Source organism: Cryobacterium sp. PH29-G1, assembly GCF_030063365.1.
Taxonomy (GTDB): Bacteria; Actinomycetota; Actinomycetes; order Actinomycetales; family Microbacteriaceae; genus Cryobacterium.
On the sequence record NZ_JASISY010000002.1, the window covers coordinates 402318 to 459988 of the forward strand.

Annotated in this window: 53 protein-coding genes (1 of these 53 only partly in view); 26 read left to right on the forward strand and 27 right to left on the reverse strand. The window is 65.4% G+C overall.

The window, feature by feature from the left end:
- Nucleotides 1–515 precede the first annotated feature (515 nt).
- Entirely contained in the window at nucleotides 516–1067 is a 552-nt protein-coding gene (locus QMK22_RS04275) for a MerR family transcriptional regulator (RefSeq protein WP_283496383.1), read from the reverse strand.
- A gap of 30 nt (nucleotides 1068–1097) precedes the next feature.
- On the opposite strand from QMK22_RS04275, the gene QMK22_RS04280 reads away from it, so the two are divergent.
- The gene (locus QMK22_RS04280; protein WP_283496384.1) at nucleotides 1098–1250 is read left to right on the forward strand and encodes a hypothetical protein; all 153 of its coding nucleotides are present in this window, start codon (nucleotides 1098–1100) and stop codon (nucleotides 1248–1250) included.
- A gap of 124 nt (nucleotides 1251–1374) precedes the next feature.
- Here QMK22_RS04280 and ftsR read toward each other — a convergent pair whose 3' ends face one another.
- From ftsR to QMK22_RS04310, 6 genes are all read right to left on the reverse strand, one after another.
- Nucleotides 1375–2073, reverse strand: a complete 699-nt coding sequence (ftsR, locus tag QMK22_RS04285; protein ID WP_283496385.1) for a transcriptional regulator FtsR — start codon at nucleotides 2071–2073, stop codon at nucleotides 1375–1377.
- Nucleotides 2074–2108: 35 nt separating this feature from the next.
- Nucleotides 2109–2543 carry an FHA domain-containing protein gene (locus tag QMK22_RS04290; protein ID WP_502857054.1) on the reverse strand — a complete coding sequence of 145 codons (435 nt, stop codon included), beginning with the start codon at nucleotides 2541–2543 and terminating at the stop codon, nucleotides 2109–2111.
- 235 nt (nucleotides 2544–2778) lie between these two features.
- On the reverse strand, nucleotides 2779–3396 hold the full coding sequence (locus QMK22_RS04295) for a CDP-alcohol phosphatidyltransferase family protein (protein ID WP_283496386.1): 618 nt from the start codon (nucleotides 3394–3396) through the stop codon (nucleotides 2779–2781).
- 70 nt (nucleotides 3397–3466) lie between these two features.
- Nucleotides 3467–3979 carry an NUDIX domain-containing protein gene (locus tag QMK22_RS04300; RefSeq protein WP_349360567.1) on the reverse strand — a complete coding sequence of 171 codons (513 nt, stop codon included), beginning with the start codon at nucleotides 3977–3979 and terminating at the stop codon, nucleotides 3467–3469.
- A gap of 150 nt (nucleotides 3980–4129) precedes the next feature.
- A complete protein-coding gene (locus QMK22_RS04305) occupies nucleotides 4130–4696 on the reverse strand; it encodes an adenine phosphoribosyltransferase (protein ID WP_283496387.1) in 567 nt (188 codons plus the stop codon).
- 51 nt (nucleotides 4697–4747) lie between these two features.
- A complete protein-coding gene (locus QMK22_RS04310; protein WP_283496388.1) occupies nucleotides 4748–5260 on the reverse strand; it encodes a MarR family winged helix-turn-helix transcriptional regulator in 513 nt (170 codons plus the stop codon).
- Nucleotides 5261–5426: 166 nt separating this feature from the next.
- Between QMK22_RS04310 and idi the strand changes: the two genes are divergently transcribed.
- The 8 genes from idi to QMK22_RS04350 all read left to right on the forward strand — a co-directional run bounded on the left by idi (nucleotide 5427) and on the right by QMK22_RS04350 (nucleotide 11614).
- Nucleotides 5427–5966 (forward strand): isopentenyl-diphosphate Delta-isomerase, encoded by a 540-nt coding sequence (gene idi / locus QMK22_RS04315; protein ID WP_283496389.1) that lies wholly within the window; start codon nucleotides 5427–5429, stop codon nucleotides 5964–5966.
- A complete protein-coding gene (locus tag QMK22_RS04320; RefSeq protein ID WP_283496390.1) occupies nucleotides 5959–7005 on the forward strand; it encodes a polyprenyl synthetase family protein in 1047 nt (348 codons plus the stop codon). Before idi ends, QMK22_RS04320 begins: the two co-directional genes overlap by 8 nt.
- Nucleotides 7006–7109: 104 nt before the next feature.
- Nucleotides 7110–8012 carry a phytoene/squalene synthase family protein gene (locus tag QMK22_RS04325; RefSeq protein ID WP_283496391.1) on the forward strand — a complete coding sequence of 301 codons (903 nt, stop codon included), beginning with the start codon at nucleotides 7110–7112 and terminating at the stop codon, nucleotides 8010–8012.
- Nucleotides 8009–9676: a phytoene desaturase family protein gene (gene crtI, locus QMK22_RS04330; protein ID WP_283496392.1), complete on the forward strand. Its 1668-nt coding sequence runs from the start codon at nucleotides 8009–8011 to the stop codon at nucleotides 9674–9676. The genes QMK22_RS04325 and crtI overlap by 4 nt, the downstream gene beginning before the upstream one ends.
- Nucleotides 9673–9990 carry a lycopene cyclase domain-containing protein gene (locus QMK22_RS04335; protein WP_283496393.1) on the forward strand — a complete coding sequence of 106 codons (318 nt, stop codon included), beginning with the start codon at nucleotides 9673–9675 and terminating at the stop codon, nucleotides 9988–9990. Before crtI ends, QMK22_RS04335 begins: the two co-directional genes overlap by 4 nt.
- A gap of 1 nt (nucleotide 9991) precedes the next feature.
- Nucleotides 9992–10312: a lycopene cyclase domain-containing protein gene (locus QMK22_RS04340; RefSeq protein WP_283496394.1), complete on the forward strand. Its 321-nt coding sequence runs from the start codon at nucleotides 9992–9994 to the stop codon at nucleotides 10310–10312.
- On the forward strand, nucleotides 10305–11204 hold the full coding sequence (locus QMK22_RS04345; RefSeq protein WP_283496395.1) for a prenyltransferase: 900 nt from the start codon (nucleotides 10305–10307) through the stop codon (nucleotides 11202–11204). The genes QMK22_RS04340 and QMK22_RS04345 overlap by 8 nt, the downstream gene beginning before the upstream one ends.
- A gap of 32 nt (nucleotides 11205–11236) precedes the next feature.
- Nucleotides 11237–11614: an RNA-binding S4 domain-containing protein gene (locus tag QMK22_RS04350; protein WP_134463030.1), complete on the forward strand. Its 378-nt coding sequence runs from the start codon at nucleotides 11237–11239 to the stop codon at nucleotides 11612–11614.
- An 8-nt stretch (nucleotides 11615–11622) separates the two neighbouring features.
- On the opposite strand, the gene QMK22_RS04355 is transcribed toward QMK22_RS04350, so the two are convergent.
- Nucleotides 11623–11958 (reverse strand): carbon storage regulator, encoded by a 336-nt coding sequence (locus QMK22_RS04355; RefSeq protein WP_283496396.1) that lies wholly within the window; start codon nucleotides 11956–11958, stop codon nucleotides 11623–11625.
- Here QMK22_RS04355 and QMK22_RS04360 point away from each other — a divergent pair.
- Both QMK22_RS04360 and fliW read left to right on the forward strand, forming a co-directional pair.
- Nucleotides 11943–12461, forward strand: coding sequence for a flagellin (locus QMK22_RS04360; protein ID WP_283496397.1), 519 nt, complete (start codon nucleotides 11943–11945; stop codon nucleotides 12459–12461). The two genes, QMK22_RS04355 and QMK22_RS04360, sit on opposite strands and share 16 nt — an antisense overlap.
- A complete protein-coding gene (gene fliW / locus QMK22_RS04365; protein WP_283496398.1) occupies nucleotides 12458–12853 on the forward strand; it encodes a flagellar assembly protein FliW in 396 nt (131 codons plus the stop codon). Before QMK22_RS04360 ends, fliW begins: the two co-directional genes overlap by 4 nt.
- 134 nt (nucleotides 12854–12987) lie before the next feature.
- On the opposite strand, the gene sufU is transcribed toward fliW, so the two are convergent.
- Both sufU and QMK22_RS04375 read right to left on the reverse strand, forming a co-directional pair.
- Entirely contained in the window at nucleotides 12988–13536 is a 549-nt protein-coding gene (sufU, locus tag QMK22_RS04370) for a Fe-S cluster assembly sulfur transfer protein SufU (protein ID WP_283496399.1), read from the reverse strand.
- Nucleotides 13533–14900, reverse strand: a complete 1368-nt coding sequence (locus tag QMK22_RS04375) for a cysteine desulfurase (RefSeq protein WP_283496400.1) — start codon at nucleotides 14898–14900, stop codon at nucleotides 13533–13535. Before QMK22_RS04375 ends, sufU begins: the two co-directional genes overlap by 4 nt.
- A gap of 94 nt (nucleotides 14901–14994) precedes the next feature.
- Between QMK22_RS04375 and clpS the strand changes: the two genes are divergently transcribed.
- From clpS to QMK22_RS04400, 5 genes are all read left to right on the forward strand, one after another.
- Nucleotides 14995–15279, forward strand: a complete 285-nt coding sequence (gene clpS / locus QMK22_RS04380; RefSeq protein WP_283496401.1) for an ATP-dependent Clp protease adapter ClpS — start codon at nucleotides 14995–14997, stop codon at nucleotides 15277–15279.
- On the forward strand, nucleotides 15276–15827 hold the full coding sequence (locus QMK22_RS04385) for a DUF2017 family protein (RefSeq protein ID WP_283496402.1): 552 nt from the start codon (nucleotides 15276–15278) through the stop codon (nucleotides 15825–15827). Before clpS ends, QMK22_RS04385 begins: the two co-directional genes overlap by 4 nt.
- A 129-nt stretch (nucleotides 15828–15956) precedes the next feature.
- Nucleotides 15957–16817, forward strand: a complete 861-nt coding sequence (locus QMK22_RS04390) for an FAD binding domain-containing protein (protein ID WP_283496403.1) — start codon at nucleotides 15957–15959, stop codon at nucleotides 16815–16817.
- The gene (locus QMK22_RS04395; RefSeq protein WP_283496404.1) at nucleotides 16814–19735 is read left to right on the forward strand and encodes a molybdopterin-dependent oxidoreductase; all 2922 of its coding nucleotides are present in this window, start codon (nucleotides 16814–16816) and stop codon (nucleotides 19733–19735) included. Before QMK22_RS04390 ends, QMK22_RS04395 begins: the two co-directional genes overlap by 4 nt.
- A 78-nt stretch (nucleotides 19736–19813) precedes the next feature.
- Complete coding sequence (locus tag QMK22_RS04400) at nucleotides 19814–21226, forward strand: amidohydrolase family protein (protein WP_283496405.1); 1413 nt, start codon at nucleotides 19814–19816, stop codon at nucleotides 21224–21226.
- On the opposite strand, the gene QMK22_RS17525 is transcribed toward QMK22_RS04400, so the two are convergent.
- The 7 genes from QMK22_RS17525 to QMK22_RS04430 form a co-directional block, all read right to left on the reverse strand.
- Nucleotides 21193–21930, reverse strand: coding sequence for a 2-oxo-4-hydroxy-4-carboxy-5-ureidoimidazoline decarboxylase (locus tag QMK22_RS17525; protein ID WP_502857026.1), 738 nt, complete (start codon nucleotides 21928–21930; stop codon nucleotides 21193–21195). The two genes, QMK22_RS04400 and QMK22_RS17525, sit on opposite strands and share 34 nt — an antisense overlap.
- Complete coding sequence (locus QMK22_RS04405; RefSeq protein WP_283496406.1) at nucleotides 21896–22747, reverse strand: MurR/RpiR family transcriptional regulator; 852 nt, start codon at nucleotides 22745–22747, stop codon at nucleotides 21896–21898. Before QMK22_RS04405 ends, QMK22_RS17525 begins: the two co-directional genes overlap by 35 nt.
- Entirely contained in the window at nucleotides 22744–23346 is a 603-nt protein-coding gene (locus tag QMK22_RS04410; RefSeq protein ID WP_283496407.1) for a pyridoxal-phosphate-dependent aminotransferase family protein, read from the reverse strand. The genes QMK22_RS04405 and QMK22_RS04410 overlap by 4 nt, the downstream gene beginning before the upstream one ends.
- A 267-nt stretch (nucleotides 23347–23613) precedes the next feature.
- The gene (locus tag QMK22_RS04415; protein ID WP_283496408.1) at nucleotides 23614–23784 is read right to left on the reverse strand and encodes a hypothetical protein; all 171 of its coding nucleotides are present in this window, start codon (nucleotides 23782–23784) and stop codon (nucleotides 23614–23616) included.
- Between the two features lie 708 nt (nucleotides 23785–24492).
- Nucleotides 24493–24960 carry an SRPBCC family protein gene (locus tag QMK22_RS04420; protein WP_283496409.1) on the reverse strand — a complete coding sequence of 156 codons (468 nt, stop codon included), beginning with the start codon at nucleotides 24958–24960 and terminating at the stop codon, nucleotides 24493–24495.
- A gap of 100 nt (nucleotides 24961–25060) precedes the next feature.
- Nucleotides 25061–25513, reverse strand: coding sequence for a hypothetical protein (locus QMK22_RS04425; RefSeq protein WP_283496410.1), 453 nt, complete (start codon nucleotides 25511–25513; stop codon nucleotides 25061–25063).
- 219 nt (nucleotides 25514–25732) lie between these two features.
- Nucleotides 25733–25990, reverse strand: a complete 258-nt coding sequence (locus QMK22_RS04430) for a hypothetical protein (RefSeq protein WP_283496411.1) — start codon at nucleotides 25988–25990, stop codon at nucleotides 25733–25735.
- 371 nt (nucleotides 25991–26361) lie between these two features.
- On the opposite strand from QMK22_RS04430, the gene QMK22_RS04435 reads away from it, so the two are divergent.
- Complete coding sequence (locus QMK22_RS04435; RefSeq protein ID WP_283496412.1) at nucleotides 26362–26988, forward strand: nucleotidyltransferase family protein; 627 nt, start codon at nucleotides 26362–26364, stop codon at nucleotides 26986–26988.
- On the opposite strand, the gene QMK22_RS04440 is transcribed toward QMK22_RS04435, so the two are convergent.
- Together QMK22_RS04440 and QMK22_RS04445 are read right to left on the reverse strand one after the other, a co-directional pair.
- Complete coding sequence (locus QMK22_RS04440; protein ID WP_283496413.1) at nucleotides 26985–28298, reverse strand: nucleotide disphospho-sugar-binding domain-containing protein; 1314 nt, start codon at nucleotides 28296–28298, stop codon at nucleotides 26985–26987. The two genes, QMK22_RS04435 and QMK22_RS04440, sit on opposite strands and share 4 nt — an antisense overlap.
- Nucleotides 28295–30616 (reverse strand): glycosyltransferase, encoded by a 2322-nt coding sequence (locus QMK22_RS04445; protein ID WP_283496414.1) that lies wholly within the window; start codon nucleotides 30614–30616, stop codon nucleotides 28295–28297. The genes QMK22_RS04440 and QMK22_RS04445 overlap by 4 nt, the downstream gene beginning before the upstream one ends.
- A 336-nt stretch (nucleotides 30617–30952) precedes the next feature.
- Here QMK22_RS04445 and QMK22_RS04450 point away from each other — a divergent pair, with 336 nt between their 5' ends.
- Nucleotides 30953–33268, forward strand: a complete 2316-nt coding sequence (locus QMK22_RS04450) for an FdhF/YdeP family oxidoreductase (protein WP_283496415.1) — start codon at nucleotides 30953–30955, stop codon at nucleotides 33266–33268.
- Entirely contained in the window at nucleotides 33265–33798 is a 534-nt protein-coding gene (locus QMK22_RS04455; RefSeq protein WP_283496416.1) for a dihydrofolate reductase family protein, read from the forward strand. Before QMK22_RS04450 ends, QMK22_RS04455 begins: the two co-directional genes overlap by 4 nt.
- Here QMK22_RS04455 and fdhD read toward each other — a convergent pair.
- The 3 genes from fdhD to fdhA form a co-directional block, all read right to left on the reverse strand.
- Nucleotides 33795–34661, reverse strand: a complete 867-nt coding sequence (fdhD, locus tag QMK22_RS04460; RefSeq protein WP_283496417.1) for a formate dehydrogenase accessory sulfurtransferase FdhD — start codon at nucleotides 34659–34661, stop codon at nucleotides 33795–33797. The genes QMK22_RS04455 and fdhD overlap by 4 nt on opposite strands.
- A 265-nt stretch (nucleotides 34662–34926) precedes the next feature.
- Entirely contained in the window at nucleotides 34927–36045 is a 1119-nt protein-coding gene (gene moaA / locus QMK22_RS04465; protein WP_283496418.1) for a GTP 3',8-cyclase MoaA, read from the reverse strand.
- 176 nt (nucleotides 36046–36221) lie between these two features.
- Nucleotides 36222–37439, reverse strand: a complete 1218-nt coding sequence (fdhA, locus tag QMK22_RS04470; protein WP_283496419.1) for a formaldehyde dehydrogenase, glutathione-independent — start codon at nucleotides 37437–37439, stop codon at nucleotides 36222–36224.
- Nucleotides 37440–37938: 499 nt separating this feature from the next.
- Between fdhA and QMK22_RS04475 the strand changes: the two genes are divergently transcribed.
- Both QMK22_RS04475 and QMK22_RS04480 read left to right on the forward strand, forming a co-directional pair.
- Nucleotides 37939–38211 carry a hypothetical protein gene (locus tag QMK22_RS04475; RefSeq protein WP_283496420.1) on the forward strand — a complete coding sequence of 91 codons (273 nt, stop codon included), beginning with the start codon at nucleotides 37939–37941 and terminating at the stop codon, nucleotides 38209–38211.
- Nucleotides 38208–41654, forward strand: coding sequence for a DNA polymerase III subunit alpha (locus QMK22_RS04480; RefSeq protein WP_283496421.1), 3447 nt, complete (start codon nucleotides 38208–38210; stop codon nucleotides 41652–41654). Before QMK22_RS04475 ends, QMK22_RS04480 begins: the two co-directional genes overlap by 4 nt.
- 54 nt (nucleotides 41655–41708) lie before the next feature.
- On the opposite strand, the gene QMK22_RS04485 is transcribed toward QMK22_RS04480, so the two are convergent.
- A complete protein-coding gene (locus QMK22_RS04485) occupies nucleotides 41709–44015 on the reverse strand; it encodes a transglycosylase domain-containing protein (RefSeq protein ID WP_283496422.1) in 2307 nt (768 codons plus the stop codon).
- Between the two features lie 181 nt (nucleotides 44016–44196).
- Between QMK22_RS04485 and QMK22_RS04490 the strand changes: the two genes are divergently transcribed.
- Nucleotides 44197–45291, forward strand: a complete 1095-nt coding sequence (locus QMK22_RS04490) for a carboxylate-amine ligase (RefSeq protein WP_283496423.1) — start codon at nucleotides 44197–44199, stop codon at nucleotides 45289–45291.
- Here QMK22_RS04490 and QMK22_RS04495 read toward each other — a convergent pair whose 3' ends face one another.
- Together QMK22_RS04495 and QMK22_RS04500 are read right to left on the reverse strand one after the other, a co-directional pair.
- The gene (locus tag QMK22_RS04495) at nucleotides 45292–47409 is read right to left on the reverse strand and encodes a YhgE/Pip domain-containing protein (protein ID WP_283496424.1); all 2118 of its coding nucleotides are present in this window, start codon (nucleotides 47407–47409) and stop codon (nucleotides 45292–45294) included.
- Nucleotides 47410–47412: 3 nt separating this feature from the next.
- Entirely contained in the window at nucleotides 47413–48363 is a 951-nt protein-coding gene (locus QMK22_RS04500; protein ID WP_283496425.1) for a hypothetical protein, read from the reverse strand.
- Nucleotides 48364–48487: 124 nt separating this feature from the next.
- Between QMK22_RS04500 and QMK22_RS04505 the strand changes: the two genes are divergently transcribed.
- From QMK22_RS04505 to QMK22_RS04515, 3 genes are all read left to right on the forward strand, one after another.
- Nucleotides 48488–49207, forward strand: coding sequence for a TetR/AcrR family transcriptional regulator (locus tag QMK22_RS04505; RefSeq protein ID WP_283496426.1), 720 nt, complete (start codon nucleotides 48488–48490; stop codon nucleotides 49205–49207).
- An 84-nt stretch (nucleotides 49208–49291) separates the two neighbouring features.
- Nucleotides 49292–49915: a hypothetical protein gene (locus QMK22_RS04510; RefSeq protein ID WP_283496427.1), complete on the forward strand. Its 624-nt coding sequence runs from the start codon at nucleotides 49292–49294 to the stop codon at nucleotides 49913–49915.
- 242 nt (nucleotides 49916–50157) lie between these two features.
- Nucleotides 50158–50766: a hypothetical protein gene (locus QMK22_RS04515; protein WP_283496428.1), complete on the forward strand. Its 609-nt coding sequence runs from the start codon at nucleotides 50158–50160 to the stop codon at nucleotides 50764–50766.
- Between the two features lie 17 nt (nucleotides 50767–50783).
- On the opposite strand, the gene QMK22_RS04520 is transcribed toward QMK22_RS04515, so the two are convergent.
- Nucleotides 50784–52439: a flotillin family protein gene (locus QMK22_RS04520; RefSeq protein WP_283496429.1), complete on the reverse strand. Its 1656-nt coding sequence runs from the start codon at nucleotides 52437–52439 to the stop codon at nucleotides 50784–50786.
- A gap of 483 nt (nucleotides 52440–52922) precedes the next feature.
- Between QMK22_RS04520 and QMK22_RS04525 the strand changes: the two genes are divergently transcribed.
- Nucleotides 52923–55121, forward strand: a complete 2199-nt coding sequence (locus tag QMK22_RS04525; protein WP_283496430.1) for an HNH endonuclease signature motif containing protein — start codon at nucleotides 52923–52925, stop codon at nucleotides 55119–55121.
- 381 nt (nucleotides 55122–55502) lie between these two features.
- Here QMK22_RS04525 and QMK22_RS04530 read toward each other — a convergent pair whose 3' ends face one another.
- Nucleotides 55503–57671, reverse strand: partial view of a caspase family protein gene (locus tag QMK22_RS04530; RefSeq protein ID WP_283496431.1) — the 3' portion only. 168 nt of this gene lie beyond the right edge of the window; 2169 of the gene's 2337 nt are visible here — the last part of the coding sequence; its start codon lies off the right edge, out of view — the gene reads right to left on this strand; its stop codon occupies nucleotides 55503–55505.

The window sequence follows — 57671 nt, forward strand, 5'->3', positions numbered from 1 at the left end:
GCGCGGGATGGTCCAATGCCCGTGTGGACGCGGTCAGTGTTGTAGTAGCTGAGCCACAGGTCAAGAGCGTGGGTGCGTTCAGCACTGCCGGTGAGTACCTGCCGGTAGGCGCACCCGGCTTGGAGGTGCGGTTGAAGCGTTCGACCTTCCGGTAGGTCTACGGGCCGTGCCGCTGCTCGCGCCGGCGAGATGCCGCATTCGGCCCCATGATCTTCGCGAGATGCCGCATTCGGCCCCATGAACCCGTCCCAAGGGGCCGAAGCTGTCCCCTCGCGTGCGGGCGGGCTGCCCCAAGGGGCCGAAGCTGTCCCCTCGCGTTATCCCCGATCCATGAAGACCCCGCCTCGGCCTCGATAGCTTGCCCAGATCCAGCGCGAGCCGCGCCTGCGAGCCGCCGAGGGCCGGGCTATCCGCGGGATTGCGAGTTTTGCAATGTTTCGGGAGCTCTGCGCACACCGGTTGTTGAGCCTGTCGATTCCGATGGTGCGGCCGGGCTCGGGGCCTCGGGGCTCGGGCTAGGAGATTTTGCGAGCGGGGCGCCGGGCGGCGAGTTCGTCGGCCGGGTCGATCGCCTGCATGTCGAGTTCGACCAGGCTGGTTTCAACCTCACGCAAGACCTTGCCGACGGCAATGCCGAAGACGCCCTGGCCGCGGCTGACTAGATCGATGACCTCATCGTTCGAGGTGCACAGGTACACGCTTGCGCCGTCGCTCATGAGTGTGGTCTGGGCGAGGTCGCTGATGCCCGATTCGCGCAGTTGATTGACCGCCGTGCGAATCTGCTGCAGGGAGATGCCGGTGTCGAGAAGACGTTTCACGAGCTTGAGTACGAGGATGTCGCGAAAGCCGTAGAGGCGCTGGGAGCCGGAACCGGCCGCACCGCGCACTGTCGGTTCGACCAGGCCGGTACGAGCCCAGTAGTCGAGCTGGCGGTAGCTGATCCCGGCCGCACGCGCGGCGACAGCGCCGCGGTAGCCGGAGTTTTCGTCAAGCTCGGGCATGCCATCGGTGAACAGCAGTCCTAACGAGTAACGCGAAGCGTCAGCGTCAGGCTTTAGCTCACTCATATGGTTGCCTCTCGGGGGTTACATCCTGCGATGACGGATTACGCGATTAAGCGAGCCTGCGTCACGGTTGTGCAGAAAACAGTTGTGCAGAAAACAGTTGTGCAGAAAACAGTTGTGCAGAAAACAGTTGTGCAGAACAACGGTTGTGAAGAAACAGTGCTGGAACGGGATTACCGCGGTTGAACGGATGCTGCGAGCCGCCCTGCTGCGGACCGCTGTATCTACGGTACCGAGGTGGAACGCTTGCATCCTTGACATTCGTCTGACTGGTTTGGCGTGTCGTTTTGCGCCTGAGCCAGTCTACGACCTATTGGGTGAGTCGGCCCAGTGCAGATCGAATGAGGCTGCCGCGAATGACCTCGAGCTGCCCGGCAATCTCGACGGCCATTTCGGCGGCCTTGGCTCGACTGGAGGCATCTTTGCGACGCGCGAGCGGCACGAGTGCACTCTCAATCAGCCCGAGTTCGCGTTCGGCGGCCCCGCGAAAACCGCGCAGGTGCCGCGGCTCGATGCCGCTGCGCTGCAGTTCCACCAGGGCGCGCAGTACGTGCAGTACGCCCTCACCGTAGTAATCTGCCGGTAAAATGATCGACGCCGAGACGGCATCGTGCAGCAGGGTCGCAGACGCTCCGGCTTCTCGCAGCAGTTCCTCGCGGCTGAGACGTCGCATCGTGCCGAGCATCGACGGCCCAGGAGCGGCACCGCCGGGCAATACCGGCGACAGTCCGGCATCGAGATCATCGAGGTAGGAGCGGATGACTTTCAACGGCAGGTAGTGATCGCGCTGCATTGACAGAATGAGTCGCAGTCGGTCGACATCACCCGCGCAGAACTTGCGATAGCCGGACTCCGTGCGCGCCGGGGAGACCAGGCCCTGTTCTTCGAGAAAACGCAGCTTCGACGGAGTGAGGTCGGTGAATTCCGGGGTGAGGCGCGCCAGAACCTGGCCGATGCTCAGCAGCGGGGCTGATCCCGCGGTCTGCCCCTTCGCCGCCGACACGGGCACAGGGGAAGACCGAGCCTGAGCGGAATTCGCCGCCACTACTCGCTCGCTGCGCGGGCGAGGTCGAGGCGGGAGGCGTAGAAGGTGAGGCGGAACTTGCCGACCTGCACCTCGGCGCCATCGGACAGCGCGGCGGTTTCGATCCGCTCACCGTCGAAATAGGTGCCGTTGAGTGAGCCGAGGTCTTTGACCGAAAATGACGTGCCATTGCGCAAGAACTCGGCATGGCGCCGCGACACGGTGACATCGTCAAGAAAAATATCGGCGTTGGGATGACGACCGACACTGGTCAGGTCGGCATCGAGCAAAAACCGGGCGCCGGCGTTGGGCCCGCGGCGAACGACCAGGAGGGCCGAACCGGAGGGCAAAGCCGCAATGGACTCTTGCTCCTCGGCCGTGACGTTGGAGTCGATGGACGCGATCTGAGCTGCGAACTCCTGACTGAAGTTCATCGTTGTGTCGGTGCTGAGCATGTCGTGCACCGTCGTCGATTCGCCGGTCGTGTCGTCAGCGGCTGGTGTGGCGCCAACCGGTTGGGAGCTAACCGAATCGGGGTTCACTGGTTCAGGGCTGGACGATGCTGGAGTGGACTGCGCCTTGCTGGGCATTGCTTCGCCTGTCGTCGGGTTTTGGGGCTGATCTGGGGGCACGGGCTCGTTTCGCTTCGCGGATTCGTTCATTCCGGATAGTTCGACCATCACGCACCTCCTATCGCTCCAGCGTATCGGAAGATACACCCTCCGAGACCCTCGGAAGTCGAATCACTCGCATCGTTTCGATCGCGTAGATGATGCCCGCCCACCAGTACAGGAAAGCACCCCAGATCGCGAAGGCCCACCCCACCGGCTGTGACCACCAATCGAGCTGGGGAAAGGCTTGACCCAGCATGAGCAGGGGCAGGGCGTAGAACAGGTAGAAGGTGGCCACCTTGCCCAGTTGATGCACCGGCAGCGGGCCGAATCCGAAGTTCGCGAGGATCACTCCGAGGACCAACATGAAGACGTCGCGTCCCACCACGATCAGCACAATCCACCACGGCACGAGGTCACGCCAGGCGAGGCCGATCAGCGCGGCGAAGATGTAGAGACGATCAGCAGCGGGGTCGAGCAACTGGCCCAACCGGGTGATCTGATTCCAGCGGCGGGCCAAAACCCCGTCGAGCCAGTCGGTGAAGCTGGAGACGCTGAGCACGACGAGCGCCCAGCCATCCGATCCCTGGGCGAGCAACACGAGAAAAACCGGTACCAGAACAAGGCGCAAAAAGCTCAATATATTGGGCAGGGTCAGTACCCGATCACTCACCGCCCCGTTCGCTGCCCCAGTCACAGATCTGAGTCTATCGAGTGCCAGCGGATCACCCACAAAGTCACCCGTGACACGGCGACGTCCGCCGGGATCAGCCGAGCCGCTCGCGCAGCGCCGGCCAGCTGGCCGCGAAACCCGGATGGAGTGCCAGCGTCGACACCGTATCGGCCTGCACCCAACGCAGGGCAATGCTCTCCTCGTCACCAATGACGGGTTCAAATTCCTGGGTCGCTTCCACGACGACGGTGGTGTACGACCAGAATCCGAGGTCAAACAGGGAGGTGAATTTGAGCTGCACCAGGTGCGCCGGCACGCCGGCCTCTTCCTTGGCTTCGCGCAGGGCGGCCTCGACCGCCGTTTCATGCTCGTGGCGAGCGCCGCCGGGGAGGCCCCAGGTATCGCCGAAATGGCTCCACACGGCGCGGTGCTGCAGCAGCACCCCCCGCCGCGGGTGGTGCACGAGGAGTCCTGCCGCACCGAATCGGCCCCAATATTTGCGGCCGTCGGGGGCATGGATCCAGGCGTCTCCGCTGTCACGGTTCGGTCCGGGCGGTGGAACCGCGGATCCGCGTGCGAGGTTTACGTCACCCAAACTCTCAGTCATCCTTCTAGCATGCCTCACGCACACCCGGGGCGATGCGAAAACGTCGCGGAGCAGGTGAACTCGGAACCTGTATCGTCCCAGAACCTGCATCGTCCCAGAACCTGATCAGATCCAGACCCCGAAAAAGTCTGAAGCTACTTGAACGCAGAACTACATCGAAATGATCGCGTGTACCGGAGCGGCCGCGAGCCGATCCCGACCGTGCAGGTCGCCGAGTTCGAGCACGACGCCGACACCGGTGAGGGTGTAACCGGCCCGTTCGATCAGGCGAGTCGTAGCGGCAATGGTGCCCCCGGTCGCCAGAACATCGTCGAGGATAAGCACGCGGGTGCCGGCCGGCAGCTGGCCGACTTCGAGTTCGAGTCGCGCCGATCCGTACTCCAGGTCGTATTCTTCGGTCAATACGGTGCCCGGTAGTTTGCCGCCCTTGCGCACGGCGAGGACAGCGGCGTTGGCTGCGTATCCGACGGCGGCGGCCAGCAGAAAGCCGCGGGCCTCGATGCCGGCCACGGCGTCGAACTGGCCGCGATAGCGCTCGGCGAGGTCATCGATGATCGCGCGAAAGGCAATGGCGTCGGCGAAGACCGGATTGAGATCGCGGAACACAATGCCCGGCTGCGGAAAATCCGGGTAGGACGCCAGTAGGGCCTCGACGTGGGCGACGGCCGATGACGGCGCAGCAGAGGGCGCAGAAGGAGGAGTAGAGAGTTGAGTCACTGATCCATCGTAGGCGGCTCTCCGGTCGGGCGCCCACGTCAGGCACCCGCGTCAGGCACCCGCGTCCAGCCCAGCCCCTCCCTCACCGGGCGCCACTTCGACGGGCGCTTCGTGCCCGCGCGCCGCTTCGTGCACATCGTCTTCGCGCGGCGTGATCGCGATCGCGCTCATCGCGTCCAGAAAATGCACCACGGCTGCCTGCTGATCGACGGTGAGGTCCAGGGCGACCTGAAGCATTTGATCGTGCGCGTCGTCCAAAGCGCGATGAAGTTCATCGTGCGACGACTGCGTGGCAAAGAGTCGTTGCGCCCGGCCGTCGTCGGGGTTCACCTCGCGCCGGATATGACCGGAAACCGACAGCCTCGCGAGGAGCTTGGCTGTGGCCGCCGACGAGATATTCAGGACTTCGCTGAGATCCTTGGGGCTGGCTACCGTGTGCCGGCGTTCACAGGCGATGAGATGACGAATCGCCATCAGGTCGGTTTCATTGATCTGCATCTCTGCCTGAGCGCGGTGCCGCATCGTGGTATCGGCCACCCGAAAACGGCGCACGGCCTGCAGCACGTGCAGGGCTGAAGAAATACCCTCATTTTCTGGTTCGTACCAGTACGTCCCGTGCGTTGGGGGGTTACTCTCATCGTGAGACATATGTCCCATGGTAACGTCAGTAGTCGCTAACTAGGTTAGTTATTCCTAGCAGTATCCGGTTGTACCGAGAATGAGAGCCCACGTGCAGACCGTCAACACTCTTGCTGAACACGTCATCCTGCTCGACGAAGAAGGTCGTCACATCGGCACCGCACCGAAATACAGCATGCACGGATCGGACACCATGCTGCATCTGGCCTTCTCGTGTTACGTTTTCAATCCGCTCGGCGAAGTTCTCGTCACGCGCCGAGCGCTGACCAAGAAGGCGTGGCCGGGCGTCTGGACCAACTCCTTCTGCGGGCATCCGCTGCCGGCTGAACCCCTCCCTCAGGCGGTCGACCGCCGCGCGCGCCATGAACTCGGGTTGGAGATCACCGAACTCAACCTGGCACTCCCCCTGTTTCGGTACCGAGCCACCGACAGCAACGGCATTGTCGAAAATGAAATATGCCCGGTGTACCTGGCCTCCACCGACCAGGAGCCGATGCCCAACCCCGACGAAGTTGCCGAATACGCCTGGACCCGGCCGACCGAACTTTTTCGTGCGGTCACCGATGCTCCGTGGGCGTTCAGCCCCTGGATGGCCCTGCAGGTGCAGCAGCTGGACAGTTTTCATGCTTGACACGGTTGCGGTCGGCGTGGAAACCGAACTGGCCCGCTTTTTCGCGGCAGCACGGTTGCGCGCGACCGACTACGGAGAGCACTACGTGGAGCTCTGGGACGCTCTGGAGCAGGCCAGCAGCGGAGGCAAGCGCGTGCGCCCGGCCCTGGTCGTGGCGGCCTTCGCCGGTTTCGGCGGTCGAGACCACGCTCTGGTCGCACCCGTGGCCGTGAGTTTTGAACTGCTGCACACGGCGTTTTTGATTCACGACGATGTCATTGACCGCGACCTCACCCGGCGCGGCGTGGCCAACATCGCCGGCCGGTTCAACGACCGCGCCCTCGCGCACGGTGCCGCACCCGACCAGGCCGTGGTATGGGCCGCCGCCGCCGCAATTCTCGCCGGTGATCTCGCCCTGAGTGAAGCGCATCGCGCGCTGGCCAAGCTCCCCGTTGACGTGCACACCCGGCTGCGGCTGCTCGATCTGCTCGACCGAGCGGTGTTCGTCTCGGCGGCCGGGGAACTGGCCGACGTCACGAACAGCTCGGCGCGGCATCCGCTCACGGTCGAGGAGGTCATCGCCACCCTCCTGAACAAGACGGCCGTATATTCCTTCGAAGCGCCGCTGCAGGCTGGGGCCGTGCTCGCGGGGGCATCGGCCGAGGCGATCCGCCTGCTCGGGCAATATGGACGCCTCGTCGGTGTGGCGTTTCAGCTCACCGACGACGTACTCGGTGTGTTTGGTGACCCCCTGCAAACTGGCAAGAGCGTGACGGCCGACCTGCGAGAAGGCAAGCAGACCGCGCTGATCGCGCACGCCGGACACACCGCGAGCTGGTCACTGATTGAGCCCTATCTGGGCAAGGTCGACCTGAGCGAAGCAGAAGCCGACCGGGCCAGGGAGCATCTGCGCGCCTGCGGTGCCAAAGCGGCCGCCGAGGGGCTGGCCTATGACCATTCACGACAGGCCGTTGACACGCTCGACCCCGCAATCATTCCCGCCGAACTGCGCGCGAATTTGATCGAACTGGCCGATGCCGCCGTGAATCGTTCACGCTGATGCGCCCGCTCATCGGTGCACGACTGGGCCCGCTCCGAGCCTCGCCTCGAACGGGTGGCGCCAGCCCGAAACCGGCCCCCAGCACGCCGGCCAACACCAATTCTGTGCACACCACCCCGGCGGACACCGCTCCGGCCCACAGCAATCTGCTCAAGTACGCCGCGACGGCCAGGGCCAGCTCGACGACGGTTATCGGCCACTATTCGACCTCGTTCGGACTCGCCACTCGCCTGCTCGAGGCTCGGGTGCGCACCCCCGTGCGCACGATTTACGCCCTCGTGCGCATCGCCGACGAGATCGTGGACGGAGCCGCCACCGAGGCCGGAGTCTCGATCGAAGAACAACGGCAGCTGCTCGACGAGCTCGAACTCGAGACCGAGCGGGCAATTATTCGCGGCTACAGTACCAATCTCGTGGTGCACGCTTTCGCCGCTACGGCCAGACAGTGCGGCATCGACTCCGGCTTGATCGCCCCCTTCTTCGCCTCGATGCGTCGGGACCTCGACCCGGCACCGTTCACAGCGCAGGGCGTCACCGAATACATTTACGGCTCCGCTGAGGTCATCGGGCTGATGTGTCTGCGCTGTTTCGTGCAGACCACCCCGCGCAGCGCCGCCGAGCTCGGCGTGCTCGAAGACGGCGCCTGCCACCTCGGTGCCGCTTTTCAGAAGATCAATTTTCTGCGCGACTTGTCGTCGGACCAGGAAGTGCTCGGCCGCAACTATTTTCCGGGAATCGACCCGCTGCACCTGACCGAAGCACAGAAGAACACGATCCTCGATGACATCGATGTCGACCTCGCCATCGCCATCGCCGTGCTGCCGTTGCTGCCCCTCGGCTGCCGCCGAGCCGTGGCCGCCGCTCAGGGTCTGTTCACGCGGTTGTCCCAGCGCTTGCGGTCGACCCCGGCCGACCAAATACTGGGCTCCCGCATTCGGGTTCCGGATGGAGAGAAACTCATGATCGCCCTGACTAAATGCCTCGGCCCCGGTGCGTGGAAACGATGACACGCGACACCAAGACGGGTCCCGGGTCAGCGACGCCGCACGACAATCGTTCCACGCGTACTACCGTGATCGGCGGCGGCATCGCCGGCCTGGCCAGCGCCGCGCTGCTCGCCCGGGAGGGCCACGAGGTCACCCTCCTGGAATCCCGCTCGGAACTCGGCGGACGGGCCGGACTGTGGAACAGCAACGGGTTTCGCTTCGACACCGGTCCATCCTGGTACCTCATGCCGGAAGTTTTCGAGCACTTCTACCGGTTGTTCGGAACCACCGCGGCCGAGCAGCTTGAGCTCGTGAAGTTGGATCCCGGCTACCGGGTGCTCTTTGAGGGCGATCCCGTTCCGGTGGACATTCGCTCGGACCGGGCAGCGAACATCCGCTTATTCGACAGTGTGCAACCCGGAGCCGGACGCGCGCTCGGGCGCTACCTCGACTCGGCGACCGAGACCTACGACATGGCTGTGAAGCGGTTTCTGTACTCCAGCTTTGAATCGTTCCGACCGTTTCTGGTTCCCGACGTGCTGCGACGTCTCGGTCGACTGGCCCGGCTGCTGCTGCAACCGCTCGATAAATTCGTCGCCGGGTATGTGCGCGACCCCCGATTGCGGCAGATCCTTGGCTACCCGGCGGTTTTTCTGGGTTCCGCGCCCAACCTGACGCCGTCGATGTACCACCTGATGAGCCATCTCGACCTGACCGACGGGGTGCTCTACCCGCAAGGCGGGTTCGGCACGCTGATCGACAGCGTTACCGCCATCGCCCGCGCCGAGGGTGTGCGCATCGTGACGAATGCCACGGTCACCGCCATTCGCGTCAACGACCAAAAAACAGTGTGCGGCGTGCGCTACACCGACGGGCACGGCACGTCGAAAGAACTCGACGCCGACGTCGTGGTGTCCGCCGCCGACTTGCACCACACCGAAACCGAGCTGATCCCGGCCGATCTGCAGACCTACCCCGAACGCTGGTGGGATAAGCGCCGGTCGGGACCCGGTGCCGTTCTGGTCATGCTGGGAGTGAGCGGCGACCTCCCGCAACTGCAGCACCACTCCCTGTTCTTCACGACGGACTGGGGTAAGAATTTCAGCCAGATCTTTGGCAAGAAAACGTCGGTGCCGTCCCCGGCATCGCTCTACGTCTGTATGCCCAGCGCGACCGACGCTTCGGTGGCACCGGCCGGCGATAGCAACCTGTTTGTGCTCGTGCCCGTTCCGGCTGATGTAGCGATCGGTGGCGGTGGCATCAACGGGGCCGGATCGACCACGGTCGAATCCATTGCGGATGCCGCTATTGAGCAAGTCTCCCAATGGGCCGGAATTCCCGACCTGGCCGCCCGGGTCACGGTCCGGCGCACGGTCGGCCCGGCCGATTTCGCCGACGAGCTGAACAGTTGGAAGGGCGGCGCCCTCGGCCCCGCCCACACCCTGCGACAAAGTGCTTTCATGCGGGGATCCAACATGTCCAAGAAGATTTCAGGCCTGTATTACGCCGGCGGCACCAGCATTCCCGGTATCGGCCTGCCGATGTGTCTGATCAGCGCCGAAATTCTGCTCAAACGCATCCGTCATGACACCACCACCGGGCCGTTGGCCGAACCGCTGCCCGCTCGCCCCGCACCGCCCCGCGCAACCGTAGCCCCGCTGGAGTCTGCGCCACAGCGATCGTGACTTTTCTGTACCTGCTCACCCTGCTGCTCTCGCTCGGCGGTATGACGGTGTTGGACTGGCGCTTTCGCCTGTTCTTCTGGCAGTCCCCCGTTCGCGCAGCCCTCGTGCTCGGAGTCGGCGTGCTGTTCTTTCTCGGTTGGGACCTGGTCGGCATTGGCCTGGGCATCTTCTACCGCGGCGAAACCGCGCTGATGACGGGTCTTCAGCTCGCACCGGAATTACCGCTCGAGGAGTTCTTCTTTCTCACTTTTCTGTGTTATCTCACCATGAACCTCGTGCAAGGTGCCCGGCTCGTATTCGAGCGGCGGCGCTGAGATGACCTACCTGATATTGAACGCGGTCTTTCTCGTCGTCGCCGCGCTCGTGGCCGCCGTAGCCCTTCTGCGCCGTGCAATTTCTGTTCGTTTCGTGCTGTCAGTGAGCGTTGCCCTCCTACTGACCCTTCTGCTGACGGCCGTGTTCGATAACCTGATGATCGGGGCTGGACTGTTCAGCTATGACCCGGAGCACATCTCGGGTCTGTTCATCGGTCTCGCCCCGATCGAAGATTTTGCTTACCCGCTCGCCGCTGCCATTCTGCTGCCAGCGTTGTGGGTGCTGTCGGGCGGTACCAGGTTAGGAAGCACGGATGACTGAACAGCTCGGCACTGCATCATGGAAGATGCGGCAGGTTGTGCTGTCGTCGCGCCCGCTCAGCTGGATCAATACGGCGTTTCCGTTCGCCGCGGCGTACGTGCTGACCATCGGACGCGTGGATGCACTGCTGATCTGGGGCACCCTGTTCTTTCTGATTCCGTACAACCTGCTCATGTACGGCATCAACGATGTCTTCGACTACGAATCCGATCTGCGCAATCCACGCAAGGGCGGTGCTGAGGGGGCGCTGCTGCACCCCGCGCTGCACCGTACGGTGATAACCGCCGGAGTGGTGAGCGTGACAGTTGTGGGCGGGGCGATGCTGGTACTGGCTGGGGCCGGGCATCCGCTCTCGTGGTTGGTGCTCTTCGTGAGCCTGTTCGCGGTTGTCGCCTACTCGGTGCGTGGCCTGCGGTTCAAGGAACGCCCCATTCTGGACTCGATCACCTCAAGCAGCCACTTTGTCACGCCGGCCGTTTACGGCCTCGTGGTAGCGGGAGCCACGTTCGACTTCGGGCTGTTGGCCCTGCTCGCGGCATTCTTTCTGTGGGGCATGGCCAGCCATGCCTTCGGCGCCGTGCAGGATGTTGAGCCGGACCGCCAGGCCGGAATCGCGTCGATCGCGACCGCCCTCGGCGCCTGGCCGACCGTGCGGCTCGCGATCACGTTCTGGGCTCTGGCCGGCCTGCTCATGCTGGCGACGCCGTGGCCCGGGCCGCTCGCCGCCGTGCTGGCCGTTCCGTACATGCTTGCGGCAGCACCGTTCTGGTCGATCAGTGATCAACGCTCCGACAGCGCCAACCGGGGCTGGAAACTCTTTCTTTGGCTCAATTTCTTCACCGGATTTCTCGTGACCATGCTGCTGATTTACTCGGTGCGGCAGGGCGGCTGAGACTTCGGGCTTGCGCCCGATAGAGTCAACTCATGGAGCTTACTTCCGCCCGGGTCGATAGTTGGAGCTGGGGCGTGCGTCTGTTCAAGACCCGCTCGATGGCTACGACCGCCTGCCGCGCCGGGCACGTGAAGGTGAACGGTGACAAGGCCAAGGCCGCGCAGGCCCTGCACATCGGGGACGAGGTGCGCGTGCGCTCGGACGGCTTCGACCGGGTTCTGATCGTGTCGCGTCTCGTGGTCAAACGGGTGGGAGCGGTCGTCGCCGCCGAATGCTACGTCGACAAGACTCCCCCGCCTCCGCCGCGCGAAGAAGTCGCCCTGGTTCCCATGCGTGACCGTGGCGCCGGGCGGCCGACCAAGCGCGAGCGGCGCGAGATTGACGAACTGCGCGGACACGTCAACGAATAACGGGCCGCCTACGACTGTGCGGGCGGCTGCGGCAGGTCCGGTTCGATACCCGTTGCGGTGTCGGCAGCCGGGTGCGACGCGGTCTCGTGAAGCGACGGGGCGGATTGCAGCGCAGCCAGAACGCCGAGCGACCGTTTGATGCGGTCTTCCGCCGTCGTGTCGGTGCGGCTTGCCGCGAGATTCGCGTCGCTGACAGCGCGTACCACCTCGTCGCGCTGTATCTTCACGCCGCGGGGGGCGTCGATTCCAATGCGAACGCTGTCTCCGCGAGAGTCGAGCACGGTGATGACAATATCGTCACCGATGAGGATCTTTTCCCCCGGTTTGCGTGTCAGAACGAGCATCGTTCCAGCTTACCGTTCGCCGTCGCGGCGTCGGCGATTCGTACGCTCCGGCGGCCTTCACCGCGGCCTACGCCTTCACCGGTGACTCCAGCAGCGTCGATCGGCGCATCAGCGCCACGAGCACGGTGCGGGTCGACGCTGACGGCGGCGCAATCTTTGGAACGGCAGACCAGTCGGTTTTTGCGCTGCTCGACACCATCGTCACCGATCTGCGATCGACCACGAACGTCAATGTGGCCACGCACCTCGACGCTCTCGACAAACGGATGGCGATTATGACCGGACAGCGCAGTGAAATCGGTGCCCGCCAAGTGCAGCTGGAACGCGCCCAATCTACTCTGCTCGAAAAATCCGCCACGCTGGATGCCCAACGGTCCGGCATCGAAGACGCCGACCTTGGCCAGGTCATCCTGGATTTGAAATTGCAGGAAGTGACCTATCAGGCCGCCCTCGCTGTGACCGCCCGTGTTCTTCAACCAACCCTGATGGATTTTCTCTCATGAGCACTACCCTCACCAGCCCGCTCCTCAGCTTCGTCGCGCCCCCGCCCGGGTTGGCACCGCTCACCGACTTCTCCCTCAACGAGATCGAAGGAGCCGCGGGCCTGTACTCGCTGCAGGCATCCGCTCAGCCGGCCACACGATTGTTCGTACTCGACGCGGCCATCTTTCTGCCGAACTACACCCCGGCGATCTCCAGCGAGCAGTCGAACGCGCTGTCGCTGACCACGCCCGACGATGCCCTCGTGCTCGTGGTCGTCAACCCGGGCGATAGCACCACCGTGAACCTGATGGCTCCGATCGTGGTCAACGCCCGCACCGGTTCCTGCGCGCAGCTGATTCTCGACGACCAGGACTGGCCCCTGCACGCCGAACTCGGTACCGGCGAACACTGACGCTGCCCCCACTGTGCGGGCCCGGGCCCGGAAAGTGGGCCCACGTTAGATCATGGGCCCGGTTTCCGGGCCCGGGCCCGGTCGATCTGAGCACGAGCACGAGCACGAGCACGAGCACGAGCACGAGCAGCAAACTAGTGCGACTCGGCCTCGACCAGCGCCGCCTCGAACGCGACCCAGGGCAGCATGGCGCACTTCACCCGGGCGGGGTAGCGCGAGACTCCCCCGAAGGCGGCGGCATCGCCGAGAATCTCTTCGTCGGGCTCGATCTTGCCGCGAGAACGCAGCATCTCCCGAAAATTGTCGAGCAGAGCGCGCGCCTCGGTCGTGCCCAAACCCAGCAGGGTGTCGGTGAGAATCGAAGCGGATGCCTGCGAAATCGAGCAGCCCTCACCGGCCCAGACCAGTTCGGTCACCGCGGTATCCGCTGTGTCGTCGGCACCGTTGGCGTCGTTGGCGCCGGTGTCGGCGACCGCGCCGGTGCCGGCGTCGGCACCCAGCGAGACGCGCAGCGTGATCTCGTCGCCGCAGGTCGTGTTGATCTGGTGCGATTCGGCCACCCGCAGGCCGCTCGCGGCCCCGGCAGCGACGGCCTCGGCCAGCGGCGTAAGTTCGACCGCTCCGTGCCGGCCCTTGGAGTGTTCCAGAATGATCGTCTGGTACAGCTGCTGCAGTTCACTCATCGCTTGACTCCAAAGAAAGGACCGACCTCAGCGAGGGTGGCTAGAAACAGGTCGACCTCGTCGGTCGTGTTGTACAGGTATGTGCTCGCCCGGGTAGACGCGGTCACGCCAAGTCGACGGTGCAGCGGCTGGGCGCAGTGATGGCCGACCCGCACGGCGATGCCGGCATCGTCGAGAAGCTGACCAACGTCGTGGGCGTGCACACCGGCCACATCCACGGCGGCGAGGCCGAGACGTTCAACGCCGAGTCCGGGGCCGAGCAGGCGCACACCGCCGATTTCGGCGAGGCCGGCGACCAGGCGCTGGCCCAGCTGGGCCTCCCACTCGGCGACCCGGTGCATGCCGGTCTCGCGCAGGTAATCGACGGCCGCGGCCAGCGCGATCGCCTGCGAGATGCGCTGGGTGCCGGCTTCAAAACGCTGCGGCGGCGCCAGAAACTCGGCTTTCTCCATATCCACCGTGGTGATCATCGACCCGCCGGTGAGAAAGGGCGGCATGTCGGCGAGCAGTTCGGCCTTGCCGTAGAGCGCGCCGATTCCGGTGGGGCCGAGCATTTTATGACCGGAGAAGACGGCGAAGTCCACGTCGAGCACCTTCAGGTCGACCGGCAGGTGCGGCACGGTCTGGCAGGCATCGAGCACAACCAGTGCGCCGACCGTGCGTGCCAAAGCCACCAGTTCGGCTACCGGGTTGATGACACCGGTGACATTGGAGGCGTGCGTGAAGGCGAGGAGTCTCGTTTTGGTGCCGACGACATCCGCTGCAGCCTGCAGGTCGAGGGTGCCGTCGTCGAGCACCGGAATGAAGCGCAAGGTGGCGCCGGTGCGCAGCGCAAGCTGCTGCCAGGGAATGAGGTTGGCGTGGTGTTCCATCTCGGTCACCACGATTTCGTCGCCGGCGCCGAGGCTGAATCGGCGGGCCGCCGGGCCACCGAGGCCGAGCGAGGCGTTGGAGAAGCTGTAGGACAGAAGATTGATGCCCTCGGTCGCATTGGAGGTCCAGACAATTTCATCGGTCTGGGCGCCGACGAACGCGGCGACGGTCTCCCGAGCGGCTTCGAACGCCTCGGTCGCCTCCACAGCGAGCGTGTGGGCGCCGCGGTGCACGGCAGCATTGCGCTGCTCGTAGTACTCCTGCTCGGCTTCCAACACGCTGATCGGGTTCTGCGAGGTCGCGCCCGAGTCGAGGTAGGTAAGCGGATGCCCGTTCACCTGCTGGTGCAGCACCGGAAAGTCATTGCGAATACGTTCAATGTCGATGTTGGTCAGCGGGGCTGACTCGGCGTGCGGGGAACCGGGCTCGGTGGTTGCAGGCGCAGTGGTTTCAGATGGCGTAGCGGCGGACGATGGTGCAAAAGACATCATGCCTCAAGGATATTCCCTCACCCTGAACTCGGGCACCGTTCGGTTCCCCGACCGGGCGGTGGAAAACCCGCGGCCAGCGTGGGAGGCTTAAGGCGTGACCAAGACTGCCGAACACACGGAGCTACGCCAGGACGTGCAACTCGACCGACCGTGGGTGACACTGGTGTGGGACGACCCGGTGAATCTCATGTCTTATGTCGCCTATGTTTTTCGCAGCTACTTCGGGATCACCCCAAAGCAAGCCGAACGGCTGATGCTGCAGGTACACAACAATGGCCGGGCCATCGTGGCCAAAGGCAACCGCGAATCGATGGAACGCCACGTCGAAGCCATGCACGGTTATGGACTCTGGGCGACGCTGGCCAAGGTCGACGAATGAGCGAGCCCCGACGCTTCACCCCGCACGAGTCCGGCGTGCTGCTCGCGCAGTTCGAGCCGATCGAGGTGGATCTGCTCCGCCTGGTCACGAGCCAGCTCGTGGACCTGCTCGAGGACGGCGCCGCCGATCTCGCCCTCGCCCACAGCGACGGCGTCTTCGGCCGTCTGCTGCCGGACGCCTACCATGACGATGACGAGGCGGCAGCCGAATTTCGCCGCTTCACCGCTCCGGATCTACTCGAACGTAAAACGCACAACGCACAGGTCGTGCTGAGCACGCTGGCAGCCGAGCTGCACGAACCAGACCCGACCAGCACAGCGGATGCCGCCGACGAGGAACGCCAGCCGGTCACCATCAGCCTGGACAGCGACGCCGTGCAAGCCTGGCTACGCTGCCTCACCGATCTGCGGTTAACCCTCGCCGACCGGCTGCAGATCTCTCCCGACGGGGTCGTGCACCTCGCCGGCGACGACGCCCCGTTTTTGCGCGAACTCTACGAATGGCTCGGCATGCTGCAAGAAGAACTCGTCTACGCGATCGACGTGTAACCGCAGCGGTTCACCCAGGCAAGACCCCCCACGCGGACACAATCGGGCCGGTAGCTTCACGTCATTATGTAATGCTCCGCGTGCGGTAACCTGCTCTATGAAATTGGCCCCCGCATTGCACGGAGACACATGGACCTCAGCACCCTGACCCAGGTCATCGCCGCACGGCAGCGCAGCGACCTCGACGCGCTCGGGCCGACCGTGCTGCCGCTTGCCGGCGGATCCGAACTGTTCGCTGATCCGCGCCCCCACCTCACCGGCCTCGTCGATCTGCAGGCCTTCGGCTGGCCGGCGCTCACGGTGACCGACGGTCCCAACGCCGGCCTCGTGATCGGAGCGACCTGCACGCTGGCCGAACTGGCCCGGCTGCCGCTGCAGGCGGGATGGTCGGCGCATCCGCTGTTCTATCAGTGCTGCACGGCGCTGTTCGGCTCGTTCAAGGTGTGGAACGTCGCGACCGTCGGCGGCAACCTGGCCACCTCGCTGCCCGCCGGGCCCATGATCACCCTCGCCGTGGCACTCGACGCAGAGCTGCTGGTCTGGCGCGCTGGCGGGCGCAACGAGGTCGTGCCGGCTCGTTCGTTCGTCACCGGCAACATGACCAACGTGCTCGAACCCGGAGACGTGCTGCGCTCGATTCACGTGCCACTCGCCTCGCTGCGGGCCGACACCGCGTACCGCAAGATCGCACTGTCACCGCTCGGCCGCTCCGGCGCGGTGCTCGCCGGGCGCTTGGATACCGCCGATACCGCCGATTCGGGCAGACCGTTCGTGCTCACCGTGACGGCGGCTACGCTGCGCCCGGTGCAACTACGCTACCCTGCTCTGCCCGCCGCCGACATTCTCGCCCACGATATTGCGGGGATCGACTGCTGGTTCACCGATGCCCACGGCGCCGCCGACTGGCGGCGCGCCATGGCTTTCCTGCTCGGTGAAGAGATCCGAAGTGAACTGGATAGTGCGACGACCACAACAGGAGCCCGCCCATGATCTTCGAGGTCAATGGCATCACGGTCGATGCCATACCGACACCCGGCCAATGCCTGCGCACCCTGCTGCGCGAACACGAGCACTTCGAGGTGAAGAAGGGCTGCGACACCGGCGATTGCGGCGCCTGCACCGTGCAGGTCGACGGCATGCCCGTGCACTCCTGCATCTACCCCGCCTTTCGCGCGGCCGGCACACAGATCACGACGGCGGCAGGACTCGGCCAGCCCGGCAATCTTGCCCCGGTGCAGCAGCGCTTCGTCGACGCCGCGGGCTTTCAATGCGGCTTTTGCACGCCCGGCATGGTCGTCACGGCCGCAGCCATCACCCCCGCCGATAGCACCAACGCCAGCGGCAGCGGCAGCGGCAGCGGCACTGCGGATGCCGATATCACCCTCGACGACCTGCCGCGCCTGCTCAAGGGCAACCTCTGCCGCTGCACCGGCTACCGCTCGATCACCGATGCCATTCATGACCGGCATACCCCGCAGGGATCCGGCCAGACCGCGCCGCAGCGTGAGCACCAGAAGACATCGAGCCTCGGTCCGGTGCGCGCGACCGGCCGGGCGGCGACCAGCCCCGTAACGGCCGACCCCGCGACCACCGACCGCGCTGCTCGCAGCCGGCCTTCCGGCAGTGCCGGCACCGTCGGCACCTCCCCCGGCGCGCTCGCGGGCGAGCGTGTGGTGAGCGGGCTGGAACCGTACACTCTCGACGCGGTCGTCCCCGGGCTGCTGCACCTGTCCGTGCTGGGCAGTCCGCACGCACACGCACGCATCCGCTCGATCACGACGGAGACGGCAGCCGCGCTGCCCGGCGTGCACCGGGTGCTCACCCACGCCGACTCCCCCACTACCCTGTTCTCGACGGCGCGGCACGAAAGCCGGTTCGACGATCCCGACGACACCCTGGTCTTCGACCGGATTCTGCGCTTTCACGGCCAGCGCGTCGCCGCGGTCGTGGCCGACTCGGTCGCCATCGCCGAGGCCGCCTGCCGGCTCATCGACGTTGAGTACGAGCTGCTCGACGCCGTGTTCGACCCGCATCTAGCCATTCAACCCGGCGCGCCGCTCGTGCACGGCGATAAAGACCCTGTTGTTTCGCGCCTGGCCGACCCTAAGCGCAACCTCGTAGCCGAACTGCACGGTGAATTCGGCTCTGTCGATGTCGGCCTCGCCCAGGCGAACACCGTGGTCTCCGGAAGCTGGCAGACCCAGCGCATCTCGCACACCCACCTCGAAACGCACGCCACCATGGGCTGGCTCGACAACGACCGGCTGGTACTGCGCACCAGCTCGCAGGTGCCCTTCCTGGTGCAGAAAGAAATCTGCCGCCTGTTCGACCTCGACCCGGCCGGGGTGCGCGTGTTCACCGCGCGAGTCGGCGGCGGCTTCGGCGGCAAGCAGGAACTGCTCACCGAAGATCTCATCAGCCTCGCCGTGCTCACCACCGGACGCCCCGTGCAGTACGAATTCACCCGCACTGACGAGCTGACGATCGCCCCGGTGCGGCACCCGATGACCATCAACGTCACCCTCGGCGCCCGCAACGACGGCCGCCTCACCGCCCTGAAACTCGGCGTGCTCGCCGACACCGGCGCCTACGGCAACCACGCGCCCGGTGTCATGTTTCACGGCACGAGCGAATCCGTCGCGCTCTACAACGTGCCCAATAAGAGAGTGGATGCCCAGAGCGTCTACACCAACAACCCACCGTCGGGCGCCTTCCGCGGCTACGGCCTCGGCCAGATCATCTTCGCGATTGAGTGCGCGCTCGACGAGCTGGCGCGCGAACTCGGCGTGGATCCGTTCGAGCTGCGCCGCCTCAACTCGGTGCGGCCGGGCGACCCCCTCGTGGTGACACACGAAGAAGGGCCCGATCTCGTGTTCGGCAGCTACGGTCTCGACCAGTGCCTCGACCTCGCCGAAGCGGCACTGCACCGCGGCAACGGGGCGTTGATACCGACCGGGCCACAATGGCGGGTCGGCACCGGCATGGCCTCATCGATGATCGCGACCACACCACCACGCGGCCACCGCTCGCAGGCATCCGTTCAGCTGACCGCCGGCGGCCGCTATCTGGTGCGAGTCGGCACGACCGAGTTCGGCAACGGCACCACCACCGTGCACGCCCAGATCGCTGCCACGGCGCTTCGCACCACCGTGGACCGCATTGACCTCGTGCACTCCGATACGGATGCCGTCGGCTACGACACCGGAGCGTTCGGCTCGGCCGGTGTCGTCGTGGCCGGCAAAGCCGTGCTCGCCGCGGCAACCGCGCTGGCCGAGTTGCTCGTTGAAGCTGCGGCGTCGTGCCGCGGCCCGGGCCCGGCTACCGATCCTCGCGCGGGCGCCTGGCAGCTGGAGCGCAACGAGCTGCGCTCGGCCGGCCAGATTCTCCCGCTCGACACCCTGGTGCACTGGGCCGAAGCGAACGACGTGAACCTGACCGTCGAACGGCGCGAAGACGGGGCGCTGCGCTCCCTGGCGTTCAACGTGCAGGCCTTTCGGGTGGCCGTGAACACCGCTACCGGCGAGGTGCGCATTCTGCAGTCCATTCAGGCCGCGGATGCCGGCTTCGTCATGAATCCCGAGCAGTGTCGTGGGCAGATCGAGGGCGGGGTCGCGCAGGCTCTCGGCACCGCCCTGTTCGAAGAGGTCGTGCTCGACGGCGCCGGAACCGTGACGACCCGGGTGCTGCGTAACTACCACGTGCCCCAGCTGGCAGACCTGCCGATCACCGAGGTCTACTTTGCCCAGAGCCACGACGTGCTCGGCCCCTACGGCGCCAAGTCGATGAGCGAGTCCACCTACAACCCGGTCGCACCGGCGCTAGCCAATGCGGTGCGCGACGCGATCGGCATCCGTCCCACCGAACTACCGATGTCACGCGACCGTATCTGGCGCCTGCTGCACGGCTAGCTACGAACGCCCAGTGAATTCTGTGGACTGCAGCGGCGGCGGGTTGTTTGCAAGGTTGCGACGATAAGCTCCGCAGATATGCATCAGTCACGGGGTTCGCAGGTTTTTCGAGGCCACATTTTTCACGTCGCCGGTGCTCCGACGGTCGCCGAAGCTCGCAAGCACCTCGTGTCGGTGCCCGACGGTGCGCTCGTGATCGCGGTCGACGGCACGATTGCCTGGGTCGGACCGTTCGCCGAGCTACCGGCGGCGTTCGCGGCGCTGCCGGTGACTCGAACCGGTTTTATCGTGCCCGGGTTCGTCGATACCCACCTGCATTTTCCGCAGACCTACACAACGGATGCCTACGGTGGCGGTCAGCTGCTCGAGTGGCTCGACGAGTGCGTGTTTCCGGCGGAGTCACGGCTGGAGGACCCGGAGTTTGCCCGCAAGGTCGCGCACGATTTCACCAAACGACGGGTATCCGTGGGCACAACCAGCGCCCTGGTCTTCGGGTCGGCGTTTGCACCAGCGCAGCACGCCCTGTTCGAAGAGACCCAGGCGGCCGGCCTGCGGCTGGTGAGCGGGCGTGGCATTCAAACTGTCGGCACCGACAGCGCCCGCGCCCTGCTCACGAGCGAGCAGGTGGCGATCGAGCTCACGGCCGCCGAAATCGACCGCTGGCACGCCGTCGACACCGGCAACGCCCAGACCGCGCTGCTGCAGGTCGCCATCGTGCCGCGGTTCAGCCTCTCGGTCACCCCGACGACCCTGGCCGCATTGGGCGAGCTCTACGATGCGGTGCGCGGTCGCGGTGTCTATTTTCACAGTCATCTTAATGAGAACAACCGGCCGGGCACGGGCGAGATCGACGCGGTGCGATCGGTGTTCGGCACCGAAACCTACCTCGACACCTACGACGGATGCTTTCTGCCGGGCTCGGCCCGCGGCGGCCAGTCTCTGCTGGGGCGCCGCAGCATCCTCGCCCACGCCGTGCACTGTCAGGACAGCGAGCTGGCCCGCCTCGCCGACACCGGAACCTCGATCGCGCATTGCCCGACGTCGCAGTTTTTTCTCGGCTCGGGCACGATGCCGTGGCGCCGCACGACCGCGTTCGGCGTGAACGTGGCCATCGGAACGGATGTCGGCGGCGGCGACGAATGGCTCATCCCGCGGGTGCTCAACGACTGCTACAAGGCGCACCTGTCTGAGCCGGGTGATGCCGGGGTGGCGCTCGACCCGGCCGCGCTGCTCTTCACCGGCACGCTCGCCGGAGCCCGCGCGCTGGACATGGAGGACCGGTTCGGCAACTTCGACCTCGGCAAAGACGCGGACTTTCTGCTGATCGATCCCGACCGCTGGGAGCCGCTCGCGGTGGTGCTGCACAACGCCGTGCGCGCCGACGATGCCCGGCTCGCCGCCGAACAGACCCTGTTCGCGCTGCTCCTCGCCCTGCGCGAACCCGCGATCACCGGAGTCTATGTGCGCGGCCATCGCGTGAACGTGGCGTAGTGCGCATCTGCTCGTCGAGCCGTGAGTTTCGGCCCATTTTTCGCGCTTTTTGGGCCGGGACTCACGGCTCGGGAGCCGGAAGTCACGGCTCGGCACGATTGTCCTTTTGCGGGAACGCGTAAAACCGCTGCTTCCGCCCACCGATACGCTCCACGTGGGATGTGCGCCAATTCGCGGGGGTTACGCCAGTGAGCGGCACTTGTCGCCGTGGGCATCCGCTGGGCCAGGGCACACTTCGCGGGGGTACGCCAGTGCGCGGGACGTACGTCGACCGAGCCTGACCGGTCCCGCTCGCTGCGCTGGACCTGCGCCAGTACGCGGGAGTTCAAGGTTGGCGAGAACTCCCGCGCCACACGCCGCGCTGCACCTGCGCCAGTGCGTGGGAATTCCGCCTGCAGCGCAGTGGCGCAACGCCCACGCGAGGCGAAAGCGGAGCCGCGCGGCGACTGACCGATGCGCGGATGCTGCGCGAGGGCTTCATCCACCTCGGCGCGGGGCAGGGTGGTCGCGGCCAGCCGCGCGGCATCCATCAGAGTGTCGGCGTCGAGGCAGGGAGCTCCCATCGCGACTTCGTTGGCCCAGCGCTCGACACCGAGGCAGGCATATAGCCGAATTCGCAGGTCCAGCACGTCAGAGGTCAGCACGGTGCCCAATCTCGAAATAACATTGTTACCACGGCACCTCGAGTTCCTCCAGGTCTTCATACACCTGCGTAATGGCCGCGATGCGGGTGCGGGTCTCGCGCACGTGCACGCCCATCGCACCGGTCGCGAGCAGGTTGATCAGGCTCATCGCGGCGGCATAGCTGTCGAAGGCGGAGTCGCTGTCGATCGGGCATTCCAGCCACACCGCCGCGCCGTCGGCGTGCCGCCGGGCCGAGGCGTCGGCGATCAGCACGAGCGGAATCCGTCTGCGCTGGATTGCTGCGACCAGCTGACCGAACCCCGCGGTACGACGACGAAAACCGAAGAGAACGACCACGTCGTGCGGTCCGAGCCCGGCCAGGTCCTCACCGATCGACTGCCCGGGCAGCGGGGCAAGCCGCACGTTCGCACAGGCCTGCGCGAGTTGTTGGCGCAGGTGCAGGGCCAGCGGATAACTGCCCCGCAGCCCGATCACGACCACGTTGCCGGCGTGCGCGATCAGCCGCGCCGCGGCATCCAATCGGCCGTCTTCGAGGGTGTGCAACAGCAGCCGCAGATTTTCCTGCTCACCCTCGAGGTGTGTGGCCAGGCGCGACGGCGTGCCGGCGGATGCTCCCGGCCCACCGACCGGGGCACCGTGGCGGCGCAGGGTGCGTGCGTGTTCGCGCACCTCGGCGGAATCCTGAAAGCCCAGCCGGCGAAAGAGCCGCGACACCGTGGCCTTGGAGACACCGCTGAGCCGGGCCAGTTCCGACGCGTTGTAGACCGCCAGGTCGCTCAGGTGGTCGAGGATGAAGTCGGCCACCCTCTGTTCCTGCGGTGACAATTCGCCGTAGCGACCGTCGATGCGCTGCCCGATATTCATCGTGTCGGTCATGGCGTGGCCGCACGCGCGTCGAGCGCGGAGTCCGGCCCCTCGGCGTCGTACTCGTCGGCGAGGTGGAGCACGGCGTCATCGATGATGTGAACCGGGTCGAGGCCAAACGACCGGTACGCCGTCTCGAGACGGACGCTATTCTGATCGCGGAGCTGCCCCCCTTCGCTCTGCACTCCGACGAGCATCGCCGATCCGTGCACATGGTGCCGGTCGACCGCTTGTGGCAGGCCTTCGTCTACCAGCAGCCGGGCACATTCGCGGGCACCGTAGAGCATGGTCGTGGCCTCGGTGTGGTGGTTGAGGCGCTTGGGTCCCCAGTGGTCGAACAGCATCGACAGGTCGAAGTAGTTGGAACGAATCGGGTTGGTCGACACCGGATCCCCCGGTTCGCGCAGGCCCGCCTCGACGCTGCTGCGCGCCATGATCGCGGCGGCGGCGCGCGGCGAGACCAGAGCGGCCTCGATGCCTGCCCGAGCGGTGCCGTCCACCAGCAGCGTGTGCTCATTCGCGGTGCCGAACACGCTGCGATAGAGCTCTTGCGTCTCGGTCATGTAGCTGGTCATGGCCGGGTCGAACTGGCCCACGAGCTGGGCTGCCATGGCACGCAATACCTGGGGATCCGGGTTGATCGGACCAGGGCCCCTGAGGAGCCGGGTGGGCGGGTTTATCGGAAGGCTGGAAATGTGTTTCACTCCCTCGGCACCGGAAACAGCTGTTTCAAATGCAAGTTTAGGCAGCACACGTTTCACGCACGTTACGGGCGTGGAAATCAGCAACTTTCGCGTCTACAAGGAGCGAGGCGGTGCTGAAGCCGCTTCAACCGCTTTGCGGATGAGACCAGCTCTCCCATCGACGCCGAGGTCTCTTCACTCCGAATTCTGGCCGTAATCTGCAACGTCTGGTTTTGACCGCGCAGCGTCGGCGATTTCTTCCTCCGGCCGCGGCGGGATGGTCTGGTCGACCTCGAGCTCGGGGATGGACGGCTCATCCGGGCCGGGAATGTGGTTCTGATGGGAGCGCTCGAAGTGGAGAGACACGGTGACTCCTTCGGTCGGTTAACACGACAGCGTAGGCGATTTCACTGCCGGGCAGGCTAGAGCAGATGGAAAAGAAGAGCCGAAACTGGCCGACCAGCTCGGGCGAGTCGTCGGCAGCTGTCGCCTCGGGTCCCGCTTCAAAGGCGACCCGGTCGATCGGCCGGCCGGCCGCGAACAAACCGTGCGGCTATTCGCTACGGAATTCCAGAGCAGGACGAACACCGCGACCGCTCCCCAGGTGTTCCCGGTGAACTTTCTGGCCAGGGTGATGCAACGACCGCGGACCATTGGCCGCGTTCGGCGTGCTCTACACAACTCCTTCTCTACCGGGCCTTCCATGCGGTCCGGCGCCTGCGCCGAACGACCGACGAGTCGGTGGCACCGGTAATCACGGCCGCGTAACGGACTCCGGCCCGGTGGCCTCATAGAACGTGACGGGTCAATCGTTCTGCATGGGGACCGTGACGTGACAGTCGCAGGCTTCGATGCCATCGAGCTTGTTCACGCAGACCGTGTTGTCGCCACCCGAAAATTTTCCAGCAGCGTGCTGAGAAATCGGCGTCCCGACAGTCCTAGCACGCACGAACGTGCACATGTACTGGAGGTTTCCCGGTGGGAACCTGGTCATGTGCCGGAATTCGATTCAGAGATCCCATACGCCCGTGCAAACGGGCCTCGGCGTCCGCTCAGGGTGTGAGCATCGTCACGTCAAGCGCGGGCGTAGCGCGACGCGAGTTGGCGCAGGGTGGCTTCGATGCCGGCGGCGTTCTGACGAGGAACGCCGAGCAACTCGAAGACCTTGCCCTGAAGGGCTGGAACGGTGCTGTAGTCGAACGTCTCGGTGACGCGCGTAGACGTGGGCGTGAGCGGCGTGAGTTCCCAGCGCCACCGGTGTCCCGCGGGGTGACGCCACTCTAGAAGCCGACCGTCTTCGATGCGCGTCACCGTGCTGGTGATGCGATACGGAACGCCGAACTGCTTCATCGCTACCGAGAATTTCGCGCCCTGGGTGAGCCGCCGCGGCCCCGACACCATACCGCCGACGGTGCCCGAGCCGTCCAGCTCACCGTGACGGTGCGGATCAGCCACCAACGCAAAGACGTCTTCGGCCGAAGCCGGCACCTCAACAGAGCGCGCGACTTTGCGAGGCCCTTGCTCAACCTGTTTCACCGTCATACTGCTCAGCCTAGGTGGGGACTGTCACTTAGACGGTGTTTCCGGCCTGACGCGCTGCACGTGGGTCTTTCGGGAGTCGCATCGATGCAGCGAATCGCCGCTACGCGGGGTCGACAAGGTCGCCGTCATCCTCATCGCCCCAGGACTCAACAAGCGTGATCTGCCCGCGCGAATCGCGAATCGAAAGCACGAGCGCAATGATTGCGGTCGCGATTCCGATAACGCCCAGGGGGTTCGCGATACCAATAGCGATACCCAACGCAGGCTCTGTGGGGCCGCTGACGATTGTCTGCAAACCGCGAGGTGTTGAATCTGGAAGCGTGAGTCCCAACAAGAGTCCACTCACGCCTGATGCAATGAAAAACGCGTATGTTATCGCGCGAGTTTCGAACCCTCGACGCGCCGTGCGTCGTACCGCGAGCCCCGTGAACACCAGCAAGGCGGCAAAAATCACACCCAGCGTTGCCGCGTAGATGATGGTGAGGTCGCCACCGATCCCGAAGAGGTGGCGGCCGAAAGAGATCCACGCGGCGACCGCGATACCAGCAACCACGACCACACCACCCGTGTGCCCTGAGCGCGAGGCACCAGGCGTCGCGCGAACTCGAATTACGCTGTACGTCATCACGCGCTCTCAATCACTGTGCTCGCCACAATCGTAACCATGGAAGTGCGTGCGCATGCGCACCTCCAAAGATGGACAAGCCGAACGGCCAATTGGTCGGGCTGACAGGATTTGAACCTGCGACCCCCTGACTCGCGGTGCAAGCTCTTAGCCGGTACGGGCCGCAGTGCTACGCGAGCGCTTATGCCGGCGCGGTGGCGCTATCCACGAGTGCCAGATCGCTGAACGATGCCCGACCAGGCACAAACCGAGTGGGGCTCCGTCGACATCGAGCAGCGGAGCCGACAGCGCTGGGTAGCCGCCGATGGCCGCGAGACAGGTCAGCGCGAGGGTGGCGCTGCGGGCATGGTCAAGGGTTTCCGGGTCGCTGGGCGCCGTCGACGCGGTGCTCGGCAGCAGCAACACGCGACCGTTCGTAATCTGGTCGAGCTCGCGCGCGACCCCGCGCGACCGCAGCCGTTGGCGGCGAAAAAGACTGCGGCTGAAGAATCTGAGGGCACATCGGGCACCTTCCGAGCCGGGACTTTGCTTTGGTCGAGCGTATCGGCACCATTGTCTACTCGTGAGCGCGCACAAGTCACGGCCGCTGACCTGTCCCCCTGCCGAGCCGTGAGTTTCGGGCTGAAAGCGCCACCGAGTCGTGAGTTTCGAGCTGAAAAAGCCGCGATCGAGGCTCAGACTCACGGCTCGCCGCACGAAACTCACGGCTCGGCGCACAACGCACACGACGCGCACCACCCGAGCAGGAACGGCCGCAAAACCCTACGATGGCAGGCATGCAGACGCCGCCTCTCCGTACCGCCGGGCTCGTGCTGGCCGCCGGAGCCGGCACGCGCTACGGTCAGCCCAAAGCGCTCGTGCACGATGCAGGGCACTCCTGGCTGCGGCATGCCGTCGACGTGCTTATCGCGAGCGGATGCTCCCCCGTGATCGTCGTTCTGGGTGCCCGCGGCACCGAGGCCGCGCAGCTGCTGGCCCAGACCGAACCGGCATCGCCCCGACCGGAACCGACGCCATCCGTTTTGGTCGTGCAGGCTGACGACTGGGCGGAGGGACTCTCCGCCTCGCTGCGTGCCGGGCTGCGCTGCGCCCTCGATCAGCCCGACCTGCTCGCCGTCGCGGTGGTTCCGGTGGATGTGCCCGATTTAACTACGGCCACGATCGCTCGGATGCTCGGCGCGGCACCGCAGACGCAGACGCGGATCAGCGAGCACACCCTGCGTCAGGCCCGGTTTGCCGGCCGGCCCGGGCATCCGGTGGTGATCGGTCGCGCCCACTGGGCGCCGCTGATTGCGGTCGCAACGGGCGACACCGGTGCCGGCCCATACCTCCGCGCCCATGACACAGAGGTGATTGAGTGCGGCGATCTGGGCACCGGACGTGATGTTGACCGACCGCGCTAACTCCCGGCCGGAACCCGGCTGAAAGCCGCATAGGCCCGCGCTGCGCCGGGGTGCGCGGTCAGGGCCTCCGCGAGAGTGTCGAGGCGCGCACGCGGGTCGCCGGCCAGGCGCAGCATCCGCTCACAGGCGTCACGCAAATCGGCAACGGTGGCCGTGTTGGGCGGCAGAGAGGTGCCCACGCCCGCCGCGTCGAGTGCGGCCGCACCGGCGAACTGGTCGGTGGAGAACGGCAGCACCACGAGCGGCACCCCCGCCGTCATCGCCTCGGTGACCGAATTGTTGCCGCCGTGCGTCACGGCGAGGGCGGCCTGCTGCAGCAGCCGCACCTGCGGGAGGAACCCGCGCACCAGCCAGGAGTCGGGCACGGGCCCCAAATCGGCGGGCGACGTCGCCCCGACAGCCAGGGCCACCCGCACCGGCAGGTCGCGCAAGGCCGAAGTAACACGCGCGAGCACATCGCCGCGCACCGAGAGAAAACTTCCAAAACTCACGTAGACCACGGGTAGCGAACTCTGCGCCAACCAGGCTTCGACCTCGGGATCTTCGGCCTCCGACCGCACGGCCGACCCGAGAAACACGTGCGGTGGCAGCACATCCGTGCGCGCCTGCGGATGCAGTTCGGACGGGTAGTTCAGCAGCAGCAGGTCTCCGCATTCCTGAAAAGCATCCCGGCTGGGCGCCGCGTTCGGGTCCAGCTCGCGCAGGGCATCGTTCCACTGGGCGGTGAACTCATCGCGCACGGCCTCGCACTGCAGTTCCAGCAGGGCGAGTTCCTGTGGTTCCGGCGAGAACACGGCCGGCCAGGCCGGCGGGTAGCCGTAGACTTCCCTGCCAACGGGCAACGCCGACGGATGTCCCAGTAGGACGTCTGCGTACGGTACGCCGGCGCTCAGCAGGCCGAGCCGGGCGCTGAAAGCGAGGTGATCCACGATCACCTGATCCGGCTGCACCCGGGCGACGATGCGCTGCACCGCACGGGCGATCGCAACCGGGTTGTAGAGCAGATCGTTGCTGCGAGCCTGGGCTTGAAACCGCAGGGTGTCGACCATACCGCGGCGGGTGGCGTCGAAGAACCCGCGCAGAGCATCGTCTTCGCCGGTGGGCTGCTGGTCGACCCGGATCGTGCCGGGGTTGGACCCGCGCCCCAATTGCAGGTGCTCCCGCTCGAACCCGAACTCGGTCACAATATGGGCCGTAGCCGGTCCGCTCGCCACCACGACGCGTTCGCCGGCCTGCGCCCAGGCGGTGCCGAGGGTTGCCAGCGGATACAGGTGGGAGGCGTAGTCCGGGCTGATGATCAGCAGGGTCATGAGGCGCTCAATTCCCAGGCGATCGGCTCGGTCGTCACAGCCACGTCGCGGTATACCTCGGTGAGAGTTCGTGCCATGGCCTCAATCGTAAAGTTATTCGCCACCATGCGGCGGCCTCGGTCCGCATTGGCTCCTCCCCGCACTCCGGCCGCCTCCGTGAGAGCCTCGGCGATGGATCGCGCCAGGGCGTTGCCGTCACCGGTATCGACCAGAAAACCGGTCACGCCGTGCTCGACATAGGTGGCCGGTCCGCCGCCGTTGGGCGCGACGACCAAAAGCCCGGTGGCCATCGCCTCGAGCAGCGCGATGCCGAACTCCTCCTTCATGCTCGCGCAGACATACACCCCGAACGGTGCCGCCAGTCCTGGCCGCCCATACCGCACGGCCGCCAGCCACCGGGCCACCGTGTCGTTGGCCCGGTGCCCGGCCAGCAAGAGCCCCCGCGCGGCAGCCGCAGCGCCCGCCGAATCCGCAATCCCCGCCGAACCCGCCGAACCCACCGGGCCGGCCAGGGCAGCGTGCATGCGCCGCAATTCTGCACGTTCATCAGAAGACGGATGCCGCAGGTCGCCGCCCACAATCAGCAAATTGCAGCGGCCCTGCAGGATCGGGTCCTGGCTCCACGCCTCAACCAGGGCAGCCATGCCCTTCACCCGGTGCAGTCGACCAACGCTGATCAGCACCGGCAGGCCGCGCCGCTCGGGCGGAAGGGTAGCCAGTAGCTCGTCGAGCTGATCGAGTGCCACGGCAGCGGGTTCAAGCGCAGCCCGGGCATGGTCATCGCTGGCGACCAGCAAACCCCCACCGGTCAGACCGAGCGATCCGAGCACATCGGTGCGGGAGCGGTCGATCACAGCGAGGTCGATCCCCTCGGGAATGACGGAGTGCCGTTCCGGGTCGGCCTCGATGTCGATGCCGACCAGCCGCTCGATGTCCTGCTTCAGCTGCGGACGCGGAAACAGCACGGTGTGGGCGGCATCCGCTGCAAGCCGTTGCACCAGGCGGGCGCGAAACCAGAAGTGCTCGGTGGTATCGACAGAGCCGAAGTTGGCCCGGGTGAGCGCGCCGGTGGACTCGAGTGAGTCGATCACGCCGTGCGGGTCCGGCGCTACGGTGAACACCACGGGAATGTCGAGGTCGCGAGCCACGGTCGCCGCCGCGAGGCTGCCGACATCCGCCATGCGCAGGTGAATCGCGTCGACCAGACCGGCCGAGCGCAGGATGCGGCGAATCCCGCGCTGGGCAGCGACCCGGCGCGGCCACGCGTCGATCGACGCCACGGCACCGCCGACAAACGGCACGGCCGCGAAGGAGTGCCCCGGTCGGGTTGATCCGACATCGGCAAGGTTATCGAGGGCGCTTTCGTGGGAGCCGCGGGACATCGTGATGACTCGATCTATCTCGGCCGATCCCCGCCGTTCATTTGGGCTGTCCGGCCTGCCCACGAGGGCGTCGCCGAGGCGTACCAGCAGGGTGGCGATGCCACCGTTGTCCCCGGCACCCACCTGGGAGAGCTCACCATCGATATCGGCGTGCAGAAACAACTGGGCGATCGTCGCGCCCTGGCCGGCGCTCTGCCATGGCGCTTGGGATTCCGGCGTCGGCGTCGCCGTGAGGTCGAACAGGGCCAGTCGGGCGACGGCTGCGAGAGCGCTGCTGTCGCCGTTGCCCGATGCCACGGCATCCGCTTGTGAGATTTCGCTCAAGAGGGCCATGACGGCCGAGTTCGGGGCGCGGTCCCCTAGCGCCGCGATCGCGGCGACACGAGCGTGCAGGCTCTCGGTGACATCGGCGGCGACCCGCCGCAGCAGGCGTTCCGGAACCCGGCCGGGAACAAGGCCGATGGTTTCCACCAGTCGAGCCCGGGCATCCACCGTACGGGTGCCGAGCAGCGTGCCTTCGAGAAACAGGCCCACCTGATCGGCCGCCGATGAACCCCACTGCTCCAGGGTGCGCTGGGCGAGCATGCCGGTGAAACCCCCCTCCCGCACGAGCGTGACCAGACCCGCAATCGCGTCGTAGCGGGGCAGCCGGGTGCCGAACGCCCACGCTGCGTGCTCACGCAGAAACGCCTCATCGTGGTGCAGCAGAGCAACGAGGACCTCGTCGGCGGAATCGTCGAAAACCTGCGCGAGGGCATGCACCGCCGCGATGGCCGTGAGCTGGTCACTCGTGTCGGTCGCCGCCTGGGCCAGCAGTCGCACGGCCCGCGGGCCCCCATCACGGGCAGCAGCCACCGTGAGGTCGTCAGCGCGACGGATGCCATCCAGAATGGTTGCGGCAGCGCGCTGCGCGTCCAGGGCGGTGTGAGTTGACACGGGCAGCTCCTCCTCGCGAACTTCTCCGCGGATCGAACACGGCAATTCGGGATCGCCGCGAGTGAACGGGGGTTGATTGGGCAGTTCCACGCCGACGGTGCGACCGACCGCAGGTGCAACCGGATGATCTAGCTAGCTTAGTTAGCTAAAGCATCAATCGTCATCATTGCATGAATGAACGCGCCCAGGCTGGGAGACTTCCGATATTGCCGCTCGCACTCCCCGATCCCTCCCGGGCATAAATGGAGCGATATTCTATCCACTAGAGCGTGACTCCATTCAATCTATTGTCCGCCGGGCGACAATTTACGCTTCAGGGCAGGGCAGGATGGAGGTATGACACGCTCAGCTCCCATCGAAGACATCAACGAAGGCGATCTGGTCGTCACGGCGCCCAAGAAGCAAGCGGCGGGTGTTGAAGCCGTACTGGTGGCACTTGACCGGGGAATCGCCCAGGCCGGTGTGGCGCGCACCGCCCGTTCGCTGTTGCGTTTGAACCAGCGCGATGGCACGGACTGCCCCGGATGCGCCTGGCCCGAGTCCCAGGGCCACCGCAAGACCGCGGAATTCTGCGAAAACGGCGCGAAAGCCGTTGCCGAAGAAAGCACGCTGCGCACGGTGACGCCGGAGTTCTGGGCCGAGCATTCCATTGCCGAGCTGGCCACCAAGACCGAGTATTGGCTGGGTAATCAGGGTCGAATCACCCACCCGGTTGTAATTCGACCTGGCGACACGCATTACTCGCAGATCTCGTGGGATGACGCCTTCGAGCTCATCGGTGAGCAGATTCGCGCCACCGTGCCCGATCGCACCGTCTTCTACACTTCGGGCCGCACCGCCAATGAGTCGGCCTTTCTCTATCAGCTGTTCGCCCGGTCGATCGGCACGAACAACCTGCCGGACTGCTCCAACATGTGCCACGAATCCTCGGGTTCGGCGCTGAACCCCACAATCGGAATCGGCAAGGGAACGGTCTCGCTGGAAGATATTCATCAGGCCGAGCTCATTCTGGTGGTCGGCCAAAACCCGGGCACCAACCACCCGCGCATGCTTTCGGCCCTGGCCGAATGCAAAGACAACGGCGGCCGGATCGTGGCCGTCAACCCGCTGCCCGAAGCTGGATTGTTCAACTTCATGGATCCGCAGACTCCGAAGGGCATTCTCGGCAAGGGCACCAACCTGGCCGATGAGTTTCTGCAAATCAAGGTCGGCGGCGACCTGGCCCTGTTTCAGGCGCTCGGCCACCTGCTGCTCGAGCACGAGGCGCGCGTGCCCGGATCGGTCATTGACCACGAGTTCGTCGCGGCGAACACCGACGGAATCGAAGCCTACCGCGCAGCCCGCTCCGTGATCGACTGGGCGGAGACGAAGAAGGCCACCGGACTTGAACGCGCCGCCATTGAGACCGTGGCGGAGTTGCTCGTGGCGAGCAGGGCCACGATCATCTGCTGGGCACTCGGTCTCACGCAGCAGCCGCACTCCGTGAACACCCTCAAGGAGATCATCAACCTGCTTCTGCTGCAGGGAAACTTCGGCAAGCCCGGCGCGGGTGCCTGCCCGGTTCGCGGTCACTCCAACGTGCAGGGCGACCGCACCATGGGCGTTTGGGAGAAGCCGAAGGAGGACATGCTCGCCGCGCTCGACGCCGAGTTCGGCATCATCTCCCCCCGCAAGCACGGCCTCGACTCCGTCGACACAGTGGATGCCTTTGTGCACAACCGGGTAGACGTCTTCGTGTCAATGGGCGGCAACTTCGCCCTTGCCTGCTCCGATACCGACATGCTCGAGAAGGCGATGCAACGTGTCGGCCTCACCGTACACGTGTCGACCAAGCCCAACCGCTCGCACGTGATGCACGGCAAGACCTCACTCATTCTGCCCACCCTCGGCCGCACGGACACCGACGACAAGCATCCGTCTGGTCGGCAGGTACTCTCGGTGGAAGATTCCATGTCGGTCGTGCGTACCACCCAGGGCCGACTGGATCCGGTCTCCGACCACCTCCTCGCCGAACCGGTGATCGTCGCGCGTATGGCCAGGGCCACGCTCGGCGACGACCACGCGGTCGACTGGAAGGCAATGTCCGAGAACTACGACGTCATTCGCGACCACATCTCCCGCGTGCTGCCCGGCTTCGACGATTTCAACACCCGGCTCAAGACCAAGAACGGGTTCGTGCTGCCCAACCCGCCGCGCGACACGCGCACCTTTGCCACCGACATCGGTCTGGCCCGGTTCACGGTGAGCCCGATCGAGTACCTGTCGGCCCCCGAGGGCCACCTGATTCTGCAGACCATCCGCAGCCACGACCAGTACAACACCACGTTCTACGGGCTCGACGACCGGTACCGCGGCATCAAAAACGGGCGTCGGGTCATTCTCATCCACGAAGACGACGTCACCGAGCTGGGCTTTGCCGACCGCGACATGGTCGACGTGATCAGCACCTTCCAGGGCGTGGAACGTCGGGCGAACGAGTTTCGTCTGGTGGTCTATCCCACCCCGCGCGGCTGCGCCGCAGCGTATTTTCCGGAGGCGAACGCTCTGATGCACCGCGAGCTCGTGGCCCGTGAGTCGAACACCCCGGGCTACAAGGCCATGACCGTGCGGTTCATCGCGCACGAACCGGTCGCAGCGCCGCAGCCCCGATGACCGCCAACCCCACCTGGACCGGCCACGTCTTCATCGCGACGAGCGTCGACGGCTACATCGCCCGACCGGACGGCGCACTCGACTGGCTGATCGACCGACCGGGGCCAACCGGAGACGGCGGTTACGCTGAGTTCACGGCCAGGATCGATCATATGCTGATGGGTCGCGGCACCTACGAAGCTGTGGCGGCCTTCGATCCCTGGCCGTACACGAGGATGCAGGTCCTGGTGCTCAGCAGCACCCTGAGCACGACCGACGATCGCGTCACCGTAGTGCGCAGCCTCGATGAGGCAGTCAAGGCACTCACCGCCGCCGGCGCCGAACGGGTGTACGTCGACGGCGGCCGGGTCATCACCTCCTGCCTGGCTGCCGGCCTCATCGACGACCTCGTGGTCACCCGCGTTCCGGTACTGCTCGGTGCCGGCCTGCCGCTGTTCGGGGCGCTCCCGACGGATGTTCAGCTCGAGTCGCTGGGTACGGCGCCGATCGGCGGCGGCATGGTGCAGGAACGGTACGCGGTGCGGCGCTAAGCCTCGACCCGCTCGTTCTCAACGCTGCGCTCGTTCTCAACGATGCGCTCGCCCCCGGCATAGATCACCATCGAGTTGCCGCGGAGAAAGCCGACGAGCGTCATGCCCACCTCGCTCGCGAACTCCGCCGCGAGCGAGGACGGTGCCGAGACGGCGGCCAGCACCGGTATGCCGGCCATCAGCGCCTTCTGGGTGAGTTCAAAACTGGCCCGACTCGAGACCATGAGCACGGTGCCGGTCAGCGGCAACCGGTTCTCTTTGACCGCCCAGCCGATCACCTTGTCGACGGCGTTATGCCGGCCGACGTCTTCGCGCAACACCAGCATGCGCCCGGTGGCGGCATCGAACAGGCCCGCCGCGTGAATACCGCCGGTCTTCTCGAACACGTTCTGCCCGGCGCGCAGCTGCTCGGGAAAGGTCGTGAGCAGTTCAGCGTCCACTCGCACCGCGTCATCCGCTATGGAAAACGCTGACTTGGTGCGTACGGCGTCGATGCTCTCCTTGCCGCACAGGCCGCAGGAACTGGTCGTGAGCAACGAACGCTCCAGGCTCGGCGCGGGCGGCGCGACACCGGCCCCGAGGGTGACGTCGAGCACGTTGTAGGTGTTGACGCCATCGACGCTCGCCCCGGCGCAATAGCGTGCGGTATTGAAATCATCACCCTGGGTGATGACCCCCTCGGAGACGAGAAATCCAGCCGCGAGGTCAATATCATTGCCCGGCGTGCGCATCGTGACGGCGAGACGGCGGCCGTTGACCCGAATCTCCAGCGGTTCTTCGACCGCGAGCAGGTCTTCGCCGGCCCGGGCGGGGGTGCCGATCGTGAGCCGGGTGATTCTGCGTCGCGCGGTTATTCTGCTCATACTGAAAGTCTGGCACGCGTCGCTTTAGACAGTGACTGGGGTGAGCCGAACGTTGGTGCCCGGAACGGCCGGCGCGCTGCCGGGGCAGCACGTAAACTCGGTGAAATTCGCGACATGCCGTGATTTTAGGCACAACAGCTCGGCGTGTTGCACTTTCGCCGAGGTAACGTACCGCCTGGCCGGCCATTCCGTTCAGGCGCGCTCAGTTCACGCTCAGCGTTCCGGCGCTGCGTTCCGGCGCTGCGTTCCGGCGCTGCGTTCCGGCTTAGCCGCCGATGTAGGACATTTCAATTTTCTTGGCACCGGAGGCCCGCAGCTCGCTGGTCTTGGCGCTGCGCAGCTGGGAATATCGGTCGGTGCGTTCGCGCCAGAGGTGCGCCATCACGGTGGAGAGTTCCTCGTCGGAGCAGCCGCCGCGCATGAGCGCTCGCAGGTCGTGGCCCTCGGTGGCGAACAGGCAGGTGAACAGTTTGCCGTCGGTAGAGATGCGGGCCCGCGAGCAGGTGTGGCAGAACGACTGGGTCACGCTGGAGATGACGCCGATTTCGCCGCCGCCATCCTGGTAGCGCCAGCGGCGTGAGGTCTCGCCGCTGTAGTTCGGAGCGATCTCCTCCAGCGGCAGCTCGGCGTGGATGCGCTCGATCACATCTTTCGACGGCACGACCGCGCCCATCTCCCAACCGTTGCTGGTGCCCACGTCCATGAACTCGATGAACCTCAAGATGTATGGCGTGCCCTTGAAATGCCGGGCCATGGCCACGATGTCCTGGTCGTTCTTGCCGCGCTGCACGACCATGTTGACCTTGATCGGACCGAGCCCGACCGCTTCGGCTACGTCGATGCCGTGCAGCACCTTCGCGACCGGAAATTTCACGTCATTCATGGTGCGAAAGGTGGTGTCGTCGAGGGAATCAAGCGACACGGTGACGCGCTTCAGCCCGGCATCTTTGAGGGCCTGCGCCTTCACGGCCAGCGCAGACCCATTCGTCGTGAGGGCGATATCGATTTCGCCACCGGAGGGGGTGCGCAGCTCGGCCAGCTGCGCGATGAGATCTTCGAGTCCCTTGCGCAGCAGCGGTTCGCCGCCGGTCAATCGAATCTTCTCCACGCCGTGCGCAACGCTCACGCTCGCGAGCCGGGTCAGTTCCTCAAAGCTGAGCAGTTCGTCGTGCTCCATGAACGCAAAGTCCCGGCCGAAAATCTCTTTCGGCATGCAGTACACGCAGCGAAAGTTGCACCGGTCGGTCACGCTCAAGCGCAGGTCATGCAGCGGCCGATTCAACCGGTCGGTGACGGTCCCGGTCGGGGTTTCCAACTGCACCGGAATATCCGACCGCTCGCGAAAGAAGCGCGGAACTGGTTCTGCATTGTCGGCGCCGGTCATGGTTCCACCCTAATCCTCGTGCCCCAACCGGGCGCGCTCAGAACACCGGTTCTAAGCGAATGCCGGGTTCACCGTTCTCAGCTGCTGACCCACAGGAATGGCCCGGGCCGGAAGAAACCGGCCAGGGCCATCCGCTGGTCTGGTGCAGTTAGGGAGCGGGCGTGCAGCCGCTGCTGCTAGCCCTTCACGTAACCATTGGGGTTCAGCACGTACTTTGTCGCCGCACCGGCGTCGAACTCCTTGTAGCCGCGCGGAGCATCCTCCAGGCTGATGGCCTTGGCGTTGACGGCCTTGGCAATCTGCACCTTGTCGTGCAGGATCGCCATCATCAGCTGGCGGTTGTACTTCATCACCGGGCACTGACCGGTCGTGAAGGACAGCGACTTGGCCCAGCCGAGGCCGAGCCGGATCGACAGCGAGCCGACCTTGGCGGCGTCATCCTTGGCACCCGGGTCACCCGTGACGTACAACCCCGGGATGCCGAGCGCACCACCGGCGGCGGTGATCGTCATAAGCGAGTTGAGCACGGTGGCCGGAGCCTCGTGATCGGCGTCCTTGCCGTGCCCGCGCGCCTCAAAGCCGACGGCGTCGACACCGGCATCGACCTCCGGCACGCCGAGGATCTGCTCGATCTGCTCCCCCGGCTCGCCCTTGCTGAGGTCAATGGTCTCGCAGCCGAAGCTGCGAGCCTGGGCGAGGCGCTCTTCGTTCATATCACCGACGATGACGACGGCCGCACCGAGCAGCTGGGCCGAGACGGCGGCTGCGAGGCCGACCGGGCCGGCTCCGGCCACGTAGACGGTCGATCCGACTCCGGCACCGGCCGTGTAGGCCCCGTGGAACCCGGTCGGGAATATATCGGAGAGCATGGTGAGGTCCATGATCTTTTCGAGCGCCTGATCCCGGTCTGGAAACTTGAGCAGGTTCCAGTCGGCGTAGGGAACGAGTACATACTCGGCCTGGCCGCCCACCCAACCGCCCATGTCGACGTAGCCGTAGGCGCTACCCGGGCGGTCCGGGTTGACGTTGAGGCAAATACCGGTCTTGCGTTCCTTGCAGTTGCGACAACGACCGCAGCTGATATTGAACGGCACCGACACGATATCGCCGACCTTGATGAATTCGACATCTGGTCCGCACTCCACCACTTCGCCGGTGATTTCGTGACCCAGCACCAGATTGCTCGGTGCGGTGGTGCGACCACGCACCATGTGCTGGTCCGAACCGCAAATGTTGGTGGTCACGGTCTTGAGAATGACGCCGTGCGGTACCTTGCGGCCGACGTTGGCCGGGTTGACGCCCGGTCCGTCTTTGAGTTCGAACGTGGGGTAGTCGATGTCGATAACCTCGACGACTCCGGCGCTCTTGTAGGCAACTGCTCTGTTCCCCGTCATGAACTACCTTCCTCATTTTTCTGCGCGGACAGGTCGAACCCGATCTGCCCGCAGTGGATGAACGCTGCTGAGAATGACTGCAGCCCTCTCACTCCATCACCGTTCCCAAAAATTACAATCAGGCAATTCTCAGCCATCGACCCGATCCAGTCCGCTAGTGGTTAGCCGGCCCACGCACCGGCCGGCGCGGCCGTACCCAACGGGACATAGTCCGAAAACCGCTCGCATGGCGGGGTACCGAGAGAAACTGCTGCACCCCGCCCGCGCTCAGGGCCGCGCCGATGATGTCACACGGACCCCCCCGATCGACCGTCCAAAGAGTCTGGAGCAATCGCCCGTGGCGCATGTCGGTGGTGTGACATACACTTTTACCTAGAAGACTTATTCGATAATAATCAGTTTCAAAAAGAATTTGTTCGAAACCACGAGGAGCGGTTCTTAACGGATGCTCATCAGGTTTTTACCATTATTTCCCCGTCCTCAGCCTAGGGAGGCCCCCTTGCCCCACATTATTGACGCTCCGGTTGACGTTGAGCTTTCCCCCGACGGCGACCCGCGCGCGTTCATCTGGAATCGGTTCGAACACACCGTCATCGGACAGCCGCAGGCCGTGTTCCGACGCACCCGCTGGTGGGAAAACGAGGGAACCCCCACCCGCATCGACACCGAGCTGTGGCGACTCGATGCCAGCCGCGGCGGCGAAGAACAGCACCGTTACGACCTGCGCCGCGGCACGGACGGGTCCTGGGTGTTAGCGCTGGACTGGGGATGAGCTTTGCACACCTGCACGTCGCGAGCGCCTACTCAACCCACTATGGGGTGACGCTCCCCGATGCCCTGGTCGAGCAGGCGGCCGCGCAGGGCGCGAGTTTTCTGGCCGTCACCGACCGTGACGGACTCTACGGCGCGGTCAAACACGTGCGCGCCTGTGTCGCCGCGGGCATCCGCCCCGGGCTCGGCGCCGAACTCGCCGTGCACGACGAGGAGTATCGCCCCCTCGGCCGGGTGGTCGTGCTCGCCCACGGCAACACCACCGGTCGAGGTTACGCCGCGCTCTGCCGCGCGGTCAGCGCCGCCCACAGCACCGACCGAGACGCTGTTCGCATCATGGCAGCCCGGAGCGCCACCGCCCACGCCGCTGCCCACGCCGGCGCTGCCGCTGCCGGCCCGAGCATTTCACGCGCCAGGCTGGCCGATCTGGCCGGGCTCGCTTCGCTCACCGTGCTACTCGGTCCCGACTCCGACGTTGGCCTCGCCATCGGCCGGCGCGACAATACGGATGCCGCGGTGCGGCTCGCCCACTGGCAGCGCGCCCTGCCGGCCGAAGCTGTCGTGCTCGAAATCGTCTGTCATCTTGCCGAGAGCGGCACCGTCGGCAGCGTGACCCCGGCCACGCGCATGCTGGCCCTCGCCGAGAATGCCGGCTTACCGGCGGTGCTCAGCAATGCTGTGCGGTACGGCACCCCCGAAGAGGCGGTCACCGCCGATCTCGCCGACGCCGCGCGCTATCTGCTGCCGCTCGCTGAACTTGAGACCCCTCAAACCAACGGCCAGGCCTGGCTCAAACCCGCCGGAGCGATGCGACAGGTAGCCCGCATGGTCGTCGACGCCGGCCTGCACGATGCCGGCGCCCTCGAACGGTTGCTGCGCGACACCGAACAGCTCGCCGACCGGTGCAGTCTCGACCCCGAGCACGACATCGGTCTCGGGCGTCCGCGCATGCCAGAGGCACGCATCATCGGTGTCACCGGCGACCCGGTTGCCGAGCTGTGGCGGCGCGCCACGAGCGGTATCGCCGATTTATACTCCGCGAGCGGCTCGCGCGCGGTTGAAGCCGCCCACGCCCAGCTCGCCCACGAGATGAAAACGGTCGAACACCTCGGCTTTGCCAGCTATTTTCTTACCGTCTCCCGCGTGGCAGACATTATTCGCGGCATGGGAATTCGCATTCAGGCTCGTGGTTCGGGGGTCGGCTCGGTGCTCAACTATGCGCTGCATACTTCCTCGGTCGACCCCATCGCGAACGGGCTGCTCTTTGAACGGTTTCTCTCCCCGGAACGCCAGACCCTGCCCGACATCGACATTGACGTTGAGTCGGCCAGGCGGCATGACATCTACCGCGAAGTCTTTCGCGCCTTCGGCAGCGACCGGGTTTCGCTCATGTCGATGACCAACGCCTACCGGGGCCGCGGCGCCGTGCGGGATGCCGGCCTCGCGCTGGGCCTGCCCGATGCTCAGATCAACGTCATCGCCAAGCAGATGTGGCGGTTCAACGCCCGCGACTTTCGCCGCGCCCTCGAGGAGAAGCCCGAGCTCGCCGCCCTGGCCACCGAGGTGCGCGAGTCCCAGCAGCTCGATCAGCTGGTCGACCTCACCGCCAAACTCGACCGGCTCCCCCGGCATATCTCGGTGCACCCCTGCGGCGTGATCCTCTCCGACGCGAGCCTGCTCGACCGCACCCCGGTGCAGGCCAGCGGCATGGGCTTGCCGATGTCCCAGTATGACAAACACGATATGGACCCGATGGGGCTCATCAAGCTCGACATTCTCGGTGTGCGCATGCAGTCGGCGATGGCGCACGCCGTTGACGAGCACCACCGGCTCACCGGCGAGAGCATCGACCTCGATCGGGTACCGCTCGATGATGCGAAAACATTCGAGCTCATTCGCTCTACCCGCACCCTGGGCATCTTTCAAATCGAATCCCCCGGCCAGATGGAGCTCGTCGGCAAGCTGCAACCCGAGGTATTCAACGACCTCACGGTCGAGATCTCGCTGTTTCGACCCGGCCCGATGAAGAACAACATGCCGCTCAAATATTTGCAGGCACGGCACGGCGAGGTCATGCCCGACTACATCCACCCCCGATTCGAACCGATCCTGCGCGAAACCAACGGCGTCGTCATCTTTCACGAACAGGTCATGCGACTGTTCGACGAACTCACCGGCTGCGGGCTGGGAAAAGCGGATGTCTTTCGCCGGCACCTGGGTAAGCCAGAGCAACTCCCCCAGATCGAGGAATACCTGCGCGAACGGGCGCTGGCCCGCGGCTTCAGCGAGAAGGTCATCGACCAGGTCTGGACGGTGTTGGCGGGTTTTGGCAGCTTCGGCTTCGCGAAGGCGCACGGCGCCGCCTTCGCCCTGCCCACGTACCAGTCCGCCTGGCTGAAAACCCACCACCCGGCCGCTTTTCTGGCCGGGCTGCTCACCCACGACCCCGGCATGTGGCCGAAAGACCTCATCGTCGCCGAAGCCCGTGTGCTCGGGGTACCGGTACTCCCCCTCGACGTGCAGTCGAGCGCGCTCGACTATCGGGTGGAGGATCTCGCCGACGGGAGCCAGGGCATCCGTTTGGCACTGCCCGAGCTGGTCGGCAGCACGGAAGCAGAGCGGGCGCGCATTGTGCGGCACCAACCGTTCGGGTCGCTGCAGGACTTTCGTGACCGGGTGCACCCCCGAAGACGCACCTTCGAAGCTCTGGCCCGAGTGGGCGCGCTCGACACGTTCATTGGCTACGACCGTACCCGGCGACACGAACTACTCGCGCACATTCAGTCGCTGCGCGGCACCGCCGTGTCGATTCGCGCCGACCAGCTCGCGTTCGAGGTGGAGCTTCCGGTGCCGCGATATTCCGGCGACCGCGCCGGCGCCATTACCTCGCTCGAACTGCGCGGCCGCACGCAGACCGATCTGGAACTACTCGATCTGAACCTCGCCATCGGCACCCACCAGATGACGCGCTTTCACGCTTTGTTCAAGGAACTGGGAGTGACCCCGGCGAGTGAGCTCGGCACTCTGCCCGGTGGAACCGAGGTTCTGCTCGCCGGAGTGCGGCGGGCTACGAACACGCCGCCGATGCGTGGCGGTCGTCGTGTCGTCTTCATCAGTCTCGACGACGGTACCGGCCCGGTCGCCAACGTCGTGTTCTTTCACGACGCGCAGGAACGCGTGGGAGGGCAGGTGTTCCAGACCAACTACATGCTCGTGCGTGGCCGCACCCGCCGCTCGGGCGCCCGGGGCGTTTCGGTGACCGGAGAGAACCTGTGGAACCTGTTCGATGTGGCCCGCCAGGTGAAGGAACGACATGCCGTTGAGCGTGCCGCCGCGGAGGAAGCTGCCAGTGCGGCCGCCTACGCGGCGGAACTCGCTGCACATCCGTCTACATCGCGGGCCGGAGGTACGCTGCACCACCTCAGTGCGGCGCAGAGCGCGTAAGGCGGTGCCAGCACTGCCCGTGCAGTCCTGCCCGTGCAGTCCTGCCCGTGCAGGTTACTGACCCGGCGCGGGAACTTCGGGCGGGGCGGCGGGCGGGTCGACGGGGGGATCTGCGGGCGGGGCGGCGGGCGGATCTGCGGGCGGGGGAACAACCGGCGGGGTCACCGGCTTGGCGGTGGGCGGGGCGACGACCACGGGCGGCGGAATGTACTTGGGGGCCAGCTCTTCGAAGGCATCCCCGCCGTACTTGGCGTTGACGACCGACATTACGGCCGGCCACATCCGGTGCCGCGCCGTGGCAATCTGGTCGCGCCCAAAGTATTGGCGACGCTGGCTGAGCGTTCCGGTCAGGCTGACCACGGCGACCACCGTGGCCACCTTGGTGCTCGCACCGCTCATCCAGGTGTCCTTGGCCCCATCCGTCGTTCCGGTTTTTCCGATCATCGGCACCGACGGTTTCGTGCTCACGTTCGACTGACGGCCGGTGCCACTGGTCATCACCCGACGCATCGCATAGGCCATGCCCGCCGCGACGGTGGAATCCACCGACTGCGTGCAGACCGACGGCGGCACGGGAATTTCCACGTCGCCCGGGCCGACGATGCGGTCAATGGCAATCGGCGAGCAGGTGACCCCTTTGTTGGCGATGCCCGCGAAGGCAACCGTCATGGTGAGCGGGGCCACCTCGTTGGTACCGATCACGGATGCCGCGGTCTGCGAGAGCGGCCGCCCGTCGGCCCGGTGCACGCCGAACAACTCCGCCGTTTTACGAATACCGCAGAGGTCGAGTTTCTTGGCCATTCCAATGAAGCCGGTGTTGATCGAGCCGATCGTGGACTGCAGCGCGGTGTAGTTGGCGCCGGACTCGTTGGCATCGTTGCGCGGGTTCCAGTTCTGCTTGTCATAGTTCTGGGGGCCGAGGCAGCTGTCCTGAAAAGTACCCCAGTTGGCTTTACGCCGGGAATCGACCCGTTCATTGAGCGAGTGGTCTTCTTTGAGCCACTCAGCCAGGGTGAATACCTTGTAGGTCGAGCCGGGTTGGAACCCGCTTGACCCGCCCTCGGAATAGTCGGTCGCGTAATTGATTCCGGTGTAGTTGGCGCCGGTCGCCTGCACCGCCGGGTCCTGGCTGTAGTCCTTGTTCTGGGTCATCGCCAGCACCCGGCCGGTACCCACCTGCACGCTCGTGATGACCGCGCCCACATCACCGCCCGCGTAGACCTTGGGCACCTGCTCATTCATGGTCGTCACGGCGGCGTTCTGCACGTCCAGGTCCAGGCTGGTGTACACGTCATAGCCACCTCGGCGAAAGTTGAGCATGCGGGTGGCGGCGTCGGCACCGAAGGTGGGATCGGTTTGTAAAATCTTGGTGACGTAGTCGCAGAAGAACGCGTTGGCCAATGCGGTCTGACAGCCCGTGCTCGGCTCGGTGATGATCGGTTCCACCGGGGCTGCCACTGCGGCGTCGTAGTCACCCTGGGTGATCTTCTTGTAGCGCAGCATTTCGCGCAGAATGTAGTCACGGCGCTGCTTGTTGGCGGCATAGCCGTTGGCCGCACCATTGGTCTCGCTCGCCGGCTTGTCCAGCTGAAACTTCACCGGGTTGTTCACGATCGCCACGAGACTCGCCGCCTGCGGCAGCGTGAGATTGGCCGCGGCGGTGTTGAAGTAGTAGTTCGCGGCGGCCTCGATGCCGTAAACGGTGCCGCCGAAGCCGGTGATGTTGAAGTACTGCTGCAGGATGTCGTGCTTGCTGTATTGTTTCTCCACCCCGATGGCGAGCCGCATTTCTTTCAGTTTGCGGTCGGGCGTGGTCTCGGTCGCCGCGGTGTAGCAGGCGTCGTGCGCGCTCTGGTCGTTGAGCACCGCGCACTTCTGCACGAGCACGTTCTTCACATACTGCTGGGTGATGGACGACCCGCCCTGGGTGTTCCCGCCGGCCACCGTCGTGGCCGTGGCGCGGAGCGTGCCCTGCAGGTCAACCCCGCCATGCTCGTAAAACCGTGGGTCTTCTCCCGCCACCGCGGCATCCTTCGCGAATTGGCTGATCGCATCCCAGCCGACTTCAATGCGGTTCTGATCGTAGAACGAGGCGAGCAGTTCAAAGGTGCCGTCACTGCGCGTGGCGAAGATATCGCTCTTTTGTGAGAGGGGCTCGATTTTGATGTAGTCCGGCAGATTCTCGAACACGGAGATGGTGTTGGTGGCGGCCATTCCCGAGAGTGCTACGACCGGGGTCACCGACACGGTCACCAACACGCCGGCCACCGCGCTCATGGCGACAAACCCGAGCATCCCGCCGAGAACTCCGCGAACGGAGCGTCGACGCGACAGCGCCGCGCTGGTTGGAACCTCGGTCACTTGCACCACGCTTACCCCCACTGGGTCACCCCGTGCGAGAGCCCACGCCTGCACATCGGTTCGTAACTGATTGTCATGTTAGTCAGGTGCGGGCGCTCGTGTCGCCCGCTGGCGCACCTGAGAATGTATCGGGTTGATACCGGTTTGTGGGTAGTATCCGTGAAACTGCTGGAGGTGGTGCATGCAAACGTTCGGTATCGAAGAGGAATTCATCTTTCTCAAGCCGGCAACCCTGCAGCCGGCGAACGTCGGCGACGACGTGCACACCGAGCTCCGGGGCCGCTCACCGGTGTCGCGATTCGTCAGCCACGAGTTTCTTGCCTCGCAGATTGAGCGCTCCACGCCGGTCTTTGATCGCTTCGAACAGGCCTCCGCTGACCTTCTGGCCTTTCGAACGCGTCTGGCCCGTGCGGCCCGGCACCGCGGGGTACTCGCCGCCGGCGTTGGCGCACCGTTTCAGACCGAAGGCTGGCCGGAGGTCACCAATGTGGAGCGATATCACACGGTCGAAACCGAATTTCGCGGTTTGGTTCCCGATCACCTGATCAATGGGCTACACGTGCACGTTGGCATTCCGAGCCGCGAAGCCGGGGTGCAGGCGCTCAACCGGGTGCGCGTCTGGCTGCCGACGCTGCTCGCGCTGGCCGTGAACTCGCCGTTCTGGCGCGGCGCCGACACCGGGTTCTCCAGCTGGCGCAGTGTGCACATGCGGCGCTGGTCCACGATCGGCTGCCCGCCGATCTTTGCGGATGCCGCCGACTATGACCGCCGCATTCGTCGGCTGGTCGGCGTGGGTGGCACCTATGACCTGCGCACGATCTGGTGGAATGCCCGCCTGGCCGAAGACCATCCAACGGTGGAGATTCGGGTCTCCGACGCCCAACTCGATGCGCCCTCGACCCTGCTCCTCGCCGCCCTGACACGGGCGGTCGTGACCACCGCCCTGCGCAACGCCGAAGCGGATGTCGCCCCCATCGATATCGCACCGGAACTGCTCGACGCGGGGCTCTGGCACGCCGCCCGCGAGGGTATGGAATCGACCCTGTTGAATCCCGAGACGGGAGGACTGGAGCGTAGTCAGAAGGTGGCGGACGCCCTGCTGCGCTATGCCGGCGACGCCATCGATGAGGTCGGCAATCGCGAACGCATCCTGGCACTGCTCGCCCGCACGCGGCGTTTAGGCACCGGAGCCGAGAGGCAGAGAGCCGCCCTGCGCGCCGGCGGGCTGCCGGGCCTCACCGCCCTCCTCGCTCACGCGCTCACCGCGCACGACTAATCAAATATCCAGCGACGGATGCAGTTTGCCGATCGACCAGATCTTCATCGAGCGGCTGGCGAAGACGGAGACCGTGAACGCGCCGATTCCGAATGCGAGCAGGGCCAGAATGTCGACCAGAATGGCGCTCGTCCACCCCTCGGCGATGAGCCGTCGTACACCGTCGACCGCGTACGTCATGGGCAGGCCGGGGCTGACCCATTGGAAGAAGACGGGCGAGGTCTCGATCGGGTAGGTGCCCCCGGCGGAGGCCAGCTGCAGAATCAGCAGCAACAGGGCCACCAACCGCCCACGACCACCCAGCAGGGCAATCAGGCTGTGGTGAATAGCGGTGAAAACCAACGCGACGATCACCGTGAAGGCCGCGAGGGCGGCGAAATTGGCGGCTTCGAGCCCCACCATAAAGTGCAGCACCGCGAGTAACAGCCCGGCCTGCAGCAGGCCGAAGAGTAGTCCGGGAGCGAGACCGGTCAAGGCCACGCGCACCGGGCGGGCAGTGGATGCGACGGCCTGCGGCGACAGCGGGCGGAACAGAAAGTACATGCCGATTCCACCGACCCAGAGGGCGAGCGGAATGAAGTAGGCGGCGAGACCCTCCCCGTAGAACCCGACAGCATTTTCCCGGACGTGTTCGGCAGACACGGGCTCGGCGGTTATTGCGGCGAGGTCGCTCGCCTGCGCATCCGTGTAACTCGGCACATCGTCGACACCCGACTCCAGTGAGGAGCTGAGGGTGTCCGCACCCGTCGCGAGCTCGCCCAGGCCGTCGGCCAGGGTGCTCGCGCCGGTGCTGGCCGACGTCGCTCCGGACGCCAGAGTGGCAGCACCAGCGGCCGCGCTATCGGCACCGGTCGCGAGCGATGCCGCACCGGTTGAGAGTGAGGCAGCACCGGTCGAAACGGACTGGGCTCCGGTCGAGACGCTCGACGCTCCCGTGGCCAGGGTAGCGGCGCCGTCGGCGAGCGTTCCGATGCCGGCTGCGAGCGGTGTCGCGCTCTGGTTGAGCGTCGCTGTGCCCGCAGCGACGGCAGCAGCACCGTCAGCGAGGTCCTGAATCGATCCCCCTCCGGCGGTGAGGGCCGCGTTGAGCTGTGCCAGGGTCCAATCCGGGTGCGCCGCCGTGAGCGCGGCAATTGTGCCGAGGGTGCTGGACACGGTGCCCGAACCCGCTGCAAGCTGGGCGGCGGACGCCGGCAGGGTTGTCACGCTCGCTTTGAGCTCGGCGGCTCCCGCAGCCAGGCTGGCGGAACCGTACTCCACCTGGGCAGCGCCGCTCGCGAGGGTCGATGCGCCGGTGGCGAGGTCGCTCGCACCGGTGGCCAGAGTGTGGCTGCCGGCATCCACTTGGGCGATACCGCTCGCAAGCGTGTCGGCGCCGCTGGAGAGGCTGCCGAGTCCGATAACGAGTTCTGCTGATCCGTCGCTTGCCGTCGCGGCACCGTCGCTCAGGGTCAGGGCGCCGTCGGCGGCCTCCGCGAGGTTGTCGTGCAGGCTGGTGAAGCCCAGGTAGATATTGTCGAGGTAGTTCTCCGAGATTGAGCTCGTCAGCTCCGCGCGAATGGCGGCGGTCACTGATTTCGTGACCTGGCCGACGATGAAGTTCGAGGCGTCGTCGGTGTAGACGCGCAGGTGCGCCTGTTCCGGGGCGAAAACGGATGCCACGGTCGTGCCATCGGCAGCCGGCGCCTCGGCTCCCGGGTTCGTGGCCGTCGAAGCCAGGGTGCTGGAGAAATCGGCGGGAACGACGAGCACGGCGAAGTTCTCGTTGTCGACGAGCGATGTGCGGGCATCCGTTTCGTCGTCGGCGGTGAGCCAGGTGAATCCCGCGCTGTCGCTGCCCACGAGAGAGTCGACGAGTTCGGCGCCGGCGTCGATGGTCGTCACGGTGCCGTCGGGTCCGGTTACCGTTGCGGGCACATCGTTGTTGACGATGACGGCGTGGAGTTTGTCGATATTGCCGCTCGTGTTCCAGTTGGCCGAGAGGTAGACGCCGCCGTAGATGGCGGGAACGGCGGCAATCATGATGAGGGCCAGGATGGCCAGACGGGATGATCGAAACCGGGATAGCTCGATGCTCGGCAGCGAGAACAGGCGGGCCCGACTAAATTTCTTGGCCATGGTCTAGGCCTTTCCGGTGAGAGCAGTCACGGTTCGTTCGTCAGAATCAAGATCGAGCAGATACACCGGCCGCGCCGGCGCCGGCTCACCGCCGATTCCGTCGAGAATCTCGAGCAACTCTTTCGGGTCCTGACCACTCGCAGCGATCGTGAGATCGTGCCAGCCGGCCATGCGCAGGGTGAGCAGGGCTGCCCAGACGCGAGTGCGGTCATCCGTGTCACGTAGCGTGTCGACGTCATCGACGATGAGCAGTCGGGGGCGGCCGATCAGGGCCACGACCACGCCCAGCGCCGCACGATCGAGCGGTTGCAGGTCGGCGATGCGATCGGTACCGGTCAGCCGGGGCAGGCCGGCGGTGCCGGAACCGAGCAGGGCGCCGGCGCGCGCGTCGACCAGACGGAGCACCTCGTTCACGCGAATGAGGCAGAGGACGACCGCTTTGTGGCTGACCACCGGTTTCCACCAGGGCTGACGAAGCACCAGGGCGGCCGCGAGTTGGCGTTCAACCGTGAGGTCATCGTCGAGGCGGTTCACGATCGGCGTTTCAGCCAGTGCTGAGAGGTGGCGAACCTGACCGCCACCACCGCGCAGCGGATGCCCGAGCACCGTCGCCGTTCCAGCGAATCCGCGTAGTCGACCGGCCAACGCGAGCAGGAGCGCCGTCTTACCGGAAGCGAATCGTCCGGATACGAGGAGTAGTGCGCCGATCGGGAGGTCGAGGTTAATGCCGCCGATGACGGTGCGTCGACGGTTGCGGATGCTGAAATTGCGTGTCTGGATAGCGAGCTCGGTGGCGGTGTCGCTGCTATCCGCGGTGTCGCTCATATCGGTGCTGTCGCTATCACCAGTGCTGGCAGCTGTGCCGTCAACAGTGCCTTCGGCCGGATTACCAGGGTCAGCAGCAAGGTCAGCAGCAGCGGTCAGTGCGGGGTCTTGAGCCGAGTCGAGCGTCATACAGAATTCCATCCAGCGTTGGGTTGTGCCTGGCGTGAAGCCGCCGTAGTATTTTCAGTACCCAGAGTATCCAATACCCAAAGTATCCAGATGTCAACTCATTAGGACAATCCGAAAGGCACTCATGGTTGAGACGCCCGACAGCGCAGCGCCCATCCTTCTCACCACCCGGCACCCCGTTCCCACAGATACCGCCATGGCCGCCCCCTCAGCCGCTCCCGCAGGCGCTCCCCAGCCCCTCCCGCGCAAGCGCCCCCTGCGCACCGACGTGCGCGCCGACATCCTGCGAGCCGCAACCGAGCAGTTCTTCGAATCCGGCTTTCTGAGTACCAAACTCACCGACGTTGCTACTCGGGCCGGTTACACCAAGGGTGCGGTCTATTCCAACTTCGGTTCAAAGCAAGACCTGTTCGGATCGATCGTCAATGAACGGCTGGCTACTCTGCTCAGCGGCCGACTGGCATCCATTCTCGGCGACGAAGTGCGACTCGATGATGCGGCGCTGGCCCGCATCGCCCGCCGTCTCGCTGAGACGCTGATTGAAGACGGGCCCTGGCATCTGCTCCTCATGGAGTTGGCCGTGCACGCCGCCCGCGATCCGCAGGCCGCCGATCTCTATCGAGAGAGCCGCAAAAGCGTGCGGCTCGCCATCGGCGCGGTCATCATGCAACACGCCGACCAGTTCGGCATCGATCCTGACGCCCATCGCGTGGACGTACTCGCTCCCCTGATCATGTCGGCGACCAACATTATGGCGCTTGAGCGCATTCTCGACCCGGACTACTTCGAGCGCGGGGTGCAGGCCCGAATGATCGAGGCCATCCTCGTGGGCACGCTGCGGTAACTGTAGCCATACAGGGTTGTGAGCCCCGACACCAGCCTGTGGAAAACCTGAGCGGGATTGTAGCAATGCGTCTACTCTGACCCCATGCGAACCCCATCGCGTCACCATGCCGAGCACAGCGTTGTGCTCAGCGCCCTCGCGCTCTGCCTTTCCGTCGCTCTTTTGAGCGGATGCACGGCCACCCCTACTCCGACCGTCACCGCTCCAGCTACCACCGCAGCCACCCCCCGTGCCAACACGGAGCCCGCCGAGGCATCCCCCGTCTTTGCGTCGAACGACGAGGCCCTGGCCGCTGCAGAGGCGGCGTATTCGGCCTACGAAGCGCTTTCCGACACCATCACATCTGAAGGCGGAATTGGTGGCGACCGAATCGCGATCGCCGCAAGCGCGGCTTACCTGCCTGAGCTTTTGGCTGGATTCGAAGGGTTCTCCGAAACAGGGCTTATTAGCCGGGGCACAACAACGTATGACGAAGCTTCACTCATTAGAAGTGCGCCCGAGCCGCAAGGTGGAGTTCGAATCGAACTATATCTATGCTCAGACATTTCTGCCGTTCGCCTATATGACGCATCCGGAAATGATAAGACGCCGGTTGATCGCACGAACCGAATTCCACTACAAGTGGGTTTCGTCTCCAGCGCAACGGAACCTTTCCTGCTGCTCATCGACAAGGAGGACGTATGGTCCGGCAGAAACTTCTGTCAGTAGCCCTGGCCGGAATTCTTCTGGCGATTTGCCTTCCAAACATTTCGCCCGCATCCGCTTGCACAATCTCAGCGTCCCTGACAAAAAACTGTCCGGAAGAAATCATTTCGGGTGGTGTCACAAATGGCGGCGGCGTCGATCTGAGGGCCGAAGCGAATGGGGGTTCCGGCGGCACATCCGGCACGCCCGGTCCGTCTAGCGGTCGGTCTGGCGCAGCAACCCCCGGTACACCGGCGGCACCGAGAGTGTGCGCGCACGGAGACCCGGCCAAACCCGGCATCACGTCCATCCCCTGCGGCAACGGACAATTCCTCCCCCTGGCCCGAAACAACACCCCCGCAACCCCCTGCACGGTCTGCTCCCCCGACACCATCGTGCGAATCTCCGACCTGCAGAACTTCCCCGCCTACGCCGCCCCAACCGGCATGGAACCCAACGGCTGGGCCATCGTCGGACTCGCCACAAACTTCTGGGCCACAGCCTCCACCCAAATCAGCGAAGGACTCCTCCTCGGCCAACCAGCCCAAGTCATGTTCACCCCCACCGGCTACCACTGGAACTACGGCGACAGCAACACCACCTCAACAGCCACCGGCGGAGCCAGCTGGGACGACCTCGGCCTGGCCGAATTCTCCACCACCGCCACCAGCCACACCTACGCCACGAAAGACACCTATTCCGTCGTACTGACCGTCGAATACCACGCCGACTACAGCTTCGGCGACCAAGGCTGGCGCCCCGTCGAAGGAACCGTCACCGTGCCATCAACCCCAATCACCGTCATCGCCGCCAACGAATCCACCGTGCTCGTCGCCCACGACTGCAACGCCAACCCCCACGGCCCCGGCTGCTGACCGGGGCCGTGCTTCTGCTATGGCAGGAGGCGGTCGGCGGCCTTGTGGGGCAGGCGCGCAGCGGCGGCGCGGGCGATTGCGGCGGCCGCTTCGTTCGCGACAGCGTCAAAATCGACGCCGTTGATCGAATCAGCAACGGATACTCCCGACGCGGCACGCGTAGTGGTCGCCGCCGAGGACGGCGCAGACGCTGCGGTCTGAGCGGCCGATGCTGCCTCTGACGGTACAGCTGAAACTGCGGGCGACGTCGCGTCGTATCCGGTCGCGGGTGCATCGGCCGGCGACACGGCTGCGCCGGCGTGGGCCGGTGCGGCGTTCCGCAGAGCGGCTCCGGCGGTGCCACCGAGCAGCCCACCGAGCAGGTCCTTGATACCGATGCCCATGGTGGATCCCAGCACCGCGTCGACTTCACTGAAGCCCGACGCGACGTTCTTGGAGAGCTGGCTGGCACCATCCGTTGAGATAACGGTGAGCTGATCGATGTTGCTCATGGGCGCAGCGAGCTCGTGCGCGATTTGCGGGAGCATTTCGACCAGGCGCAGTTGAATGAGCGCCTCAGACTGCTGGGCGACGGCCTCGGCGGAGAGCCGGGTGGCCGTGGCTTCGGCGGTACCGCGGGCAAGAATAGCGTCGGCCTCAGCCTGGCCCTCGGCGCGAGTGGCGTCGGCGTTCGCGACGCGGCTGTCACGATCGGCGGTGGCCTTGGCAACGGACGCCTCGGCTGCGGCGATGGCGGTCACCCGGATGCGGTACGCGTCGGCGTCGGCGATCGCGTTGACCTCGGATTCCAGCTCGGCCTTGCGCAGGCTGGCGCGGCGCTGGGCGGTGAGCTCTTGCTCCTGCACAATGGCCTGCTGGGCCTTCGCCTCGGCGAGGGGCTTCGATGCGGCAGCCTCGGCGGCAGCCTTGTCGGTGTCGAGCTGCAAGGCGGCCTTGCGGAGGGCGAGCGTGTTCTGTGCCTCGGCGATGGCCTGCTCGGCCGTGATCAAGGCTTCCTGCGACTCGCGGTTCGCGAAGTGCTCGGCAACCTCGGCTTGGCGGCGCACCTTGGCTTGCTCGGCACGACCAATGTCGCGAATATAGTCGTTCTCGTCGGTGATGCCCTTGATCTCAAAGGAGTCGACGTCGAGGCCCTGGTTCGCCAGGGATTCACGAGCGGTAGCCAGTACGGAGCTGCCGAGTTCGTCACGCTTCTGGATGACGGTCATCACGTCGGTCGCGCCGATCGAGGAACGCAGCGAACCGCTGAGCACCTCTTGCGCGAAAGCGTCGATGTTCTTGTCCTGGCCGAGAAAGCGCTGGGCGGCGGCACGAATCGCGGCGGGGTCGTCGCCGACCTTGACGATGGCAACGGCCTCGACGGAGAGCGTGATGCCGTTGCGGTCCTGCGCGACAGCGGTGATCTCGATTGCCCGGCTGCGCAGGCTGATCTTGAACGCCTTCTGAAAGAACGGAGTGATGAAGACACCCTGGCCGTGCACGACGCGCTGACCAGATTCCTCGAGGGTTGCCCCGTCGACGATCGTCTTGCGGCTCTTCTTGCCGGTGATGATGAGGGCTTCATCGGGCCCAGCATTCTTATAGACCGATTTGGCGTAGATCAAGGCGATCAAGAGAACGACGAAGGTCGCAAATATGATCCCGGGGATCGGGCTGAACAGAAAATCGAGCATGGGGTCCTTCCGAGGCGCAGGGCGCGTGCGTACGTCGTCTCGGCGTTCCGGTCGGGCGACCTCGGCGCAGAGTTATGCGCCCAGTCTCGCAGGCAACGCCGCACTAAGCGAAAGCCCCGACCGTTCCTCCCTCCGCCCCCGCTCTCACTTCCCGGGCCCGGGCCCGGAAACTGGGCCCGGGATAAATCATGGGCCCAGTTGCATAACATGGGCCCCGCGCGGCTGAGTACCCCGCGCTGCTCCGAATTCCGGCCCGGTCGCCCGCGAGGGTTCGTTGAACCAGGAAAGAAATTCGTATACATCTTTTATCTTGACAGACACTCCGGATCGATCATCGGCTTGTGCGAGACCGCTATCTAGTGGGATCCGTGCACCAAAACCAGACTTGATTCGGAAATTTGATCAGTTTTCTTGTCGAGTTTAGGTTATGAGTTTCTCTCGCTTTTATGTTCGAATTGCGGTAGAATCAGTGTCAAGGAGGCGATGGCGCCCATGTTCATGGAGAACCCCGATGACACCGGCAGTACCGATACCGGCAGTACCGATACCGGCAGTACGGATGTCGGCAGTACTAATGTCGGCAGTACCGCCATCAACACGTCCAGCCCCGCTATTGCGGCGGTGATGCACGCTCGTGAGGTTCTCGTCGGGGCGCTGGGTGGGATCTCGTTCGGACTGCTCAATAATGATGAATCTCTGAGCATGCTGCTCGCCCTCGAAGATGTCGGCCGGGTCATCGACGGTGCTCGGGTACTTTCCACCACCGATGTGCTGCGCCGCTCCGAATACCTCGATACCACCGTGCCCAAAGCTCCCGCAGCGACGGAATCCGAGCAGACAGGGGCCCCGCAACCGGATACCAAGCAGACGCAGGCTGCTGCGGCCGTAGCGGCGGGGGCGGTGTCCATGGCCAGGCGACTCGGCTGCCGCAGCGGCGTTGAACTCGTCGCCACCCTCGCCCGACTCTCCCGCAGCGAGGTGCGACAACGCGCCGCACTCGGAAAAAATACCGGCGAGCGGATGCTACTCGGTCGCCCGCTCTCCCCCACCTACCCGATAGTAGGACAGGCGTTGCAGGGCGGTGCTCTCGGTGTGGAACAGGCCCGAGTTATCGTCACGGTGCTCGATGGCTTACGCTCATCGGTGCTGGTCGAGGATCTCGACCGGGTCGAACGCTCCCTCGTGGCCAGCGGCTCCGGTGCCATCACGCCCGAAACCGAGGGACTTCCCGGCGCCGGCATCGCTTTCGCCCCCGAACTACTTCGACAGCAGGGCATTCAATGGCAGGCACGCCTCGCGCCCGATGGCTCAGCCCCCGGTGAGACTCCGCCCGAACGACGCAGCTGGCTCACCTTTGGTGGGCTCCAGAACGGCGGCCACAGTCTCTCCGGCTGGCTCACCACGCTCGACCGCGCCATCATCAGCACCGTCTTCGACGCTTACCTCTCCGCCGCCGCAGCCCATCCCGTGCCCGGAGCCGCCGTCCCGTCCCGCAGTGCTCCCAGCAGCACTCCCACCGGATTTCCTCGCTGCAATCCCGCCAGCGCTCCCCGCGACAGGATCGCCTTCCGGGACACCGATACCGACCTCGACCTCGACAACGACAACGACAACGACAACGACAACTCCACGGGCAACGGTAGCGCCACCAAGGCCGCGCAGTCTGGCTCCGCCGCATCAGGGCCCGACCAGATCGAGCAGATCGAGCCGACCAGGCAAGCCGAGAAGGCCGAGCAGGCCACGCCGGGCAAGCCGCGCGAGCAAGGCCGGAAAGACCACGATGGCCAGAACGGCCAGCGAAGCGAGAACGAAGCACCGAACTACGAGAACTACGAAAACTACGAAAACTACGAGAACTACAAAAATAGCGAAACCGAAGGCTTCCACGAAGAGCCAGTCGAACGCGAGAACGGCGAGATCCGTGAGGTCGGTGAGATCCGTGAGGTCCACGAGATCCGTGAGGTCCGTGAGATCGGTGAGGTGCGTGAGGTCCGTCAGGCGGGTGAGGCGGGTGAGTCAGTCGAAGCGCTGGGCACCGACCCGCCCGATAGCTTCAGCCCCTGCCCGCAAGAGCCCGATGACAGCCGCTCACTCAGCGAAAAGCGCGCCGGCATCCTCCGCGCGGTGTTCGAAGCCGCCGCCAGGCACCCCGCCACCCCGACCATGGGCGGCGCTGCCCCCACGGTGCTCGTGCACATCCATGTCAACGATCTCCTCGCCGGACGCGGCGCCGGCTGGATCGACGGCATCGACGGCCCCCTCACCACCACACAAGTCGACGAGTTGATCTGCGCCGGAGGATACCAACCCATACTCTTTGGCAAACAAGGCGAAATACTTCACCTCGGCACCACCAACCGGTTCTTCACCCCGGCCCAACGCCGCGCCCTCGCCGCCCGCGACGGCGGCTGCATCATCCCCGGCTGCACCGTGCCACCCCACCAAACCCAAGCCCACCACGTCATCCCCTGGCGCGACGGCGGCCCGACCAACATCGACAACGCAGTCCTTTTGTGCAACAGCGCCCACTCCAGTATCGACACCTCCGGCTGGGACATCGAGATGCGAGACGGCCGCCCCTGGATCCGCGGCCCCCTCCACTTCGACCCCACCCAAACCTGGCGCCCGGCCGGCCAGAACCGCGCCGCCACCCCCGCCGAACTACCCAACTGGGAAAAATGAACTGGGAAAATGAACTGGGAAAATGACAATCATCCAGCATGCAGAGACCGGCACAGCCCGCTGGCCAACGTCGCACCGTCAGGGCGGCATATCCGAGCCAGGTCAGCCAGCCCAGAACGCGCGTCACGCCAGATCGCGGATCAGGCAAGATCGCGGATCAGGCAAGATCGCGGATCAGCCCAAAATCTGTGTCAGCCCAAAACGTGCGTGGCATCAGAACATCTGTCACACGAGAATGCACGTCATGCACGAACGCGGTTCAGGCCACGCAATTGGTCAGGCCACGCAATTGGTCAGGCCAGAACGCCCGTCAGGCCAGAACGCCCGTCAGGCCAGAACGCCCGTCAGGCCAGCCAGCTGATCACAGGCCACCTCCGAAATCTATTCGATGAAATCGGCGACAGCACGCAAGAACGCAGCCGCAGCGAGGGCACGCGCGGCGGCATCCGCTTCGCGAGAGCCAGCCGTTGCCTCCGAGCCGGTGAGACCAACGGCGCCAGCAACTCCAACGGATGCCGCGGTACCGCCGTTCTCGTCGCCGCCTGTGTCAACACCGCCCGGGTCCACAGAGCCCGTGCTGGTACGGCCCGGGTCGATACCGGCCGCGCCGAGCAGGGCCGTGATCGCTCCCGACATCGTGGCGGGCGCAGCGCCGGTCGACTGGCCAGCCGGTGCAGCCGGTGCAGCCGGTGCAGCCGGTGCAGCCGGGCTCGAGACCAGCGGTGCCAGAAAGATGCGCGTTTTCGCGGCACGCGGACCGTTGAAATCGGGGTTCTGACGCGGCTGGCTCGCAAATCCTTCCCGTACCTTCGCCAGAAACTCGGCGTTGGTCAGCCGATTTGCGCTGGGCATCACGAGCAGGCTGGCCACCACGGTGAAGTCGCCGTGCCCACCGGTCTCGTAGGCGACCTCGGTGGGTTTGCACGCGCTGAACAGCACCTCCCGCGCCAGTGCCCGCTTACCGGCGCGGGCGGGTGTGCCCCGCTTGGCCCGATACTTCTTGCTCGTCGCCTCGTCGGGAATAATGAACCGCGCGCGACGCCCATGAGGAGCGGATGCCGCACTCAGGTCATCGACGTCGGCTGGCAGCAACTGCAACCGACGTTGGCCGTCTCCGGAGTGGCAGGAGTCGAAAAACGCTGTAAGACTGACGCCGTCTGGCAACTGGTCGAAGATCTCGCCCAAATCGTCGTCGATGATCAGGTTGCCGTCGCGAAAGTCGATCGGACAGAGGGCTTCGTCATATTTCTTCTCCTCGTTGCCGGCCTCAGCTTCGTCGCCATCGAGGTCATCCACATAGGTGCCGTGCCCGGCGTATTGAAAGACCAGAACGTCACCGGTAGCACTGCTCGAGACCAGGTCCAGCAGTCCGAGCAGAATGTTCTGTCTGGTTGCCTCCGCATCCAGCAGGGTGCGCACCGCGAAACCGGCGGCGGTGAACTGCGTGGCCCACGCCTCGGCATCCGCAACGCAGCCGAAGAGTGCATCGCCGCCCGGATAGGCGTTGATGCCGACGCAGAGTGCGTGGTGGGTGCCGGCCGGCCGGGGCGCGGCGGGGCGGGGCACCGGCCACAATTCGTCGCCGAGGTCGCGGGTGGCCGGAAACGATTGGATGCGCGAGCTGCCGGTAACCCGGCGGGCAACGCTGTCCATTGTGGGAATATCGTTGTCGAAGCCACCATGGCTGGTGGACGTACTGCGGCTGGTCAACGGGCCAGTCGTCGTTTTCGACCAGATGATGTCGGCGGCGCCGCCGACACCGGGTGACCCGCTCACGCCGGACAGACCGAATAACCCCGCCAGCACGGGGTCGGCGCGCAGGCATTCCTCAAGGCCGAGAATCGGCGAAAACTCCTCGGGTTCGAACGAGGCCCGCACGAGGTAGAGCAAGGATTTTCCGTAGGCGCCGAGACAGGTGTCATCGCGTTCGAGCTTTTCCGTCATGGTGAACATGGCGAGCGAGGCCACCTTATTGCCGCACAGGGGCACGATCTGCTTCTCAAAAACATCGGTGCGCACGGCCGGCGCGAGCAGGCTGAGCGTGGCGAATTCCGGGACTCCAGCCTTCAATGCGGCGGGAATGAAGAACGAGTGAAAGATCGACCCGGCACTGTGCCCAACAGCGTGCACGCTGATCGTGTCGGGGTGTGCCGTGCAATAGGCCGCGAGTGCCTCTGCCACGTAGCGTGCACCACCATCACCGGCCGAGGCAGCTTCGGCCGAGTGCTTCATCTGCCCCCAGATCGCCGGCCCTTGGCCGAAGCGGGCCGCCAGCTCGAGCACCCGGTCCTTCGCGTCGTCGAGCCAGCCGCGGCGGCCGTGTGCCCAATCGCCGACCGCGCCCGAAATAGCACCCGCGAGGCCCGTCTCCCAGACGAAGTGAATGGGGTAGACGCCGTTCGATTTCCACCAGTCCACCTGGGTGGCGGCGATACGCAGCCCGGATTGCTCATCGACGAGCCCGCCGTGGGCGTAGAAGACCACTGGCACGACGCCGCCCTGTGCGGCCGCGAAGGCGGGTAGATGCGTGGCGAAGATAGCGTCGACGTC

Bases quoted from the DNA above. Each gene is read 5' to 3' on its own strand.
- QMK22_RS04275 (WP_283496383.1), bottom strand. From the start codon at position 1,067: ATGAGTGAGCTAAAGCCTGACGCTGACGCTTCGCGTTACTCGTTAGGA.
- QMK22_RS04280 (WP_283496384.1), top strand. From the start codon at position 1,098: ATGACGGATTACGCGATTAAGCGAGCCTGCGTCACGGTTGTGCAGAAA.
- QMK22_RS04290 (WP_502857054.1), bottom strand. From the start codon at position 2,543: ATGCTCAGCACCGACACAACGATGAACTTCAGTCAGGAGTTCGCAGCT.
- QMK22_RS04300 (WP_349360567.1), bottom strand. From the start codon at position 3,979: ATGACTGAGAGTTTGGGTGACGTAAACCTCGCACGCGGATCCGCGGTT.
- QMK22_RS04320 (WP_283496390.1), top strand. From the start codon at position 5,959: ATGCTTGACACGGTTGCGGTCGGCGTGGAAACCGAACTGGCCCGCTTT.
- crtI (WP_283496392.1), top strand. From the start codon at position 8,009: ATGACACGCGACACCAAGACGGGTCCCGGGTCAGCGACGCCGCACGAC.
- QMK22_RS04340 (WP_283496394.1), top strand. From the start codon at position 9,992: ATGACCTACCTGATATTGAACGCGGTCTTTCTCGTCGTCGCCGCGCTC.
- QMK22_RS04345 (WP_283496395.1), top strand. From the start codon at position 10,305: ATGACTGAACAGCTCGGCACTGCATCATGGAAGATGCGGCAGGTTGTG.
- QMK22_RS04350 (WP_134463030.1), top strand. From the start codon at position 11,237: ATGGAGCTTACTTCCGCCCGGGTCGATAGTTGGAGCTGGGGCGTGCGT.
- QMK22_RS04355 (WP_283496396.1), bottom strand. From the start codon at position 11,958: ATGCTCGTTCTGACACGCAAACCGGGGGAAAAGATCCTCATCGGTGAC.
- fliW (WP_283496398.1), top strand. From the start codon at position 12,458: ATGAGCACTACCCTCACCAGCCCGCTCCTCAGCTTCGTCGCGCCCCCG.
- sufU (WP_283496399.1), bottom strand. From the start codon at position 13,536: ATGAGTGAACTGCAGCAGCTGTACCAGACGATCATTCTGGAACACTCC.
- QMK22_RS04375 (WP_283496400.1), bottom strand. From the start codon at position 14,900: ATGATGTCTTTTGCACCATCGTCCGCCGCTACGCCATCTGAAACCACT.
- QMK22_RS04385 (WP_283496402.1), top strand. From the start codon at position 15,276: ATGAGCGAGCCCCGACGCTTCACCCCGCACGAGTCCGGCGTGCTGCTC.
- QMK22_RS04390 (WP_283496403.1), top strand. From the start codon at position 15,957: ATGGACCTCAGCACCCTGACCCAGGTCATCGCCGCACGGCAGCGCAGC.
- QMK22_RS04395 (WP_283496404.1), top strand. From the start codon at position 16,814: ATGATCTTCGAGGTCAATGGCATCACGGTCGATGCCATACCGACACCC.
- QMK22_RS04400 (WP_283496405.1), top strand. From the start codon at position 19,814: ATGCATCAGTCACGGGGTTCGCAGGTTTTTCGAGGCCACATTTTTCAC.
- QMK22_RS17525 (WP_502857026.1), bottom strand. From the start codon at position 21,930: ATGAAGACCTGGAGGAACTCGAGGTGCCGTGGTAACAATGTTATTTCG.
- QMK22_RS04405 (WP_283496406.1), bottom strand. From the start codon at position 22,747: ATGACCGACACGATGAATATCGGGCAGCGCATCGACGGTCGCTACGGC.
- QMK22_RS04410 (WP_283496407.1), bottom strand. From the start codon at position 23,346: ATGGCAGCCCAGCTCGTGGGCCAGTTCGACCCGGCCATGACCAGCTAC.
- QMK22_RS04420 (WP_283496409.1), bottom strand. From the start codon at position 24,960: ATGACGGTGAAACAGGTTGAGCAAGGGCCTCGCAAAGTCGCGCGCTCT.
- QMK22_RS04435 (WP_283496412.1), top strand. From the start codon at position 26,362: ATGCAGACGCCGCCTCTCCGTACCGCCGGGCTCGTGCTGGCCGCCGGA.
- QMK22_RS04440 (WP_283496413.1), bottom strand. From the start codon at position 28,298: ATGACCCTGCTGATCATCAGCCCGGACTACGCCTCCCACCTGTATCCG.
- QMK22_RS04450 (WP_283496415.1), top strand. From the start codon at position 30,953: ATGACACGCTCAGCTCCCATCGAAGACATCAACGAAGGCGATCTGGTC.
- QMK22_RS04455 (WP_283496416.1), top strand. From the start codon at position 33,265: ATGACCGCCAACCCCACCTGGACCGGCCACGTCTTCATCGCGACGAGC.
- fdhD (WP_283496417.1), bottom strand. From the start codon at position 34,661: ATGAGCAGAATAACCGCGCGACGCAGAATCACCCGGCTCACGATCGGC.
- moaA (WP_283496418.1), bottom strand. From the start codon at position 36,045: ATGACCGGCGCCGACAATGCAGAACCAGTTCCGCGCTTCTTTCGCGAG.
- fdhA (WP_283496419.1), bottom strand. From the start codon at position 37,439: ATGACGGGGAACAGAGCAGTTGCCTACAAGAGCGCCGGAGTCGTCGAG.
- QMK22_RS04480 (WP_283496421.1), top strand. From the start codon at position 38,208: ATGAGCTTTGCACACCTGCACGTCGCGAGCGCCTACTCAACCCACTAT.
- QMK22_RS04490 (WP_283496423.1), top strand. From the start codon at position 44,197: ATGCAAACGTTCGGTATCGAAGAGGAATTCATCTTTCTCAAGCCGGCA.
- QMK22_RS04495 (WP_283496424.1), bottom strand. From the start codon at position 47,409: ATGGCCAAGAAATTTAGTCGGGCCCGCCTGTTCTCGCTGCCGAGCATC.
- QMK22_RS04500 (WP_283496425.1), bottom strand. From the start codon at position 48,363: ATGACGCTCGACTCGGCTCAAGACCCCGCACTGACCGCTGCTGCTGAC.
- QMK22_RS04505 (WP_283496426.1), top strand. From the start codon at position 48,488: ATGGTTGAGACGCCCGACAGCGCAGCGCCCATCCTTCTCACCACCCGG.
- QMK22_RS04510 (WP_283496427.1), top strand. From the start codon at position 49,292: ATGCGAACCCCATCGCGTCACCATGCCGAGCACAGCGTTGTGCTCAGC.
- QMK22_RS04520 (WP_283496429.1), bottom strand. From the start codon at position 52,439: ATGCTCGATTTTCTGTTCAGCCCGATCCCCGGGATCATATTTGCGACC.
- QMK22_RS04525 (WP_283496430.1), top strand. From the start codon at position 52,923: ATGGCGCCCATGTTCATGGAGAACCCCGATGACACCGGCAGTACCGAT.